At 35.4% G+C, this 40,888-nt stretch carries 50 protein-coding genes, 1 tRNA gene, 3 pseudogenes and 1 riboswitch; of the genes and pseudogenes, 51 read left to right on the top strand and 3 right to left on the bottom strand.

Annotation, left to right across the window (positions count from 1 at the left end; all coding sequences use genetic code 11):
• Positions 1-10 precede the first annotated feature (10 nt).
• From JCM14209_RS04820 to rpsI, 36 genes and pseudogenes are all read left to right on the top strand, one after another.
• Positions 11-83 (top strand) — tRNA-Thr (locus tag JCM14209_RS04820).
• A gap of 909 nt (positions 84-992) precedes the next feature.
• Positions 993-1,301 carry a 30S ribosomal protein S10 gene (rpsJ, locus tag JCM14209_RS04830; RefSeq protein ID WP_004563872.1) on the top strand — a complete coding sequence of 103 codons (309 nt, stop codon included), beginning with the start codon at positions 993-995 and terminating at the stop codon, positions 1,299-1,301.
• Positions 1,302-1,343: 42 nt separating this feature from the next.
• A complete protein-coding gene (gene rplC, locus JCM14209_RS04835) occupies positions 1,344-1,967 on the top strand; it encodes a 50S ribosomal protein L3 (protein ID WP_025022438.1) in 624 nt (207 codons plus the stop codon).
• Between the two features lie 23 nt (positions 1,968-1,990).
• Positions 1,991-2,614: a 50S ribosomal protein L4 gene (gene rplD, locus JCM14209_RS04840; RefSeq protein ID WP_025022439.1), complete on the top strand. Its 624-nt coding sequence runs from the start codon at positions 1,991-1,993 to the stop codon at positions 2,612-2,614.
• Positions 2,614-2,898: a 50S ribosomal protein L23 gene (gene rplW, locus JCM14209_RS04845; protein WP_025022440.1), complete on the top strand. Its 285-nt coding sequence runs from the start codon at positions 2,614-2,616 to the stop codon at positions 2,896-2,898. The genes rplD and rplW overlap by 1 nt, the downstream gene beginning before the upstream one ends.
• A 25-nt stretch (positions 2,899-2,923) precedes the next feature.
• Positions 2,924-3,756, top strand: a pseudogene (gene rplB, locus JCM14209_RS09100) (50S ribosomal protein L2).
• A 57-nt stretch (positions 3,757-3,813) separates the two neighbouring features.
• Positions 3,814-4,095 (top strand): 30S ribosomal protein S19, encoded by a 282-nt coding sequence (rpsS, locus tag JCM14209_RS04855; protein WP_025022441.1) that lies wholly within the window; start codon positions 3,814-3,816, stop codon positions 4,093-4,095.
• A gap of 16 nt (positions 4,096-4,111) precedes the next feature.
• The gene (rplV, locus tag JCM14209_RS04860; protein ID WP_025022442.1) at positions 4,112-4,459 is read left to right on the top strand and encodes a 50S ribosomal protein L22; all 348 of its coding nucleotides are present in this window, start codon (positions 4,112-4,114) and stop codon (positions 4,457-4,459) included.
• A gap of 13 nt (positions 4,460-4,472) precedes the next feature.
• A complete protein-coding gene (gene rpsC / locus JCM14209_RS04865; RefSeq protein WP_025022443.1) occupies positions 4,473-5,129 on the top strand; it encodes a 30S ribosomal protein S3 in 657 nt (218 codons plus the stop codon).
• A 3-nt stretch (positions 5,130-5,132) separates the two neighbouring features.
• Positions 5,133-5,567, top strand: a complete 435-nt coding sequence (gene rplP, locus JCM14209_RS04870; RefSeq protein ID WP_025022444.1) for a 50S ribosomal protein L16 — start codon at positions 5,133-5,135, stop codon at positions 5,565-5,567.
• Positions 5,557-5,751 carry a 50S ribosomal protein L29 gene (gene rpmC, locus JCM14209_RS04875; RefSeq protein ID WP_025022445.1) on the top strand — a complete coding sequence of 65 codons (195 nt, stop codon included), beginning with the start codon at positions 5,557-5,559 and terminating at the stop codon, positions 5,749-5,751. The genes rplP and rpmC overlap by 11 nt, the downstream gene beginning before the upstream one ends.
• Positions 5,752-5,775: 24 nt before the next feature.
• A complete protein-coding gene (gene rpsQ / locus JCM14209_RS04880) occupies positions 5,776-6,042 on the top strand; it encodes a 30S ribosomal protein S17 (RefSeq protein WP_025022446.1) in 267 nt (88 codons plus the stop codon).
• A gap of 73 nt (positions 6,043-6,115) precedes the next feature.
• Entirely contained in the window at positions 6,116-6,484 is a 369-nt protein-coding gene (gene rplN, locus JCM14209_RS04885; RefSeq protein WP_003701315.1) for a 50S ribosomal protein L14, read from the top strand.
• Positions 6,485-6,517: 33 nt separating this feature from the next.
• Positions 6,518-6,823: a 50S ribosomal protein L24 gene (rplX, locus tag JCM14209_RS04890; protein ID WP_025022447.1), complete on the top strand. Its 306-nt coding sequence runs from the start codon at positions 6,518-6,520 to the stop codon at positions 6,821-6,823.
• A 25-nt stretch (positions 6,824-6,848) separates the two neighbouring features.
• Positions 6,849-7,391, top strand: a complete 543-nt coding sequence (rplE, locus tag JCM14209_RS04895; protein ID WP_025022448.1) for a 50S ribosomal protein L5 — start codon at positions 6,849-6,851, stop codon at positions 7,389-7,391.
• A 12-nt stretch (positions 7,392-7,403) separates the two neighbouring features.
• Complete coding sequence (locus JCM14209_RS04900; protein ID WP_025022449.1) at positions 7,404-7,589, top strand: type Z 30S ribosomal protein S14; 186 nt, start codon at positions 7,404-7,406, stop codon at positions 7,587-7,589.
• A 33-nt stretch (positions 7,590-7,622) separates the two neighbouring features.
• Positions 7,623-8,021 carry a 30S ribosomal protein S8 gene (gene rpsH / locus JCM14209_RS04905; RefSeq protein ID WP_025022450.1) on the top strand — a complete coding sequence of 133 codons (399 nt, stop codon included), beginning with the start codon at positions 7,623-7,625 and terminating at the stop codon, positions 8,019-8,021.
• 31 nt (positions 8,022-8,052) lie between these two features.
• A complete protein-coding gene (gene rplF / locus JCM14209_RS04910) occupies positions 8,053-8,589 on the top strand; it encodes a 50S ribosomal protein L6 (RefSeq protein WP_025022451.1) in 537 nt (178 codons plus the stop codon).
• A gap of 36 nt (positions 8,590-8,625) precedes the next feature.
• Positions 8,626-8,991, top strand: a complete 366-nt coding sequence (gene rplR / locus JCM14209_RS04915) for a 50S ribosomal protein L18 (RefSeq protein ID WP_035519966.1) — start codon at positions 8,626-8,628, stop codon at positions 8,989-8,991.
• Between the two features lie 21 nt (positions 8,992-9,012).
• Positions 9,013-9,513, top strand: a complete 501-nt coding sequence (gene rpsE, locus JCM14209_RS04920) for a 30S ribosomal protein S5 (RefSeq protein WP_025022453.1) — start codon at positions 9,013-9,015, stop codon at positions 9,511-9,513.
• 15 nt (positions 9,514-9,528) lie between these two features.
• Positions 9,529-9,711 (top strand): 50S ribosomal protein L30, encoded by a 183-nt coding sequence (gene rpmD / locus JCM14209_RS04925; RefSeq protein WP_025022454.1) that lies wholly within the window; start codon positions 9,529-9,531, stop codon positions 9,709-9,711.
• A gap of 33 nt (positions 9,712-9,744) precedes the next feature.
• The gene (gene rplO, locus JCM14209_RS04930; RefSeq protein ID WP_025022455.1) at positions 9,745-10,179 is read left to right on the top strand and encodes a 50S ribosomal protein L15; all 435 of its coding nucleotides are present in this window, start codon (positions 9,745-9,747) and stop codon (positions 10,177-10,179) included.
• Between the two features lie 2 nt (positions 10,180-10,181).
• Entirely contained in the window at positions 10,182-11,480 is a 1,299-nt protein-coding gene (secY, locus tag JCM14209_RS04935; protein WP_025022456.1) for a preprotein translocase subunit SecY, read from the top strand.
• 139 nt (positions 11,481-11,619) lie between these two features.
• Positions 11,620-12,279, top strand: coding sequence for an adenylate kinase (locus JCM14209_RS04940; RefSeq protein ID WP_025022457.1), 660 nt, complete (start codon positions 11,620-11,622; stop codon positions 12,277-12,279).
• 241 nt (positions 12,280-12,520) lie between these two features.
• Entirely contained in the window at positions 12,521-12,739 is a 219-nt protein-coding gene (gene infA, locus JCM14209_RS04945; RefSeq protein ID WP_003689399.1) for a translation initiation factor IF-1, read from the top strand.
• Positions 12,740-12,774: 35 nt separating this feature from the next.
• Positions 12,775-12,888 (top strand): 50S ribosomal protein L36, encoded by a 114-nt coding sequence (gene rpmJ / locus JCM14209_RS04950; protein ID WP_025022458.1) that lies wholly within the window; start codon positions 12,775-12,777, stop codon positions 12,886-12,888.
• A gap of 25 nt (positions 12,889-12,913) precedes the next feature.
• Positions 12,914-13,279 (top strand): 30S ribosomal protein S13, encoded by a 366-nt coding sequence (gene rpsM, locus JCM14209_RS04955; protein ID WP_025022459.1) that lies wholly within the window; start codon positions 12,914-12,916, stop codon positions 13,277-13,279.
• A gap of 33 nt (positions 13,280-13,312) precedes the next feature.
• The gene (rpsK, locus tag JCM14209_RS04960) at positions 13,313-13,699 is read left to right on the top strand and encodes a 30S ribosomal protein S11 (protein WP_003701334.1); all 387 of its coding nucleotides are present in this window, start codon (positions 13,313-13,315) and stop codon (positions 13,697-13,699) included.
• An 82-nt stretch (positions 13,700-13,781) separates the two neighbouring features.
• Positions 13,782-14,726 carry a DNA-directed RNA polymerase subunit alpha gene (locus JCM14209_RS04965; protein ID WP_025022460.1) on the top strand — a complete coding sequence of 315 codons (945 nt, stop codon included), beginning with the start codon at positions 13,782-13,784 and terminating at the stop codon, positions 14,724-14,726.
• A gap of 31 nt (positions 14,727-14,757) precedes the next feature.
• On the top strand, positions 14,758-15,135 hold the full coding sequence (gene rplQ, locus JCM14209_RS04970) for a 50S ribosomal protein L17 (protein ID WP_025022461.1): 378 nt from the start codon (positions 14,758-14,760) through the stop codon (positions 15,133-15,135).
• Between the two features lie 303 nt (positions 15,136-15,438).
• Positions 15,439-16,269, top strand: a complete 831-nt coding sequence (locus JCM14209_RS04975) for an energy-coupling factor ABC transporter ATP-binding protein (protein ID WP_025022462.1) — start codon at positions 15,439-15,441, stop codon at positions 16,267-16,269.
• Complete coding sequence (locus tag JCM14209_RS04980) at positions 16,254-17,114, top strand: energy-coupling factor transporter ATPase (RefSeq protein WP_035519968.1); 861 nt, start codon at positions 16,254-16,256, stop codon at positions 17,112-17,114. Before JCM14209_RS04975 ends, JCM14209_RS04980 begins: the two co-directional genes overlap by 16 nt.
• The gene (locus JCM14209_RS04985; RefSeq protein ID WP_025022464.1) at positions 17,107-17,904 is read left to right on the top strand and encodes an energy-coupling factor transporter transmembrane component T family protein; all 798 of its coding nucleotides are present in this window, start codon (positions 17,107-17,109) and stop codon (positions 17,902-17,904) included. The genes JCM14209_RS04980 and JCM14209_RS04985 overlap by 8 nt, the downstream gene beginning before the upstream one ends.
• Before the next feature lie 10 nt (positions 17,905-17,914).
• Positions 17,915-18,667, top strand: a complete 753-nt coding sequence (gene truA, locus JCM14209_RS04990) for a tRNA pseudouridine(38-40) synthase TruA (RefSeq protein WP_025022465.1) — start codon at positions 17,915-17,917, stop codon at positions 18,665-18,667.
• Positions 18,668-18,819: 152 nt separating this feature from the next.
• The gene (gene rplM, locus JCM14209_RS04995; protein ID WP_025022466.1) at positions 18,820-19,263 is read left to right on the top strand and encodes a 50S ribosomal protein L13; all 444 of its coding nucleotides are present in this window, start codon (positions 18,820-18,822) and stop codon (positions 19,261-19,263) included.
• Between the two features lie 13 nt (positions 19,264-19,276).
• Complete coding sequence (rpsI, locus tag JCM14209_RS05000; protein WP_025022467.1) at positions 19,277-19,669, top strand: 30S ribosomal protein S9; 393 nt, start codon at positions 19,277-19,279, stop codon at positions 19,667-19,669.
• 301 nt (positions 19,670-19,970) lie between these two features.
• On the opposite strand, the gene JCM14209_RS05005 is transcribed toward rpsI, so the two are convergent.
• Positions 19,971-20,504 (bottom strand): sugar O-acetyltransferase, encoded by a 534-nt coding sequence (locus tag JCM14209_RS05005; RefSeq protein WP_025022468.1) that lies wholly within the window; start codon positions 20,502-20,504, stop codon positions 19,971-19,973.
• Positions 20,505-20,607: 103 nt separating this feature from the next.
• Here JCM14209_RS05005 and JCM14209_RS05010 point away from each other — a divergent pair, with 103 nt between their 5' ends.
• The gene (locus JCM14209_RS05010) at positions 20,608-22,671 is read left to right on the top strand and encodes a DNA topoisomerase III (RefSeq protein WP_025022469.1); all 2,064 of its coding nucleotides are present in this window, start codon (positions 20,608-20,610) and stop codon (positions 22,669-22,671) included.
• 306 nt (positions 22,672-22,977) lie between these two features.
• Complete coding sequence (locus tag JCM14209_RS05015) at positions 22,978-25,512, top strand: SEC10/PgrA surface exclusion domain-containing protein (protein WP_025022470.1); 2,535 nt, start codon at positions 22,978-22,980, stop codon at positions 25,510-25,512.
• Positions 25,513-25,621: 109 nt separating this feature from the next.
• Here JCM14209_RS05015 and JCM14209_RS05020 read toward each other — a convergent pair whose 3' ends face one another.
• A complete protein-coding gene (locus JCM14209_RS05020) occupies positions 25,622-25,900 on the bottom strand; it encodes a DUF454 family protein (RefSeq protein WP_025022471.1) in 279 nt (92 codons plus the stop codon).
• Between the two features lie 279 nt (positions 25,901-26,179).
• Here JCM14209_RS05020 and JCM14209_RS05025 point away from each other — a divergent pair, with 279 nt between their 5' ends.
• From JCM14209_RS05025 to JCM14209_RS05040, 4 genes are all read left to right on the top strand, one after another.
• Positions 26,180-27,565: a class II fumarate hydratase gene (locus tag JCM14209_RS05025; protein WP_025022472.1), complete on the top strand. Its 1,386-nt coding sequence runs from the start codon at positions 26,180-26,182 to the stop codon at positions 27,563-27,565.
• A gap of 26 nt (positions 27,566-27,591) precedes the next feature.
• The gene (locus JCM14209_RS05030; protein ID WP_025022473.1) at positions 27,592-28,980 is read left to right on the top strand and encodes a flavocytochrome c; all 1,389 of its coding nucleotides are present in this window, start codon (positions 27,592-27,594) and stop codon (positions 28,978-28,980) included.
• A 252-nt stretch (positions 28,981-29,232) separates the two neighbouring features.
• Positions 29,233-29,508, top strand: coding sequence for a hypothetical protein (locus tag JCM14209_RS05035; protein ID WP_025022474.1), 276 nt, complete (start codon positions 29,233-29,235; stop codon positions 29,506-29,508).
• A gap of 101 nt (positions 29,509-29,609) precedes the next feature.
• Complete coding sequence (locus JCM14209_RS05040; protein ID WP_025022475.1) at positions 29,610-30,164, top strand: maltose acetyltransferase domain-containing protein; 555 nt, start codon at positions 29,610-29,612, stop codon at positions 30,162-30,164.
• A gap of 28 nt (positions 30,165-30,192) precedes the next feature.
• On the opposite strand, the pseudogene JCM14209_RS09105 reads toward JCM14209_RS05040, so the two are convergent.
• Positions 30,193-31,259: pseudogene (locus tag JCM14209_RS09105) on the bottom strand (DUF1002 domain-containing protein).
• Between the two features lie 156 nt (positions 31,260-31,415).
• Between JCM14209_RS09105 and JCM14209_RS05050 the strand changes: the two are divergent.
• The 9 genes and pseudogenes from JCM14209_RS05050 to ligA all read left to right on the top strand — a co-directional run bounded on the left by JCM14209_RS05050 (position 31,416) and on the right by ligA (position 40,787).
• Positions 31,416-31,841, top strand: a complete 426-nt coding sequence (locus tag JCM14209_RS05050; RefSeq protein ID WP_025022476.1) for a CopY/TcrY family copper transport repressor — start codon at positions 31,416-31,418, stop codon at positions 31,839-31,841.
• 17 nt (positions 31,842-31,858) lie between these two features.
• Positions 31,859-32,302 (top strand): universal stress protein, encoded by a 444-nt coding sequence (locus JCM14209_RS05055; RefSeq protein ID WP_025022477.1) that lies wholly within the window; start codon positions 31,859-31,861, stop codon positions 32,300-32,302.
• Between the two features lie 19 nt (positions 32,303-32,321).
• Positions 32,322-32,864, top strand: coding sequence for a TetR/AcrR family transcriptional regulator (locus JCM14209_RS05060; RefSeq protein ID WP_025022478.1), 543 nt, complete (start codon positions 32,322-32,324; stop codon positions 32,862-32,864).
• Between the two features lie 264 nt (positions 32,865-33,128).
• Positions 33,129-33,563, top strand: a complete 435-nt coding sequence (locus tag JCM14209_RS05065; protein ID WP_025022479.1) for a MarR family winged helix-turn-helix transcriptional regulator — start codon at positions 33,129-33,131, stop codon at positions 33,561-33,563.
• A 107-nt stretch (positions 33,564-33,670) separates the two neighbouring features.
• On the top strand, positions 33,671-34,258 hold the full coding sequence (locus JCM14209_RS05070) for an ECF transporter S component (RefSeq protein WP_025022480.1): 588 nt from the start codon (positions 33,671-33,673) through the stop codon (positions 34,256-34,258).
• 24 nt (positions 34,259-34,282) lie between these two features.
• Positions 34,283-34,939, top strand: coding sequence for a glycoside hydrolase family 73 protein (locus JCM14209_RS05075; protein WP_025022481.1), 657 nt, complete (start codon positions 34,283-34,285; stop codon positions 34,937-34,939).
• A gap of 24 nt (positions 34,940-34,963) precedes the next feature.
• A riboswitch (purine riboswitch) is annotated at positions 34,964-35,059 on the top strand.
• 206 nt (positions 35,060-35,265) lie between these two features.
• Positions 35,266-36,396, top strand: a complete 1,131-nt coding sequence (locus JCM14209_RS05080) for an ATP-grasp domain-containing protein (RefSeq protein ID WP_025022482.1) — start codon at positions 35,266-35,268, stop codon at positions 36,394-36,396.
• Between the two features lie 122 nt (positions 36,397-36,518).
• The gene (pcrA, locus tag JCM14209_RS05085) at positions 36,519-38,750 is read left to right on the top strand and encodes a DNA helicase PcrA (protein ID WP_025022483.1); all 2,232 of its coding nucleotides are present in this window, start codon (positions 36,519-36,521) and stop codon (positions 38,748-38,750) included.
• Positions 38,751-38,766: 16 nt separating this feature from the next.
• Positions 38,767-40,787 (top strand): annotated as a pseudogene (gene ligA / locus JCM14209_RS09680) (NAD-dependent DNA ligase LigA).
• The last annotated feature ends 101 nt before the right edge of the window (positions 40,788-40,888 follow it).

A 40,888-nucleotide genomic window follows, 5' to 3' on the forward strand; every position in this document is an offset into this window, starting at 1 on the left:
TTTATATTTTGCCGGTTTAGCTCAGTTGGTAGAGCAACGGTATCGTAAACCGTGGGTCACAGGTTCAAGTCCTGCAACCGGCATAGGTTGTGAATGACACATGGTAAAAGGATGTTACTTTTTAGTAGCATCCTTTTTTTGTGGTTTTATAATAGGATCTTTATCAATTAATACTGACAAAAAAATTAAAAATTTTCAAAAAGCAACAGTTGAGTAGATTGTAAAACAAGCTGCCTAACTGTTGCTTTTTGAATTGAGATTAAAAAAATTTTACAATATTAGCAAAAATAAACGACTAAAATATAAGAAAAAAGATAAAAATTGAAACTTCTATCAAAAAGAAGTGACGTTGATTTATCGAAAAAGAATTAGCTCCTTCTAAATCCAAAGATAAGAATCAAAATAATAGGCGGAAGAATATAATTATTACGAAAGATAAAAATAATAATAATCAATGAAAAAAAAACGCGATAGTGTTCAAAAAATTTCAAAGAAAGTGAATGTAAAAATAGTGAATTTCATCTATAATATGTAGGAAATAAACTTCAATGTAAGAAATAAAATTTAATTGTTGAAGAACAGTTGAAACGATAAGTGCCAAAAGAAAATTAATAATGAAAAGACGATAGAAAAAGAAATGAGAACAAAAAATTAAATAATGTGGAAATTTATAATAACAAAATAGCTGAGTTCGTCGATATCTAATGCATAAACTAAAGAACGTTAAAAATATGACGAGTAAAAAAATTAAGAAAGAATCAGTTTATAAAAAGAAAACAAAAAAACTTAAAGAAAATCAAAAAAACACTTGATTAAATCTTCAAAATATAATATTATAGAAAAGTACTTGTGCAAGGGACAAGTACAGTTTAGTTGTTTAATTAAAGCATTGATGTGGAAGGTTGCGACACACCCGGCCGCTTTGCCACGAGTGGATCGGTAATTTCCACGGAGCTAGTCTTATTTTCAAAATAGACGAAGGAGGGAAAATGATGGCAAAACAAAAAATTCGTATTCGTTTAAAAGCATACGAACACCGCATTTTAGATCAATCTGCAGATAAGATTGTTGAAACAGCAAAGAGAACAGGTGCTACAATTTCAGGTCCTATTCCATTGCCTACAGAACGCACTCTTTATACAGTGATCCGTTCACCACACAAGTACAAGGATTCACGTGAACAATTTGAAATGCGTACTCACAAACGTTTGATTGACATCGTTAATCCAACACCTAAGACAGTTGACTCATTAATGAAGCTTGACTTACCATCTGGTGTTGATATCGAAATCAAACTTTAATCATTTTATTTAAATTAAAACAATTATATTGGAGGTGTACTCATGACCACAAAAGGAATCTTAGGTAGAAAAGTAGGTATGACACAAGTCTTTACTGAAAACGGTGAATTAGTTCCTGTAACAGTTGTTAAAGTTGATTCTAACGTTGTATTACAAGTTAAAACAATGGAAAACGACGGTTACGAAGCTATTCAATTAGGTTTCGAAGACTTACGTGAAGTTTTAACAAACAAACCTGCTAAAGGTCATGCAGCAAAAGCAAATACTACTCCTAAGCGCTTCGTTCGTGAAATCCGCGATGTTGAGCTTGGAGAATACAACGTCGGAGACGAAATCAAGGCAGATATTTTCGAAGCCGGTGAATTCGTGGATGTTACAGGTACGTCTAAAGGACATGGTTTCCAAGGATCTATCAAACGTAATGGTCAACACCGTGGACCTATGGCTCACGGTTCTCGTTACCATCGTCGTCCAGGTTCTATGGGTGTTATTATTAACCGTGTTATGAAGGGTAAATTACTCCCAGGACGTATGGGTGGCAACAGAGTTACGATCCAAAACTTGGAAATCGTTAAAGCTGATACAGACAATGGTGTACTTTTGATTAAGGGTAATGTACCAGGTGCAAACAAATCCTTAGTAACAATCAAGAGTACTGTAAAATAATCGAGGAAGGGAGGAAATAATACATGCCAACAGTTGCATTATTCAAACAAGATGGTAGCAAAAACGGTGACGTACAATTAAACGACGCAGTTTTTGGTATCGAACCAAACAACAATGTTGTTTTTGATGCAGTTATCATGCAACGTGCATCATTACGTCAAGGAACACATGCTGTAAAGAACAGAAGTGCCGTTCGCGGTGGTGGTCGTAAGCCATGGCGTCAAAAGGGTACAGGTCGTGCTCGTCAAGGTTCAATCCGTTCACCACAATGGGTTGGTGGTGGTACTGTTTTCGGTCCAACACCTCGCTCATACAGCTACAAACTTCCACGCAAAGTTCGTCGCTTAGCAATCAAGTCAGTACTTTCACAAAAAGTTCTTGACAACAGCTTTGTAGTAGTTGATTCATTAAGTTTCGACGCTCCAAAGACAAAAGAATTTGCTCAAGTATTGAGTAACTTAGATGTTAATACAAAAGTGTTAGTAGTTCTTGAAGATGACAATACAACAGCAGCATTAGCAGCACGTAACTTAAAGAACGTTACAGTAATTCCTGCTAAAGGTTTAAATGTATTAGATGTTATCAATAATGATAAATTAGTCATCACTCAAGGAGCTCTTTCTCAAGTAGAGGAGGTTCTTGCATAATGGAATCACGCGATGTAATTTTACGTCCAGTTATCACAGAAGCTTCAATCGCTGAAATGGACAATAAGCGTTACACATTCGACGTTGACACACGCGCAACAAAGACTCAAGTTAAACTTGCAGTTGAAGACATCTTTGATGTTAAAGTTGCTAAAGTAAACGTTATGAATGTTAAAGGTAAGAAGAAACGTATGGGTCGTTACGAAGGTTACACTAAGAAACGTCGTAAGGCTATCGTTACTTTAACTGCCGAATCAAAAGAAATTAAATTATTTGAAGATTAATAATTTGTAATAGGAGGAAAACACTGTGGGGATCAAAAAATTCAAACCAACCACTAATGGTCGTCGTAATATGACTGGTTCTGATTTTGCTGAAATCACAAAGACAACACCTGAAAAGTCTTTAGTTGTTTCATTAAGCAAAACAGCTGGTCGTAACAGTTACGGCCGTATCACAGTTCGTCACCGTGGTGGTGGACACAAACGTAAATACCGTTTGATCGACTTCAAGCGTGTTAAAGATAACGTACCTGCAACTGTTAAAGCAATCGAATATGATCCAAACCGTTCAGCAAACATCGCTTTAATCGTTTACGCTGATGGTGTTAAATCATACATCCTTGCTCCTAAAGGCTTAAAAGTAGGTCAAGTTGTTGAATCAGGTACAGATGTAGATATTAAGGTAGGTAACACATTACCACTTGCAAACATTCCTGTTGGTTCTGTTATCCACAATATCGAATTAAAACCAGGTAAGGGTGGACAATTAGTTCGTTCTGCTGGTACATCAGCACAATTGCTTGGTAAGGAAGACAAGTACGCAATCGTTCGTTTAACTTCTGGTGAAGTTCGTATGATTCTTGTTACTTGCCGTGCTACAATTGGTGCTGTTGGTAATGAACAACACGAATTAATTAAAGTAGGTAAGGCTGGTCGCTCACGTTGGCAGGCAAGCGTCCTCAATCTCGTGGTTCTGTAATGAACCCTAACGATCACCCTCACGGTGGTGGTGAAGGTAAGGCTCCTGTTGGTCGTCCAAGTCCTATGTCTCCATGGGGTAAGAAGACTACAGGTCTTAAGACTCGTTCTAAGAAAGCTAGATCAAACAAATTTATCGTACGTAGCCGTAAGAAGAAATAATTATTTAGGTAAAGTTGCTTAAATAATTGCTATTCGAGTCCGAAGGGAGGATTACAATTGAGTCGTAGTTTGAAAAAAGGACCTTTCGTCGATGAACATTTGATGAAAAAGGTTGAAGCACAAGCTGATCAAGAAAAGAAATCAGTAATCAAGACATGGTCACGTCGTTCTACAATTTTCCCAAGTTTCATTGGATACACTATTGCAGTACACGACGGCCGTAAGCATGTGCCAGTTTATGTTCAAGAAGATATGGTTGGACATAAGTTAGGTGAATTCGTGCCAACTCGTACATTCCATGGTCATGGTAATGACGATAAGAAGACTGGCGTAAGATAGTAAGGGAGGATTTAAAATGGCTGAACAAGTTACATCAGCAAAAGCAACTGCCAAGACAGTTCGAATCCCTGCACGTAAAGCACGTCTAGTGATCGATCTTATCCGTGGTAAGAGTGTTGCTGAAGCATTTGGTATCTTGAACTTTACACCAAGATCAGGTGCTTACTTAATCGAAAAAGTATTAAAATCTGCTGTAGCAAACGCAGAAAACAATTTTGACTTAGATGTTGAAGATTTGTATGTAAGCGAAGCATTTGTTAACGAAGGACCAACTTTAAAACGTTTCCGTCCTCGTGCAAAGGGTTCTGCTTCTCCAATCAACAAACGTACAAGCCACATTACAGTTGTGGTATCAGTTAAATAAGGAGGGATAACGCGTGGGTCAAAAAGTAAATCCAACAGGTTTACGTGTCGGAGTCATTCGTGATTGGGACGCAAAATGGTATGCTGAAAAAGATTTTGCTGCTAACTTACACGAAGATTTACGTGTACGTAAATACATTGAAAGCAAATTAGCCGACGCTTCTGTTTCAACTATTGAAATCGAACGTGCAGCAAAACGCGTTAACATTTCTATCCACACTGCTAAACCAGGTATGGTTATCGGTAAAGGTGGATCTGAAGTTGAAAAACTTCGTAAAGAATTAAATAACTTAACAGGCAAGCGTGTACACATTAACATCGTTGAAATCAAGAAACCTGATTTAGATGCTAAATTAGTTGGTGAAAACATTGCTGCACAATTGGAAAACCGTGTTGCTTTCCGTCGTGCTATGAAGCAAGCTATCCAACGTACAATGCGTGCTGGTGCACAAGGTATCAAGGTACAAGTTGCTGGTCGTTTAAACGGGGCAGATATGTCACGTGTTGAACGTTTCTCAGAAGGAACTGTTCCATTGCATACTTTACGTGCAGATATTGATTATTCATGGGTTGAAGCTCACACAACATACGGTAAATTAGGTATTAAGACTTGGATCTACCGTGGTGAAGTTTTACCTGCAAAGAAAGAAAACAGTAAAGGAGGGAAATAATCTATGTTAGTACCAAAGCGTGTTAAACACCGTCGTGAATTCCGTGGTAAGATGCGTGGCGAAGCTAAAGGTGGTAAAGAAGTAACATTCGGTACATACGGTATCCAAGCGTTAGAATCACACTGGATTACAAACCGTCAAATCGAAGCTGCTCGTATCGCTATGACTCGTTACATGAAGCGTGGTGGGAAAGTTTGGATTAAGATTTTCCCTCACAAATCATACACAGCAAAAGCTATTGGTGTTCGTATGGGTTCTGGTAAAGGTGCTCCTGAAGGTTGGGTTGCTCCAGTTAAACGTGGTAAGGTAATGTTCGAAATTGCTGGCGTTTCTGAAGAAGTAGCTCGTGAAGCTTTACGTTTAGCATCACACAAGCTCCCAGTGAAAACTAAGTTTGTAAAACGTGAGGAAGTAGGTGGCGAATCAAATGAAGGCTAAAGAAATTACTGAATTAACCACTGCTGAAATGCTTGAAAAAGAAAAGCAATTCAAAGAAGAATTATTCAACTTACGCTTCCAATTAGCTACCGGTCAATTAGAAAATACTGCTCGCTTAAAAGAAGTGCGTAAGAACATTGCACGTATTAAAACTGCATTACGTCAACAAGAATTAAACAAATAGAATACGAAAAGGAGGCTAATCGCGATGAGTGAAAGTCGTAACCAACGCAAGGTCTATCAAGGACGTGTCGTTTCTGACAAGATGGATAAAACTATCACAGTTGTCGTTGAAACTTACAAGAATCATAAAGTTTACGGCAAACGTGTTAAGTACTCAAAGAAATTTTATGCACATGACGAAAACAACGAAGCAAAAGTTGGCGATATCGTTAAAATCATGGAAACTCGCCCATTGTCAGCTACAAAACGTTTCCGTTTATTAGAAATCGTTGAAAAAGCAGTTATTTTATAATATTAACTCGTATTTAAAATAACATTTGCACTGATTCGTATTCTGATCTAATAACGAAAGGAGGACACATACTGTGATCCAACAAGAGAGTCGTTTAAAAGTCGCTGATAACTCTGGTGCTCGTGAAATTTTAGTAATTAAAATTTTAGGTGGTTCCCGTGTAAAGACTGCAAATATCGGTGACATCATTGTTGCTACTGTAAAACAAGCAACACCAGGTGGCGTTGTCAAAAAAGGTGACGTTGTTAAGGCTGTTGTTGTACGTACTAAGTACGGTACACACCGTCCAGATGGTTCATACATCAAATTTGATGAAAACGCTGCTGTAATTATTGGTGAAGATAAATCACCTAAGGGTACACGTATCTTCGGGCCAGTTGCTCGTGAATTACGTGACGGAAACTTCATGAAGATCGTTTCCTTAGCACCTGAAGTATTATAATCAACAAACGTAGGTAAGGAGGTGCGAAGAATAATGTTCATCAAGAAAAATGATAAGGTTAAAGTGATCGCTGGTAAGGACAAAGGTAAGGAAGGTACTGTAGAAAAAGTATTCCCTGCTAACGACCGTGTGATCGTTAAAGGTATCAATATCGTTAAGAAACACCAAAAACCAACTAACGCTAACCCAAATGGTGGTATCGTTGAAGTTGAAGCACCAATCCACGTTTCTAACGTAATGTTGATTGATCCTTCTAACAACGAAGCTACTCGTGTTAGTTTTAAAGTAGTAGACGGTAAGAAAGTCCGTGTTTCTAAAAAAACAGGTGAAACTTTATAATTAACGAAAGGAGGATACTTTCTTCATGGTTAACCGTTTAAAAGAAAAATACAAAAATGAAATCGTTCCATCATTGATGGAAAAATTTAATTACTCATCAATCATGCAAGCACCAAAAGTTGAAAAGATTGTTATCAACATGGGTGTTGGTGATGCAGTAAGTAACGCTAAACGTTTAGACGAAGCAGTTGACGAATTAACTTTGATTGCTGGTCAAAAACCAGTTATTACTAAAGCTAAGAAATCAATCGCTGGTTTCCGTTTACGTGAAGGTATGGCTATTGGTACAAAGGTTACATTACGTGGTGAACGTATGTACGACTTCTTAGACAAGTTAGTATCAGTATCATTACCTCGTGTTCGTGATTTCCACGGTGTAAGCAAGCGTGCCTTTGACGGTCGTGGTAACTACACTTTGGGTATTCGTGAACAATTAATCTTCCCTGAAATTGACTTTGATGATGTTAACAAAGTTCGCGGTATGGACATTGTTATCGTTACAACAGCAAATACAGACGAAGAATCAAAAGAATTGTTAACACAACTTGGAATGCCATTCGCTAAATAAGGGGGTTTCACATTGGCTAAAAAGTCACAAGTCGCAAAGAATAAGCGTCCAGCTAAGTTCTCAACTCAAGAATATTCACGTTGTGAACGTTGTGGTCGTCCACATTCTGTATATCGTAAATTCAAGTTATGCCGTGTTTGCCTACGTGAACTTGCTCATAAGGGTCAAATCCCTGGCATGAAGAAGGCTAGCTGGTAATCCATTTAGATAAGTAAAGGAGGCAAACGAACAATGGTCATGACTGATCCAATCGCAGACTTCTTAACACGCATTCGTAACGCTAACTTAGCAAAACACGAATCATTAGAAGTACCTGCATCAAAAATCAAACGTGACATCGCAGAAATTCTTAAAAATGAAGGTTTCGTTCGCGATGTAGAATACATCGATGATGACAAACAAGGAATCATTCGCGTATTCTTGAAGTACGGTAAGGATAACGAACGTGTTATTTCAGGTATCCGTCGTATTTCAAAACCAGGTTTACGTTCATATGTAAAAGCTGATGCTGTTCCTAAAGTATTAAATGGTTTAGGAATTGCTATTATCTCAACTTCTGAAGGTGTTATCACTGATAAAGAAGCTCGTGCCAAGAAAATTGGTGGCGAAGTATTAGCTTACATCTGGTAATTTTTATTATTAAATAAGGAGGTGTCTATCAGTGTCTCGTATTGGTTATAAAGTAGTTGACTTGCCAGAAGGCGTTGAAGTAAAACAAGACGGTAATTTTGTAACTGTTAAAGGACCTAAGGGTGAATTAACACGTGAATTTTCTGACAAGATCTCTATGAACATTGAAGGTAACACAGTTACTTTTGAACGTTCAGCAGAAGATAACAAAACTAAAGCTTTACATGGTACAACACGTTCAAACTTCAACAACATGGTTGTTGGTGTAACAGAAGGTTACAAGAAAGAACTTGAACTTCGTGGTGTTGGTTACCGTGCACAAATGAAGGGTAAAACTCTCGTATTAAACGTTGGTTACTCACACCCTGTTGAATTTGAAGAAGAAGAAGGTATCACTTTTGAAGCACCTTCAGCTACTTCAGTTGTTGTTTCAGGTATCAACAAAGAAGTTGTTGGTGACTGTGCAGCACGTATCCGCGCAGTTCGCGCTCCAGAACCTTACAAAGGTAAAGGTATTCGTTACGTTGGCGAATATGTACGTCGTAAGGAAGGTAAGACTGGTAAATAATCAAGCAGCATAAATGCTGACAAATTAATCTAAGAGGTGAAAATTGTGATTTCAAAACCAGATAAGAATAAGACACGTCAAAAACGTCATGCACGTGTCCGTGGTAAAATCTCTGGTACTGCTGAGTGCCCACGCTTAAATGTTTATCGTTCAAACAAAAACATCTACGCTCAAGTTATTGATGACGTAGCGGGTGTGACGCTAGTTAGTGCCTCTACTTTAGACAGCGAAGTAAGTGGCAACACAAAGACTGAACAAGCCGTTTCAGTTGGTGCTGTTGTTGCAAAACGTGCTGCAGATAAGGGTATCAAAGAAGTTGTATTTGACCGTGGCGGATACCTATATCATGGTCGTGTACAAGCTTTAGCTGAAGCTGCACGCGAAAATGGTTTAGACTTTTAGGAAAAGGAGGAAATAACGTTTATGGCTTTTATTGATCCAGCTCAATTAGAATTAGAAGATCGCGTTGTTGCGATTAACCGTATCACTAAAGTTGTTAAAGGTGGACGTCGTCTTCGCTTTGCTGCTTTAGTAGTTGTTGGTGACCACAACGGCCACGTAGGTTTTGGTACTGGTAAAGCTCAAGAAGTGCCAGAAGCAATCCGTAAGGCTGTTGAAGCTGCTCGTAAGAACTTAATCGAAGTTCCTACAGTTGGAACAACACTTCCTCACGAAGTTATTGGTCAATACAGTGGTAGTCGTATTATGTTGAAACCAGCTATTGCCGGTTCTGGGGTTGCTGCAGGTGGTGCAGTTCGTGCCGTTATGGAACTTGCTGGTATCGCTGACGTTACAAGTAAATCATTAGGTTCAAACACACCTGTTAACGTTGTACGCGCTACATTTGATGGTTTAGTTAATATGAAAGATGCTGAAAGCGTAGCTAAGTTACGTGGAGTATCTCTTCAACATTTAGCAGAATAATAGGAGGACAAATTCATGGCTAAATTAAAAGTTACTTTAATTCACTCTGTCATTGGACGTCCTCAAAAGCAACGCAAGATCGTTGAAGGTTTAGGCCTTAAGCGTATCAACAGTTCAGTTGTTGTTCCTGACAACGCTGCAATGCGCGGTGCTATTATGAAAATCAACCATTTAGTGGACGTTGAATTGGCAAAATAGTTAATAATGTGTTAATAAGGAGGTGCCAACCTAATGAAGTTGCATGAATTACAACCTGCTGAAGGCTCACGTCAAGTACGTAATCGTGTTGGTCGTGGTACTTCATCTGGTAACGGTAAAACTGCTGGCCGTGGTCAAAAAGGTCAAAAGGCTCGTAGTAAAGTACGTTTAGGTTTCGAAGGTGGACAAATGCCATTGTTCCGTCGTATGCCAAAACGTGGTTTCAAGAACATCAACCGCAAAGAATTTGCGATTGTTAACTTAGAAACTTTAAACAAATTCGAAGATGGTGCTGAAGTAACTCCAGCATTATTAGTAGAAGCAGGTATCGTTAAAGATGAAAAAGACGGTATCAAAGTTCTTGGTAATGGTGAATTGAACAAGAAGCTTACTGTAAAGGCAAGCAAGTTCTCTGCATCAGCTAAGGAAGCTATCGAATCAAAAGGCGGTAAAGCTGAGGTGATCTAATCATGCTTAAGACAATGAAGAATGCCTTTGCCGTGAAAGAGATTCGTAAAAAAATCTTATTTACCTTAGGTGTCTTGATTGTATTTCGCTTAGGCACTTATATCACTGTCCCTGGGATCAATGCTAAAGCTCTGCAAAGCATTGCATCTTCAGGGTTAATTAATATCTTGAACACTTTTAGTGGTGGGGGATTAACTAACTATTCTCTCTTTGCTATGGGGGTTTCTCCATACATTACTGCGCAAATTGTTGTGCAGCTGCTTCAAATGGATATTGTTCCTCGCTTTGTTGAATGGAGTAAACAAGGGGAAGTAGGTCGTAGAAAGTTAAACCAAGTAACGAGATATCTAACAATTATTTTAGCCTTTATTCAATCTGTAGCTATTACGGCTGGATTTAACGCTTTAAGTAGTTTAAATCTTGTTGAAGATCCTAGCCCTAAAACGTTTATAATTATTGGTATTATCTTAACAGGTGGTACGATGTTTACAACGTGGTTAGGTGACATGATTACAGATCGTGGCTTGGGTAATGGTATCTCCATGATTATCATGGCTGGTATTTTATCTCGTGTTCCTAGTGGTATTGCTGAAATCTACAATGAACAATTTTCTGGTGTTTCAAGTAGTGATATTTGGCAACCTATTACTTATATGGTAATCTTGTTGGTTATCGTTTTACTTATTGTGACATTTGTTACGTACGTAGAACAAGCTAGCTACAAGATTCCTATTCAATATACAAGACGTCTTGCTGGTGCAACTGACAGTTCATATTTACCTTTGAAGGTCAATGTTGCTGGGGTTATTCCTGTTATCTTTGCTAGTTCATTTATATCAGCACCCCAAACAATTTTGCTTGCGTTTACGCAAAATCACTCTGAAGATACTTGGTATAAAGTGATGTCAGACGTGTTTAATATGCAATCTGTTCCAGGAATGATTTTGTATACATTCTTGATTGTCGTCTTTACTTTCTTCTACGCTTTTGTACAAGTTAATCCAGAAAAACTTTCTGAAAACTTACAAAAGCAAGGAAGTTATATTCCTAGCGTTTGGCCTGGTAAAGAAACTGAAAAGTTCGTTTCTCGCTTAATTATGCGTTTAAGTACTGTAGGTTCGCTTTACCTAGGGTTAATTTCACTAATTCCTTTATTAGCCTCTGTGTTATGGGGATTAAATGAATCAATCGGTTTAGGTGGTACTAGTTTATTAATTGTTGTAGGTGTTACAATTCAAACACTTAACCAATTAAACGGTATGATGATGAAACAAGAATACGTAGGGTTTATTCGAAATTAAGATTGAGGTCAAATGTAAGATTTTAACTTGCATGAGGCAAAAAGAGGTTGAATTTTTATGTTCAACCTCTTTTTTTATGCAATCATGTAAGAAAATAGAGTATAATGTAAAAGTAATAAAATTTTTGGAGGATTTCATTATGGCAATGAATTTAATGTTAATGGGTTTACCAGGTGCTGGTAAAGGAACTCAAGCAGAACGAATCGTTGATGAATTCAAGATTCCACACATCTCAACAGGGGATATTTTCCGTGCAGCAATGAAAAATGGCACACCTATGGGATTAGAAGCTAAAAGCTACATCGATAAGGGAGAATTAGTACCTGACGAAGTTACAAATGGTATTGTGAAAGAACGTCTTTCAGAAGACGATACAAACGTAGGTTTCTTATTAGATGGATTTCCACGTAACATGGCTCAAGCTGAAGCTTTAGAAGTTATGGGTAAAGAATTAGGCAAATCATTAACTGCTGTTATTAACATCCACGTTGATCCAGAATCATTAATGGAACGTTTAACAGGTCGTTTTATTTGCCGTGATTGTGGAGCAACATATCACAAAGTATTTAATCCAACTAAAGAAGAAGGAAAATGTGACCGTTGTGGCGGTAGTGAATTCTTCCAACGTGAAGACGATAAGCCAGAAACAGTTAAGAACCGTTTAGATGTCAACATCAAGATGAATACACCATTATTAGACTTCTACAAGGAAAATGGTTTATTACACGAAGTTGATGGAAACCAAGATATCGAAAAAGTTTTCGCTGATGTAAAAGAAATTTTAGATAACTTAAAATAGATTTTGCTTAAAGACTTATTTCCAAAAAAATGGAGATAGGTCTTTTTTGTATTTTGAAAATTATTTTCTAAAAGGCTTGATTTCTTTTTAGTTACATGATAATATAATCAAGGTTTATCTTTTCAATAGGCTCATTTTGTCTATATGACAAGTGAACTTGCGGAAAAAGGTGGGACTCCAGGAAAGCTTCTCACATTTTTACGTGTAAAGTTTTAAAACCAATTTAAGGAGGTACTTTTGCGTGGCGAAAGATGATGTGATTGAAATTGAAGGTACGATCAAAGAAACGTTGCCAAATGCGATGTTCAAGGTTGAACTCGAAAATGGACATGAGATTTTAGCTCATGTTTCCGGAAAGATTAGGATGCACTATATCCGTATCCTTCCAGGAGACAAGGTTACGGTCGAAATGTCTCCTTACGATTTGACTAAGGGACGCATTACCTATCGCTTTAAATAGATTGTACTTCGAGAATACATTAGGAGGTATAATTCATGAAAGTAAGACCATCAGTTAAACCAATGTGCGAACATTGCAAAGTAATCAGACGTAAAGGTCGCGTTATGGTAATTTGCGATAACCCAAAGCACAAACAACGTCAAGGATAATAAATAATTAGGAGGTGTAATTGTAATGGCTCGTATTGCAGGTATCGATTTACCACGTGACAAACGTATCGTAATCGGATTAACTTACATTTATGGAATCGGTAATACAACTGCTCGCAAGATTTTAGCAGAAGCAGGTGTTTCTGAAGATGTTCGTGTACGTGACTTATCAGCTGATCAAGAAGATAAGATTCGTGCAGTTGTAGATAACTACAAGGTTGAAGGTGATCTTCGCCGTGAAGTTTCTATGAACATCAAACGTTTATCAGAAATTGGTTCTTACCGTGGCTTACGTCACCGTCGTCATTTACCAGTTCGCGGTCAAAATACTAAGAACAATGCGCGTACACGTAAAGGCCCAGCAGTTTCAATTGCAGGTAAGAAAAAATAATTAATTAAATTATAAAAGGAGGTTAGCTAGTTCATGGCAGTAAAGAAATCACGTAAGCGCCGTGTGAAAAAGAATATCGAAAGCGGTGTTGCACACATTCATTCAACATTTAACAATACACTTGTTATGATTACTGACGTTCATGGTAACGCAGTAGCATGGTCTTCAGCAGGTTCACTTGGCTTTAAGGGTTCACGTAAGTCAACTCCTTTCGCAGCTCAAATGGCTTCTGAAGCAGCTGCTAAGGGTGCTATGGAACATGGTATGAAGACAGTTGAAGTTGCAGTTAAGGGTCCTGGTTCAGGTCGTGAAGCAGCAATTCGTGCTCTTCAAACAACTGGTTTAGAAGTTACATCAATCAAGGATGTTACACCAGTTCCTCATAACGGATGCCGTCCTCCAAAACGCCGTCGTGTTTAATGTTGGTCAGTATTCATTTTGAGAAGACTCATAATGTTATAACCAAATTACACGTTACGTTTTGAAAGGGGTAAAGATAAGAATGATCGAATTTGAAAAACCAAAAATTCACCAAATCGAAGAAAGTGACAACTACGGAAAGTTTGTAGTTGAACCACTTGAACGTGGCTATGGTACTACTTTAGGAAATTCATTACGTCGAATTTTACTATCTTCATTACCAGGTGCCGCAATTACTGATGTTCAAATTGATGGAGTTCTTCATGAATTTTCAACTGTTGAAGGTGTTATTGAAGACGTTACAACTATCATTTTGAATTTGAAGAAGGTTGCTTTAAACATTTCTTCTGAAGAAGGACAAGCATTAGAAATTGATGTCAAAGGTCCGATGGAAGTAACTGCTGCTGATATTAAAGGTAACAGTGATGTTGAAGTGCTTAATCCAGAACAATACATTGCTACTGTCGCTGAAGGTGCTTCATTCCATGTTCGGATGAATGCTAACAAGGGTCGTGGTTATGTTTCTGCAAATGATAACAAGGAACTTGCTGGAGATATGCCAATTGGTGTATTACCAATCGACTCAATTTATACCCCGATCGAACGTGTCAACTACCAAGTAGAAAAAACACGTGTTGGTCAAAGAAATGATTTTGATAAATTAACTCTTGATGTGTGGACAAATGGTTCTATTTCACCAAGTGAAGCTATCAGTTTATCTGCTAAGATTCTTTCAGAACACTTATCATTGTTTGTTGATTTAACAGACGAAGCTAAGAACACTGAAATCATGGTGGAAAAAGAAGAAACACACAAAGAAAAAATGTTAGAAATGACAATTGAAGAGCTTGATTTATCAGTTCGTTCATACAATTGCTTAAAGCGTGCCGGTATCAATACAGTTCAAGAATTGACTAACAAGTCTGAAGCTGACATGATGAAGGTACGTAACTTAGGACGTAAGTCACTTGACGAAGTTAAGGCAAAATTAACTAAGTTAGGTTTATCATTACGTCAAGATGATTAGAAATTAATTACTAAAGGGAGGGAATTTATTCATGGCTTACCGTAAATTAGGGCGCACAAGTGCACACCGTAAAGCAATGTTACGTAACTTAACTACTGATTTGTTGGTTAACGAAAAAATCGTTACAACAGAAACACGTGCTAAAGAAGTACGTAAGTTTGCTGAAAAGATGATTACTTTAGGTAAAAAAGGTGATTTAGCTTCACGTCGTCGTGCTGCTGCTTTCGTTATGAACGTTGTTGCAGATTTCAACGAAGAAACAATGAAAGAACAATCAGCTTTACAAAAGTTATTTGATGATCTTGCACCACGCTTTGCAGAACGTAACGGTGGTTACACACGCATCCACAAGATGGAACAACGTCGTGGGGACGCTGCAAAAATGGTTGTGCTAGAATTAGTCGACTAAACTTTAGATAATTAAATATTATCAATTGTCACTTTTATGGCGATAATTGGGCGTTATGATGTTGGGATATTACCGAGTCTAGTCCAAAGTAGTAGTTCGCTACGAATCTTCGTCATAAAAAGTGATTTTTTTTTCAGAAGTATAATGTTGTTATTCTGATATAGTTTAAAGCATTCTACGAAAAGAGGATAGAGGAATCTATCCTCTTTTTTTGTAATTTTAAATTGACTAACAGCTAGAAAATGTAAATTGATGCTAGATATGTTATTATAGTCCTATATTTATATTAGAAAGGTAATTGAAATGGATAATAAAATTATTTCAATTGAGAATTTAAAATTCCAATATCCAAATCAAGATAATGTAATTTTAAATGATATCTCTTTTGATATTTTCAAAGGAGAATGGATTGCATTAATTGGACATAACGGCAGTGGGAAAAGTACCCTAGCACGCTTAATTGATGGACTTTTAAAGCCTTTAAGTGGAGAAATCATCGTTGATAATATCAATTTAAATTATGATACCTTATGGGACGTACGAGCTAAAATCGCTATGGTATTTCAAAATCCAGATAATCAATTTGTAGGTGCTGATGTGATGAGCGATATCGCATTTGGATTAGAAAACCGTGGGATTCCTCGAGAGGAAATGATTGTTCGTGTTAATGAAGCTTTGAAACTTGTTAATATGGAAAAATTTGCCGAGCATGATCCTAGTCATTTATCCGGTGGTCAAAAGCAACGGGTTGCTATTGCCAGTGCAATCGCACTTGAACCTGAAATAATTATCTTAGATGAGGCAACTAGTATGCTTGATCCTGAAGGACGAATTGAATTGATTAACTTAATTAATAAGTTACGAAAGGAAAAAAACTTTACTGTTATTTCTATTACTCATGACATTGATGAAGCAACATTGGCTGATCGGGTTCTTGTTTTAAATGATGGTGAAATAATAACTCAAGGCTCTCCAGCAGAAGTCTTTTATAATATTAACGAAATGAACACTTTAGGACTTGACATTCCTTACCCACAAAAAATAGCTAATGAGCTAAAAAAAAGGGGATACAAGGTACCAAATAAATATTTAACGAGAAGTGAGTTGATTGATTGGCTATGTCAATTAAATTAAATAATATTAGTTATTCATATGAAAGTGATACGCCTCTAGAGTATCAAGCTTTACATCAAATTAGTCTAGAAATTGATGATGGAAGTTATACCGCAATCGTTGGTCATACTGGAAGTGGTAAATCTACGCTTTTACAGCACTTTAACGGGCTTTTAAAGCCTAGTGAGGGATATTTATCGGTAAATGGTTTAAAGATTGATAAGGATACTAAAAATCGCGATTTAAATGCCTTACGTAAAGATGTTGGATTTATTTTTCAATTTCCAGAATCACAACTTTTTGAAGAAACGGTTATCAAAGATATTGCTTTTGCACCCAAAAATTTTGGAATGAGTGACCAACAGGCCAATGAAGTGGCAAAAAAAGCCGCTAAAATGGTGGGTTTATCAGAATCATTATTTGAAAAATCACCTTTTGAATTATCCGGTGGGCAAATGCGCCGCGTTGCAATTGCGGGAATTATTGCGATGCAACCTAAAATTTTAATTTTAGATGAACCAACTGCCGGTCTCGATCCAATTGGAAGAAAGCAAATCATGGATCTTTTTTATAAGTTACATCAAGAATATAAGATGACAATTATATTGGTAACTCATCAAATGAATGATGTTGCTGATTATGCAGATCATGTTATCGTGTTAGAAGATGGCAAAAAAATCGCTGACACAACGCCGCGTGAGCTATTTAAAAATAAACAATGGATAGTAAAACATCATCTTTCATTGCCACAAGCAATGGAATTTGCTTTTGAGCTTCAAGCTAAAGGGATTAATTTTGAAAAAATGCCCTTAACGCTAAGTGAATTAGTTGATGAATTAGAAAAGAGAGGAATACAACATGAATAAGTTATTATTAGGACGATATCTTAATGGAAACTCTTTAATTCATCGAATGGATCCACGTAGTAAATTGATGATGAGTTTTTATTTTATCTGTATTATTTTTTTAGCTAATAATTATATAACATACGCAATATTATTATTACTAGCCTTGTGTGGAATTGTGTTGTCAAAAATCAAAATAAGTTTCTTTTTTAAAGGAATCATCCCGTTAATATGGCTAATCTTATTTACTGTAGCGCTGCAAGTCTTTTTTACTCCTGGCGGACATGTAATTTGGAGCTATGGTCCACTTACGTTATCTAAAGCAGGGATAGTTAATGGGGTCTATGTCTTTTTTAGATTTGTGTTAATAATTGTCATGTCAACGTTATTGACGCTGACAACTGCCCCATTGGAAATTGCCGATGCGGTTGAAGCGTTAATCAAGCCACTAAGATATTTGAAAGTTCCGGTTCATGAAATTGCATTAATGTTATCAATTGCATTACGCTTTGTGCCAACTTTGATGGATGAGACGGTAAAAATTATGAACGCGCAAAAATCACGTGGGGTTAACTTCGGTGAAGGAAGCATAATTAGTCGCATTAAAGCTGTCATCCCAATTTTGATTCCATTATTTGTATCGGCATTTAATCGGGCGGAAGATTTAGCAGTAGCGATGGAAGCTCGTGGATATCGTGGTGGCGATGGACGAACAAAATTTAGAGTGATGAAGTGGCATCTACGAGATACAGGTTTAATTATTACTTTTATAATTATCACAATATTATTATTAATTTTTAGAAATTATTAGGAGGAAAATTGTGAGTCAACGATTTAAAATAACATTAGCATATGATGGAACAAATTTTGCTGGATTCCAAGCTCAACCTAATCAAAGAACGGTGCAATCGGTACTAGAAAAAGCTGTTAATAAAATGAGTAAATTAGATGATTATATTACGGTTCATGGATCAGGAAGAACTGATTCAGGGGTTCATGCTTTAGGACAAGTAGTGCATTTTGATTTTCCTCATGAAATGAGTGCCAATGGGATGCTAAGAGGATTAAATAGTATGTTGCCCCTTGATTGTGAAGTTAAAGCTTGTGAAATTGTCGATAAAGATTTTCATTCACGTTTTACAACTCATGGAAAGAGATATATGTATCGAGTTGCTAGAGGAGAATTTGTTAATCCGTTTAAGCGTAATTATACAGGTCATTATAAGTTTAAATTGGATGTTGAACGAATTAAACAAGCAATGCCAGATGTTGAAGGAACTCATGATTATTCAAGTTTTGTTGCTTCAGGAAGCCATGTAAAAAGTCATGTAAGAACAATTTATGAAGCAACAGTTAGAGAAGATAAAGAAAATGATGAAATTATTTTTGAATTCTTTGGCAATGGCTTTTTATATAATCAAGTTCGAATCATGGTAGCTGTATTGTTAGAAATAGGTAATGGTCGTCGTGATATTCATGATTTTTTACGTTTATACGAAGTTAAAGATCGAAATGAAGCACGTCAAACAGCGCCTGCAAGTGGGTTATATTTGAAGGAAGTTTATTACGATTGAAATTTTAAATTAGATTAAAAAACTCATTTAAAATATATTGACTAATTTGCTATTTAATTATAATATAGTACTTGGTATTGTTTGCCCCACAGTAAGCCCCGTTAAAACTTATTGTTTGTCAAACATGCATACAACAAATGGAGGAATTTAACGTGCGTACAACATATATTGCAAAACCAGGCGAAGTAGAACGTAAATGGTATGTTGTTGATGCAACAGATGTACCTTTGGGACGTCTTTCATCAGCAGTTGCTACTATCTTACGTGGTAAGAATAAACCAACATTTACACCTAACGTAGATACAGGTGACAATGTTATTGTTATCAATGCAGAAAAAGTTGCATTAACAGGTCGTAAAGCTTCAGATAAGATTTACTACCACCACTCAAACCACCCAGGTGGTTTAAAGGCTCGTACAGCTGGTGACTATCGTGAAAACGACCCTGAAAAGTTATTAGCATTATCTGTTAAGGGTATGCTTCCAAAGGGTACACTTGGCCGTCAACAAGCTAAGAAGTTACACGTTTACCGTGGTGCTGATCACAAACATGAAGCACAACAACCAGAAGTATTAGACATTAACAAATTAATCTAGGAGGAATTGCAAAGTGGCTAAAGTACAATATTATGGCACAGGCCGTCGTAAAAACTCCGTTGCACGTGTTCGTTTAGTACCAGGTTCTGGTAAGATCACGATGAACGGTAAGTCTGTTGAAGAATACATTCCATTCGCAGACATTCGTGAAGACATGATTCAACCATTTGGCGTTACTGAAACAAAAGGTCAATATGACGTTTTAGTTAACGTTAACGGTGGTGGCTTCTCAGGTCAAGCTGGTGCAACTCGTCACGGGATTGCACGTGCATTGCTTGAAGTTGATCCAGACTTCCGCGCTGCATTAAAAGCTGCTGGCTTATTAACACGTGATGCTCGTATGAAAGAACGTAAGAAGCCAGGTCTTAAGAAAGCTCGTAAAGCTTCACAATTCTCAAAACGTTAATATATTTTATATCAACATTTGGACATCCCATGAATCTTCATGGGATGTTTTTGTTTCTTTGTCAATTAATACACTGATGAAGAAATTTAATAATATTAGACATAGAGAAGTCAATCCTTCCTTAGAGAAACGGGGGTTCAGTCGACTTCTTTTTTTGTACAATTTTACACCAAAAAATACTGATGAGAATCTTAAAATACATTTTAAAATTCTCATCAGTACAGAATATTATAGAACCTATTTTTTGTGTACCAAAAAACTAGTAATCAGCCATTCCTTTGAAATAGCAGTTACTAGTTTTTTAACTATTGGAGTCATCAAAATTAATCGGACGTAAAATTTTGGCAGGATTTCCGACAACAACCATATTTTCTGGAACATCTTTAGTTACGACACTGCCGGCACCGACAATTGCGTTTTTACCAATGGTGACTCCTGGTAGAATGATACTATTGGCACCAATCCAGACGTTATCAGAAATGGTGACTGCAGCAATTTTTAAAATATTAGGGTCTTCAGTAAAATCAGCAGTGTAAATTGCGGTTTTAGGTGCGATATTAACATTATCCCCGATTGTTACAGGGGCAAAATCAATAATTGTTGTATCGTGATTGATAAAAGAATTGGATCCAAAAGAAATATTACTACCAATTTTGAATTTAAAATTAGGTTCAATATAAGGATCATCACCTAAATATTTGAAGGTTTGTGCTAAGAGGAAATAGTCATAATAATTATTGTTATTAATTTGGTGATTATATTCTTCCCAAATTTTTTTTGCATGCTTAATTTGATTGATTATTTTAGGATTTTTTAAATTAATTTGGTCGTTCATTTTATCACCTCAAACCAAGTATAATGGTTCTTAATTATTTTGGATAGTCTTATTAAGATTTGGTATGATTGTAGTATTAATAGATTGATAAAAGAGGATGACAATGAAAAAATTAATTTTAGCCGAAAAACCAAGTGTAGCTAGAGATATAGCGCGAATCTTAAAGGCTGATACACAAAAAAAGAATTATCTAGAAGGAAAGCAGTATGTCGTTACTTGGGCATTAGGTCACTTGTTAGGCTTAAAAATGCCAGAAGATTTGAATAAAGATTGGCAAAAATGGCAGAGTGAAACTTTACCAATGATTCCAAAATTTATTGGCATTAAACCACTACCAAAGTCTAGAGGACAGTTGGCGACAATTTCGCAGTTAGTTAAACGAAAAGATATTGATGAGATTGTGATTGCGACTGACGCCGGAAGAGAAGGAGAACTAGTTGCACGATGGATTTTACAATACGTTCGGGCGAACAAAAAAATTAGTCGGCTTTGGATTTCATCACAAACGGATAAAGCGGTGCGTGATGGGTTTAAAAATCTTAAACCAGCTAAAAATTATGATAATCTCTATGAATCTGCTTTAGCTAGGGCAACCGCGGATTGGTTAATTGGTTTAAACGTTACGCGTGCGCTCACGGTAAAATATGACGATAATTTATCAGCTGGACGTGTTCAAACACCAACCCTTGCATTAGTTCGTCAACAAGAAGAAAAAATTGAAAAATTTATTCCAAAGAAATATTTTCAAATTAACTTAACAGTTGATGGACAAAATGCTAGTTTAGTTCAAAAAAATCAATTTGAATTTACTTCAAGGAATCAAGCTGAACAAAAGATAAGCGAATTACAAAAAAATGTAGGGCAAGTAAAAAAAGTCGAAAGAAAAATCAAAAAACAACCAGCACCAACGCTATATGACCTAACTGATTTACAAAGGGATGCTAACCAACGTTACGGGTATTCAGCTAAAAAAACATTAGGCTTAGTTCAACGTTTATATGAAGTGCATAAAACGGTATCATATCCGCGAACGGATAGTAAGTATCTGTCAAATGATATTAAAGCGACTTTAAAAGAGCGGTTGAATGCGATTAAGCGTAGTTCTAAAAAGGCGGAAGAAATTTTAAAAAAAGGAGCTAAAGTGGTTAAAACGTCAGTCTTTAATGACAGTAAAGTTTCAGATCACCATGCCTTAATTCCAACAGAGCAAGTTCCTGATTTTGCCAAATATACGAATGATGAACAACGCATATATAATTTAATCGTTAACCGTTTTTTAGGTATTTTTGCAGAACCCTTTAAACAAGAACAAATTACAAGCCATGTTTATTTTGGAAATGAAGTTTTCATCTTTAAAGGTAAAAAAGTATTAGATTTAGGATGGAAGCAAGAAACTGAAGATACAAATGGAATTGTATTGAAAGAAAATCAAAAAATAGATTCTAAATTTAAGATTGAAGAAAAACTAACTATCCCACCAAGCCCATTAAGTGAAGCGAGCTTGTTGATGCAAATGGAAAAATTTGGCTTGGGAACACCGGCAACGCGTGCGGAAATTATTGAAAAATTAGTTAATACTCAAATGATGGAACGCGTTGGGAATGGTTTGAAAGTAACGCCAAAGGGCAAGCAACTTTTGAATTTGGTAAACCCTGAACTAGTATCGCCCAAATTAACCGCTAAGTGGGAACAACAACTAGAAAATATTGCCTTAGGAAAATTAAAACAGCAAAAATTCATTCAAGATATTAAACAAGATACGAAAAAATTAGTGGCGGAAATTAAAAATAGTAATCAAAGCTATAAAGATTTCTCATTAACTAAGAAAAAATGTCCTGATTGCGATAGTTTCTTGAAGGTAAAGAAAACCCGTGATGGAGAACTCTATGTTTGTTCAAATCAAAGTTGTAACTATCGTCGTCGTAAAGATGCGAAAGTATCAAATCACCGCTGCCCACAATGCCATAAAAAGATGTTATTAATTGAAGGTAAAAATGGAGTTTATTTCAGATGTAAGTTTGACGGAACCACTGAAAAACCAACTGATAAAAAGAAGAAAAAGATGACAAAAAAAGAGGAACGTCGACTCCTTAATAAGATTAATCAAGATGATGAACCACAAGAAAGCGCATTAGCTTTAGCATTAAAAGCAGCGTTGAAAGATTAAAAATTATACCTGTTATATATAATGTGTAAACAAAGAGTGTTTTTCAAAAAAACACTCTTTTTATTTTATCCAATTTATTCATAATGTGTATATAAGGTTTTTAATTTTCAAAAAATATATGGGGCTATTTTTTTGGTTAAACTTTATAATATCAGCGTTCTTTCGGTGTATAAAGAAAGAGTATTGGTTTTTGTTCTTAAAAAAAATTAACAAAATATGAAAAAACATATTGTGAAACGTTGATGTAAGTGTTATACTCAATGTGTAATAAACAAAGTGTGAAAAAATAAAAAAGAGGTAATCGCTATGGAAAACAAGAAATTAATAACTGTTTCATTATTGTCAAATGCTGTTTTAATGGGAATTGCAGCACAAAAGGTTAATGCCGATAACGTAAATCCACAAGTTGCTAACGAACAAAGTACGCAAAATGTTGTTGATCCCAAAACTGAATACAATCATGTTGTAAATAACATTGAAGCTCAAAGTCAACAACAAGTGAACCAAGCAAATCAAGCTTATCAAGTTACAGTACAAAATGTACAACAAGAATATAATGATAATGTAACTAAATTAACTCAAGATGCAAATGCTCAACAAGCAGAGTTAAAGAATCAGTTTAATATTCAAGTTAACCAAGTGAATCAAGCGAATGTAAACTATTCTGAACAAGAAAATAAGTATCTTCAAGAACTTGAAGCTGCTCAACAAGCAGTTGTGAGCGAACAACAACAAGTTAATGATGCAAAGGTTACTTTAGATCAAGCGCAAGCAGCTGCTAAAAATACTTCAGAATATAAAGAAGCTATTAAAAAGTACACAACCGCAGTACCAGCAAGTCAAGTACACGGTGTTGATAGCTCTAATAATCCAGTGAGTGCACCTACTTATAATGCTGAAAATATTATTTCAAGTGAAGCACAACTTCCAACAACTTTAGTAGCACCACAAACAACAGCTCAAACACGTGCAGAAAGATCACATTATATGACTTACTACTATGCACCAAAAGATGATACATCTGCTAAAATTTACAATGGTAATTTAACAGATAACCAAAAATTAGAACTTGCAGATTATGCTGTGACTCTTGTAAATTCATGGAGAAAAGCACAAGGACTTGATAACGTTAAGTTTAATAGAAATGTTCAACAAGCAACAGAAGACTTAGTTCAAGTTCGACTAGCTAATAATCTTGATTACAATCACCAAAACTTTGGTGTAAGATATCAAAAAACATTTTTAGCACAAGGTTTAATTAGTACAGCTGAAAATCTATCATTAGATGCATTTGGACGTACAGCTATTTCAAAAGGTTACACAACAATGTTGGAATTGAAATTAGCAATTTTAAATACTGCAACAACAATGGTATACATGGATGAAAGTCCTGCAAACCAAGGCGGTCATACTAGAAACTTCAGAAATGCAGAATATATGGGCTTGGCACTTCAATATAATCCTACTTCACAAACTCCATATGTTTTAATTTGGGAAATGGCCAAACCAGTGAATGATTATCTTTGTGACTACTATGCTAACGTGGCTGAAAAAGAACATGACTATACTACTAGAGATGTAGCTTTACGCGCTAAATATGTTGTTCAACAAGGTGATTACATACTTCAATCAACAAATAAAATTAATCAAGCACTTCAAAACGGTCGTAATGCAGCTTTGAACTTGGTTAAGTCAAAATTTGAAAAACAACAAGCTGCATATAATACTGCTGCTAACAGTTTAAAGGTTGCAACAGATAAGTATAACGCTGCCAAAGTTGCTTTAGATAACTTTAGAGCAAGCAAAAAGGCAAGTGTTGCCCAAGCTAATGAACGTATTAGTAGTTTGAAAGATCAATTAAGTCAAAACTTAGCTAATGTTCAAAGTAAATTAAATGCTGCAATCAGCGATGCTAAAAATGAAATGGATAAGAAGATTAATCTTGCCCAACAAGATCGTGATAAGAAGATTACTCAAATTGCTGCTAAGAAGCATGAACTTATTGCAAATGCTCAAGTAGAAATGGATGCTAAGTTGAATAAGGCTAACAAACCAGCTGCTAAACCAGAAGTATCAGTTGTAGCTAAAGTAGATCAACGTGGTAAGGTTAATGTAACTGAATCTGATGATAAAGCTGCAGTAGTAGCAAAAGATAGTGAAGTTAAACAAAGTAAGGAACTTCCAAAAATTATTTATAACCCAATTAAACATGACTTTGTTGTAAAAGAAAACACAGAAGTAAAACCAAGCAGTGAACTTCAAAAAGTAAACAGCAACCCAGTTAAACCAACTGCTGTTGTAAAAGAAAACACAGAAGTAAAACCAAGTAGTGAACTTCAAAAAGTAAACAACAACCCAGTTAAAGCAGCTGCTGTTGTAAAAGAAAACGCAGAAGTAAAACCAAGTAGTGAACTTCAAAAAGTAAACAACAACCCAGTTAAGCTAGCTGCTACTGCAAAAGAAAATACTGCTGTTACAGCAGTAAATAATGGTGTACAAAGTCAACAAGAATCAAAGGATACATTTAATGTAAGTCACGTTATCTCAAATGTGGCTAAGACAGTAACTAATGCGCCTCAAGCAGTTGAAGTTGTGACAAACCAATTTGTACCAGTAATTAAGGCTGCTGATACAGCCGTAACAAGTGCTCAAGAAACAAGTGCTCAAGAAACTAAGGAAAATACTCCAGTTAAGCAAGCTTCTAAATCAAAAGTAAAAACTGAAAATGTGATGGCATCAAATGATGAAACAACAACATCAGTTAAAACAGTAATCGCTGGAGCAGTGGCTGCTGTAATTGCAGGAATGTCTGGTTTAGTAATTAAAAAAAGAAATAAATAAAAGAAATTAAAAATTTTTAATACAAAAAAAGCGTTAGAAATTACGTTGCTTAAGCGTAGATTTCTAACGTTTTTTATTTGACTAAAAAGATAGTTTTTAGTATCAATGTTTAGCTTTTTATACCTAATAATTTAACAAGGGCTAATTGTATCCAAGATAATTTTTGCTTGTTTTTGATAGATTTTTTTATTGGAGTGATGATTTTTTGATAAATCTTTTGCTTTTGAATCCATTTATGAAATTTAGGGGATGCCTTTGAGGCAAAGAAAATTGCAAGAAGGAAAAAGGGAACTTGTGGAATAATAGGTAAAGCAAGTCCGATCCCGCCTAAGGCAAAAAATATACTTGCTAACATCCAATGCAAGATATTGGTAAGAATAGTAGGCATAAAATCACTCCTTTTTTTTATTATTTGTAAGTATATCATAGATTGTTTTAATTAGGTTATAAGAAAACTTTAAATTTATTCAAAGAGGTTTGTGTAAAGATAAACAAAAAAGATTGTTGGAAATAATTTATGAAAATCAAAGCTAAAACGCCTTTAAATAGCAATATGTTAGGCAGAAAATTCGAATTTTGAATATTCGCTTAAAATAGTTGACTTAATTATTATGTGAATTATATCATAAAGTTATAAAATAATTATTTATTATGGGAGGATACCGCAATGAAAGACTATCGTATTGAAGAAGATACACTTGGCGAAGTAAAAATTCCAGTTAACGCTCTCTGGGGCGCACAAACAGAACGTTCACGTAATAATTTTCCTACGGGACGCTTTATGCCGATTGAAATTATCCGTGCTTTATTACAAATTAAAAAAGCTGCAGCTCAATCTAATATGGAATTAGATCAAATCAGCGCCGAAAAAGGTAATTTAATCGTTAAAAGTATTGATACTTTACTTGAATTAAGTGATGAAGAATTACGTCAAGATTTTCCTTTAAAAGTTTACCAAACAGGTTCTGGTACTCAAACTAATATGAACTGTAACGAAGTTGTTGCTCATCAAGCAGCAAAGTTGAATCCTGAAATTGAAATTTTACCTAATGATGATGTAAATAAAGGTCAAAGTTCAAATGATATCTATCCAACTGCAATGAATATTGTCGCTGCTGATGCAGTTGCTAAATTGGAAGAATCAGTTCAACATTTAATTGATGAATTAAAGAAGAAACAAGAACAATATTGGAAAGTTGTAAAAATTGGTCGCACTCACTTACAAGACGCAACACCTTTAACTTTTGGTCAAGAAGTTTCTGGATGGGTTTCTGCTTTAGAACATGACTTATCATACTTAAAGCAACTTGATAGCACATTACTTGAATTAGCTATGGGGGGAACTGCAGTTGGGACTGGTCTTAATGCAGCTCCTGGTTTTGCTGATGAAATTGCTAAAAAAGTTGGTAAGGTTTACGGTCACGAATTTACAGCTAAGAGCAACAAGTTCTATGGTTTATCACATCACTCAAACTTAAATGTGGTTCATGGGGCAATTAAAACTTTAGCTTCAGATTTAATGAAGATTGCCAATGATGTGCGCTTCTTGGCTTCAGGGCCACGTGCTGGTTATGGAGAATTAAACATTCCAGCTAATGAACCAGGATCATCAATTATGCCAGGAAAAGTAAATCCTACTCAAGCAGAAGCAATCACAATGGCTGCAGTTCGTGTAATGGGAAATGACGTGGTTGTTGATTTAGCATCATCTCAAGGAAACTTTGAAATGAATGTTTATAAACCAGTTTTAATTGAAGCTTTCTTAGAATCAGCTGATGTTCTTACAGGAACAATGTATGGTTTTGCTGATAAAATGATTGCAGGTTTAACTGTTAATGAAAAGCGGATGCAAGAATTAGTTGATAATTCATTGATGACAGTTACAGCTTTATCACCATACATTGGGTATCACGATAGTGCAATGATTGCTCAAAAAGCTGATAAAGAAGGAACAACTTTGAAACAAGCTGCTTTAGCAACTGGTAAAGTTACAGAAGAACAATTTGATGAATGGGTAAACCCATTAAAGATGACAAATATCGATCGTGCATAGTCTAAGTAACAAGGAGAATTTAATAAATGGCAAAGTTTATTTTTGAACCATGGGAAGCTTCTAAATTGGAAGATTCTTACGATGTTATTGTTATCGGCTCAGGAAGTACGGGATTAAGTGCGGCATTACAAGCTCAAGAATTAGGACTAAAAGCAGTTGTCTTAGAAAAGATGGATAAATTTGGTGGAAATACAAATAAAGCATCTTCGGGGATGAACGCTGCGGAAACAAACATTCAATTACATCATGGTATTGTTGATAATATGGATGAATTTTATCAAGAAACATATCAAGGGGGAGGAAAATTAAACGATCCTGAACTTTTGAAGTTTTTTGTAAATCATTCAGCCTTAGCAATTGACTGGTTGAGTGATCATGGTATTGATTTAGGCGAATTAACAATTACTGGTGGAATGAGCAAGATGAGAACCCACCGTCCTACTTCATTAGCACCTGTGGGAGCATTTTTAATTGAAAATCTTTTAAAATTAGCGCAAAAAACTAATTTACCGGTATTTAATAAAACTATGGTAACCAAATTATTACAAGAAAATGGTCGTGTTCATGGGGTAGAAGTAATTGTTGCTGGCCAAAGAAGATATTTAAAAGCTAAAACAGTTATTTTAGCCACGGGTGGATTTGGTGCTTCACAATCAATTATTCGCAAATACCGTCCTGATTTAGTTGAATATAAAACAACCAATCATCCAGGCGCAACTGGGGATGGAATTATTTTAGCTGAACAAGTTGATGCTCAAGTTATTCAAATGAATTTGATTCAAGTTCACCCAACGGTGCAACAAGATACAGACCGCGCATTCTTAATTGGAGAAGCAGTTCGTGGGGAAGGTGCAATCTTAGTTAATGCCCAAGGTCAACGATTTATTAACGAATTATCAACACGTAAAATCGTATCAAATGCAATTACTAGTTTACCTGAACACAATGCGTACTTGATTTTTGATCAAGGAATTCGAGATCGGGTAAAAGCAATTGATTTTTATGACAGTGTTGGATTAGTTAAAACAGGCAAGACTTTAGAACAATTAGCGCAAGTTTTAGAAATGGATGTAGCTAATTTAAAAACAACGGTTTCTTCATGGAATCAAGCGATTAAGTCTCAAGAAGATGTTAAATTTGGTAGAACAACGGGGATGGAACGTGAAATTCAAAACGGTCCATTTTATGCGATTCGAATCGCCCCCGCAATTCACTATACAATGGGTGGAATTCACATTGATAAACAAACGCATGTTCTTGATACGAATGGAAATGTTATTTCCGGATTATTAGCTGCTGGTGAAGTTGCCGGTGGTCTGCATGGAAATAATCGTATCGGTGGAAATTCAATCGCTGAAACAATTGTTTTTGGTTTACAAGCTGGGCGCCAAGCTTACCTAGAAAATGAAAAATAGTTAACAAAAAGGTAATCTATACTAATAAGTATAGATTGCTTTTTTTGTGTTATGCGCTTTTGTGTGAAGGTAAATCGCCTAAAAAAGCGGAATTCACAAAAAATTCACAAAAAAAGTACACTTTCTGTATATACACACTTTGTGCCATGTGATAATATAATAGTTGTAAATAGGTGCACGTTAAGTGTGATTTATATAAAATGTGAGAAAAACAAAAAATGTGTATGTGAATTTAGAAAGGTGGGTCTCATCATGAAAAAGAAATTAATGATTATGGTAGGAACTTTATTAACATTAGTGAGTTTATTCTTGTTCGTAGGAACTTATCAGATTGAAGCTAATACAACTGATACAACCGTAGTCGTTTCTAGTGATCATGTGAACCACATCGCTACTAGCAACCAAGGCGCACAAAATAGTGTTGTGACACCGGATGATACTCAACTTAACGTAGTTAAAGGTATCATTACGGTAGTCGTTGCCGGTGGAGTATACTTCTTTATTCCAAAAACGATCAAAGGATTTTAAAATCCATTCGAAGACTAGCATTGTGAATGCTAGTCTTTTTTTGTTGACGGAAGGGATAAATCATTCTAAGATAGCACTAAGTAATTGAGGTGCGAAAAATAATGTTAGAATTTGAAATTACAGCAATTAAGAATAAAACTAATCAAGGTTTGTTATACTATGATTTTGATGAGAATATTGATAAAGCAAGAGAGCATGCCTTTAAAACTTGTCGACAATATAATAAAGGATTACTGAATAAAGAAGACGTAAATGCAAAACAAGTAAAAAATCTTTTTGGAAATATTGGAAGTAATGTTACGATTGCAGGAAGTTTTCTGTGTGAATTTGGATTTAATTTAAACGTGGGTAATAATGTATTTTTTGGCGATGATTTTAAAATTATAGATTGTAATCTTGTGACCATTGGCAATGATGTCTATATTGGAAAACATGTCGGAATGTATACTTCTAACCATGCCGAAGAGCCTAATGCGCGTGCTAATCATTGGGTTAAGGATTTGCCAATAACAATTGGCAATAATGTTTATATCGGAGACAATGTGGTTATTGGGCCCAATACAGTGATTGGCGATAATGCAGTTATCAAATCGGGAAGTGTTGTTGTTAAAAACGTTTCACCCAATCAAATAGTTGAAGGCGATCCGGCACAATAAAAGAGGCGAATAAATATTCGCCTCTTTCTTATTCGTTTATACTAGATTGTTCATTAATTGAATCGGGTGTACTTTGGGTATTATTTGAAGTAAAAAGACTTTTAATCCAGTTAATAAATTTCGTAAACCAATTTTGTGCTTGTTCAGTTGTTTGGTTGAAATTAGCACTATTAGCCCAATTTTTAGCCTTATTCATTAAGTTACCGCTTGAGTTTTTAACATTGTTGATCGTATCGTCTACACTGTTGATATAAGATTTATTTGATGAAATTGGTGAATCTTGGAATTTAACTAAAGCATTAACAATTTGAATAATTTGATTATTAGTTGTTTGCGAAGCGATTCCCCGTTGTTGGAGGCTTTTTCTAGCATTGCTTGAATATCTGCTTTAGTTGCAAGTTCATTTTGATCATCTTGTTTTTGTTGGGCAATTTGTTTTGAAACATCACCAACCGCTGCCATAAGTTTTCCGGGATAATTAGCGTCATCTTTGTTGGCGTCGATTGCAGATTGAGTAGCATCAAGCATAGTATTTGCAGCTGCCGTATTATCGGTATTGATTTGAGCACCATCTTGAGCTAAAGCTTTATAAACCCCAGTTAAGGCTGATTCGCCAGAAACGGCACGGTTAGCAGTGACAACGATGCTAACATCAGTAACACCAGCCATTTGAGCCACCATGGCATATTGTTGGGAGGTTACTTTCGTGATGTTATTTTCGCCATTATAGTTTTTAATGTTTACTTTAACTCCTGAACCAGGATCTCCAGGAGCAATCGCAACGGAACTAATCATAGCTGCATTTGTAGTATTACTTGCACTATTGATATATTGACGATAATCATCGGCTGTGGCAGTTAATTTTTTAAATGATGAGTCTGTTTGCAAGACATTATTTAAGCTAGGGTAAACATCATTTGCAACGCCTGATCCATAAACAACATAAGCTGCTTGAAGTGTATGTTGTGTTTGTGAATTAGAATTTTGAGTAGTATCTGCAAGAACGGTATTTTCAAATACTGGTGGGCAAACACTAATCGTGGTTGTTGCAATGGTTGTTGCAGTAATAATTTTGATTAGATTTTTATGTTTCATTTTCTTTTCCCCTCATTTTGATGAGTATATAAATTTTACAAGAATATTTTAGCATGGATTAATAGGCCTGTCTTTTAAGGAAAAGTTAAATTTAAAATGGGTATTTGAAGATGAATTAAAAGAGATTATAATAAAAATGAAAGGTAGGTTGAGAATATGGCTGAAATCAGTAATGCAGAATGGCAAGTAATGCGAGTAGTTTGGTCTTTATCAAAAGCGAGTAGTAAGCAGATAATTGATGCCTTAGTAACTACCAAAGATTGGAAGCCTGCAACTACCAAAACGTTAATCGGACGTTTAGTAAAAAAAGGGTATGTCGGTACTAAGCGCAATGGAAGAGCTTACGAATATTTTCCGTTAGTTAAAGAACAAGATACAATTAATCAAGAAATTGTTGAAAGTTTTGCAAATATTTGTCAAAAGCACGTGGGCAATGCCTTATCGATGGTGTTAGAACAATACACTTTAACGCAAGATGATATCACCAAATTACAGGATATTTTAAAAGAAAAAAAGAAGAGTGCGCCCAAAACTTTAGCCTGTAATTGTGTTTCACAAGACAATTGTGACTGTAAAAAGTAAAATAGGAGGTATTTTAAATGGATACAGAAAAAGTAAAGAATATTAAACGAATTTTAGTTGGGGTTGATGACTCTGAAGATGCACAATTAGCATTTCGGGTTGCGATGCGCCGTGCAATTGAATTAGATGCGACTTTAATCATCACATCAATTTTGGAAAGTAATGAAATGAATGTTTATCAAGCTTTATCACGTGACTATGTTCATGGTGAAAGATCTGATTTAGAAAAACACATTCAAGAATATAAGAAGGTTGCTTTAGAAGCGGGGGTTAAAAAAGTAGAAACTGTGATTTCAGAAGGAAATGCAGGCGAACAAATTGTGAAGACGGTTATTCCACAAACCCAACCAGATTTATTGATTATCGGAGCATTATCTAAAGCAGGAATTAAGAAGTATTTTGGTTCTCAAGCAGCATATATTGTAAAAAATTCACCAGTTTCTGTACTTGTTGTACGCTAACCAAAAAGGTCGATTAATTATGGGAAGACAACAAGAGTCTAAAAAATATCAGTTAGGAGAAGCGTTTATTATCCTTTTGCGGCAAGAACCGCTTGAAAAAATAACAATTAATCAAATTTGTAACCAAGCTAAAGTTCACCGCAGTACATTTTATCGTCATTTTGAAGATAAATTTGATTTGTTGCGTTTTTGTTTTCAAGCTTTTATGTTAGAAAATTTGGATTCCCAAAATGTAATCCGCTCAATTGTCGAAACGATTGATGGCGATCATAAATTATTTCGCAACGTCTTGATTAATAATCTTGATGTTAATTTAATTGATTTGATGATTGATTTGCTTACAGAAACCATTATTGAAGGGTATCATGGACAGTTACGCTCGGAAAAACTCCAAAATTGGTTGAATTCGTTTTTGAATGCCTCAACTGATATTAATATGACAGCTCGCATGTTGGCTGGTGGAATTTTAACAGTTTTATCAGATTGGATTGAAAATAATTATCAACTTTCACCCGAAAAAATTATTGAGTATTTTGCTAATTTTGAGGAGATTTTTAATTAATATTTTTAAATGAAACTACAATATATTGTGTATCAAATAAATTTTCGACACAATACAGTAAAAGTTTTAGGAACAAAATTTTACATTTTTCACAAGATGAAGTATAATATTAAAAATACGGAGTACTTAAGTATAGAATGGCTCGTAAGAGTACGGGGTTATTAATGATAAGATATTTTTAATAGATATCGTAGATAATTATTATATGTAATAATTATGCTTTTACCTTATGTAGTCATAAGAGAAAATGGGAGGAAAATGAAGATGAGTAATTCAATTCAACGTGCGATGACTAATCTCACTCAATTAGTGCGATTACATGATTACTCTGAAGGAATTGTTGAACTTGATCGCCTTGGGGCAATTGATATGTACTATCTAGAAGCGATTAACCAATTGGATAATCCAACAATTGGAACAATTTCTAACTTGTTGGGGCAATCAACACCAAATACTAATTACCATATTAAGAAATTATTATCTTTGGAATTAGTTGAAAAGAAAATCGATCCAGATGATCGTCGAGTAACCCATCTATCGGTTACTTCAAAGTATCGCGACGCTTTGAATAAGAATAATGATTTTTGGGAAGACTTACAATTCCGTTTGGAAGAAGAAGTATTGCCAAAAGATTTTGCAACATTTAAGCGTGTTTTACGCCAAGCGACAGAATTAATCGCAGAAAAAAATCCCCGCTAAGATTATTTTAAAAATCAAGCGGAATTAACACAGGGACTAGGAAATATTTTTTCCAGTCCCTATTTTTGTGTGATATTATTAATGGTGAATTGAAAGCGAGGTTAAGGATGAGAAATAGTCAAAAAACCTACACAATGATTTTAATGTCGTTGTTTATTGCAATTATTATTTTACAAACAAGTATCCCGTTTTTAGGATACATTCCAGCCGGAGCGTTAAATATTACAATTATTCATATAACTGTAATTGCAGTAGCGTTAGCACTTGGCCCCAAAAAAGGAGCCTTGATTGGGGGAGTTTGGGGGATAATTACTTTTATTCGTGCATTTGTTTCACCTACTAGTCCACTAGCGGCAATGGTTTTTGTTAATCCGATGATTTCAGTATTTCCACGAGTCTTAATTGGAGTTGTAGGATATTATGTTTATGCAGTATTTTTCAAAATAACGCACAAAGAATATTTGAGTATGAATTTCGGAGCGTTAATGGGATCATTAACAAATACAATTTTAGTTTTAGGCCAGATTTATTTATTTTATCGAAATCACTCGATGGCACTTTACCATGTGGATACTCACAAATTATTACCCTACCTTTTAGGGGTTGCAGGCATAAATGGGGTCCTTGAAGCGTTAGTAGCGGTTTTAATAGCACCAGCGATTGCCAAAGTCATCAAAAAAGCAATAAAAAAATAAACTTGATAAGAGGATTTGATTTAATTGGCGCAAAAAAAATATAAACCAGCAACAAAAAAAGAGTCGCAAACTAAATTAAAGACAAGACCTAAAAAGAAAAGAAGAAAAATTAAGTTTACACACTTATTATTTTGGGGAATTGTTCTTTGTTTAGGGTGGTTACAAATTATTCATTTAGGAAGTCAAACGCAAAATCCATCAACGGGGATTCAAAATCATCAAAAAGAAGCTTTTATAAAAAAAGTCGTTCCCGTTGCCAAGAGTGAACAAAAAAGAGCGCATGTTCTTGCTAGTATTACGATTGCCCAAGCAGCCCTTGAATCTGATTGGGGAAAAAGCGAGCTATCAAGTAAATACAATAATCTTTTTGGGATTAAAGCAGGACCTAATCAAAACGGGGAATATATGACCACTAAAGAATATGTCAACGGCCAATGGATAACTGTAAGTGCGCGTTTTATGGTATTTGAAAATTGGAATGAATCAATACAAGCACATACGCAGTTATTAGTTAATGGGACAACGTGGAATCCCAGCCATTACGCTGCGGTTATCCAAGCCAAAAATTATCAAGAAGCCGCATTAGCGTTACAAGAAAAAGGATATGCGACTGATCCGCAATATGCCCAAAAATTAATTAATTTAATCAAAACATATCATCTAGATCAATATGATTATTAGCGCTTGTCGCCGTAAATAATCTGTGGTAATCTACTATATGTAGCTTATATAAAGCCAAAATTGGTTGGCAGTTTCTACCTAAGACCGTAATCTTAGACTATGAGTATCAAAGTAGATCACTAGATAATAGTGTAGAGATATTAATTTCTTGAACTTTTTTTACTCGAGTGTAAGAAAGGTTCTTTTTTTGTATATAAGATTAAAAGTTGAGTATTTTAACTCAACTTTTTTTGTCAATATACTCAGAAATACTGAGATATGGTAAGATAGGTATTGAATATAATATTTGAGAAAAATGATAGAATATAAAGAAAGTAGTGACAAAAATGGAACATAACGCTTTATTTCCGGGAAATTCGATTGGGATTATTGGAGATGGCCCTAACGGTATCGGAATTGCGCAAGCAGCCAAAAAGTTAGGGTTAAAAGTAATAGTTTATGCAACCAATGAAGGAAGTCCAACTTTAAATGAAGCGGATGTTAAAATGGTTGGAACATATAACGATAAAACAAAGCTTCAAGATTTTGCTGAGCGATGTGATGTGGTAACTTATGAATCAGAAAATATTTCATCTGATTTAATTCGTTACTTAAGTCGTTTTACAAATATCCCCCAAGGATTTGATACCCTTGAAATTGTGCAAGATCGTCTTTTAGAACGTGCGATGTTAGAAGATTTAAATGTCAATATTGCACCATATGCAACAATTGTTAGCTTAGACGATATTTATCAAGCAGTGGGATCAATTGGTTATCCATGTGTTTTAAAACCAATCCAAAAAGTATTTGGAAATAATAAAAAGCAAATTATCAAAAAACAAACGGATATTGCTAAATGTGCTGAATTTATTGATCAAGGAACATATATTCTTGAATCATGGATTCCACATGAAAAAGAACTATCTGTTTCAATCACCCGCAATGTTGATGGAGTGGTGAATTTCTTCCCAATTGTTGAAACTGTTTATCGCGATGGTAAATTAGAAAAATCAATTGTTCCAGCTGGTTTAGCTAAAGAAGTAATTGATGAAGTACGTAGTATTGTAAGTAATATTGTTACTAATTTAAGTTATGTGGGCTTATTGGAAGTTTCCTTTTATCTCAATAAAAGTGGATCATTATACGTTAAAAGTGTGGTTCCAACAATTCATCAAGCAGGTTATGTATTTGAAAAAGCTGCGAATGTTTCAGTGTTTGAACAACATATCAGAACAATTATTGATATGCCAGTTGGACGTGTTAAATTATTGCAACCAATTGGAATGGTAATGATTGATGAACCAAGAATTGAAGCAGTAATGACGCAATGGGTCTTAAAAGATAATTGGACATATACTTTCTTTAGATACCCTGAATCAATGAATCCTAAAGTTGAAGGCTACATTTTAGTGCAAGGTGATAGCGCTGAAGCTATTAAGCAACAAATTGCTTCAACGGGCATTTGGGATAAAGAATAGTTATAAAAGAGGACTGAATTTTTTAGTCCTTTTTTTATGCATAAAAATCTGTTCAATCTAAGCGATTAAACCGATTTTTTGATATAATTAAAAGTGACATTTTTTGGGAAAGGATGAATAAATTGGTGGAAAATGTATTCTTAAAAGGAATGAATGATAGACAAGCAGAAGCGGTCCAAACAACAGAAGGTCCGCTCTTAATTATGGCAGGAGCAGGAAGTGGTAAGACTCGGGTGTTAACTCATCGAATTGCTTATTTGATTGAACAACAAGGAGTTAATCCATGGAATGTTTTAGCGATTACATTTACAAATAAAGCAGCACGTGAAATGAGAGAACGTGTCGATGCCTTAATGGATGAAGGAGCTCAAGAAATTTGGGTATCAACTTTCCACGCATTATGTGTTCGAATTTTAAGAAGAGAATCAGAAAAAATTGGTTATAACCGCGCATTTACCATTGCAAGTACAAGCGAACAACGAACACTTGTTAAACAAATCTTGAAAGAATTTAACGTTGATGAAAAACAATATGATCCGCGTTCAGTTTTAAGTGCGATTTCAAATGCCAAAAATGATTTATTAAATCCCAAAGATTACCAAACCAAGGCCCAAGGTCCATTCCAAGAAGTTGTAGGTAAGGTGTATGCAGAATATCAAGCACGCCTTGTAGAAAATCAATCAATGGATTTTGATGATTTGATTATGCAAACTATCCGTTTATTTAATGAATCACCAGAAACATTGGCTTTTTATCAAAATAAATTTCATTATATTCACGTTGATGAATATCAAGATACTAATGAAGCGCAATATGATTTAGTAAATAAATTAGCTGCTAGATACCGTAATTTATGTGTTGTTGGGGATGCTGATCAAAGTATTTACGGTTGGCGTGGCGCTAACATGGAAAACATTCTTAATTTTGAAAATGATTATCCCGATGCAACTGTGATTAAGCTTGAACAAAATTATCGTTCAACTAAAACAATACTGCAAGCGGCAAATAATGTGATTGAAAATAACTTGAATAGAAAAGATAAGCAACTTTGGACTGAAAACGCTCAAGGAGAAAAAATTCGTTACTATCGTGCAACCAATGGTAATGATGAAGCTTATCATATCATCAAAATTATCAATGAAAAATTACAAAGCGGACGTAAATATGGGGATTTTGCGGTATTATACCGAACAAATGCGCAATCAAGAACGCTTGAAGAAGCATTTATGAAATCAAATATCCCATACAAATTAGTGGGGGCTCACAAATTCTATGACCGTAAAGAAATTTTAGATGTTTTGGCTTATCTTCGTTTAGTTGCTAATCCAGCTGATTCATTAAGTTTTGAAAGAGTAGTTAACGCGCCTAAGCGTGGTATTGGAGCTGCCAGTCTTGAAAAGTTAAGACAACATGCACAAATGTTCCAAATTTCAATGTTAGACGCTGCTAAAGATGCAAGTTTAACAGGGATTAGAGGAAAAGCAGGTAGCGGCCTTGAAGCCTTCGCTAAAATGATTGAAGAAATGCATGAATACAGTAAAAACCATAATTTAACTGATACAACAACCAAACTTTTAGATGTATCAGGATATCGTGCAGAATTAGAAGCAAAAAAGACTTTAGAAAATCAAGGACGCCTTGAAAACTTGGATGAATTCTTATCTGTAACACAAAATTTTGATGCTAATTGGGAACCAGAAGATGAAGAGTCTGATCCATTTGTAGATTTCCTTGCTGATTTAGCGTTAGTTTCAGATCAAGATAGCGTTGAAGAAGAACCAGATGAAGTGACTTTGATGACATTACACGCTGCTAAGGGATTAGAATTCCCTGTTGTCTTTTTAGTTGGGATGGAAGAAGGCATTTTCCCACTTTCAAGAGCAGCGCTTGATGAAGAAGAAAGTGAAGAAGAACGACGTTTAGCTTATGTGGGAATTACGCGAGCGGAAAAAGAATTATATCTTTCAAATGCTATTTCGCGGATGCTATACGGTCGTCGTCAAACTAACCCCGTTTCGAGATTCATTAATGAAATTGATGAAGACTTGATTGAAAATGAAGGCACATCAATTGCCAGTCTTGCAAGTGGAACTTCAAAGAAAAACTATCCATTTGATAAAGCTAAAACACCAAAATATCGTAAGCCTGCAGGTACGATTGAATATGGAAGTACCGGAACCGGCGCCGATAAAAAAGACTGGAATATTGGAGACAAAGTTAAGCATAAAGCTTGGGGAATTGGAACGGTCGTTAAAGTTTCTGGAACAGGTGAGGAAACTGAGTTAGATATTGCGTTTGAAGCGCAAGGTATTAAGCGACTTTTAGCCGCCTTTGCCCCAGTGGAAAAGATTTAAAGAAAGGATTAGCGTTATGGCGGAAATCGATTTACAAGAACAAGTCAGAACCTTACGCGAGAAATTAAATCGTTGGAGTAATGAATACTATGTATTGGATAACCCAACGGTTGAAGATCATGTCTATGATCAAACGTATCAAGAATTACTTGATTTAGAAGAAAAACATCCTGAATTAAAAATACCAAATTCACCCACACAACGAATCGGAGGAACGGTGTTAAATGGATTTACTAAGGTAAATCATGAAATTCCTATGCTATCTTTAGGGGATGTTTTTTCTGAAGCTGAATTAATGGCTTTTTTAGATCGCTAGAAGAAAATGTAGGTCAAACATTAGATTATAGTTGTGAATTGAAAATTGATGGTTTAGCAATTTCGTTAACCTATGAAAATGGTCAATTCATTAAAGGTTCAACGCGTGGAAATGGGATTATTGGTGAAGATATTACCGAAAATTTAAAGACGATTAAAGCCGTTCCGATGCAATTAACTGAACCCGTTACAGTTGAAGTTCGCGGGGAATGTTATATGCCCAAAGCATCATTTGTAGCTTTAAATGAAAAACGTGAAGAACAAGGGCAACCAATTTTTGCTAATCCAAGAAATGCGGCAGCGGGGTCATTGCGACAGTTAGATACTAAGATTACTGCTAGTCGTAATTTAAGTACGTTTATTTACTATCTGATGGAACCAGAAAAATTTGGTATCAAAACACAAACTGAAGCTCTAGAACAGCTTCAAAAATGGGGATTCAAGATTAATCCGGATTCAAGAAAGGTAACGAACCGCGCTGAAATTGAAACTTATATTCAAGAAGCAACGCAAAAAAGATCAAGTTTACCATATGATATCGATGGGATTGTCTTGAAAGCTGAACCCTTTACAGTGCAAAAACAAGTTGGAAATACGGTTAAAGTACCGAAGTGGGCGATTGCATATAAGTTTCCCCCAGACGAACAAGAAACTAAAGTTCTTGATATTGAATGGACTGTTGGGAGAACCGGGGTGGTAACTCCAACAGCTGTAATGGAACCTGTAATTCTTGCTGGAACAACGGTTTCCCGTGCTTCATTGCATAATCCAGACTACTTACAAGAAAAAGGGATTCGTCTAAATGATACGGTTAAGCTTCATAAAGCGGGCGATATTATTCCCGAAATTTCCGAAGTCGTGCTTGATAAACGTCCTAGTGATTCGAAACCGTATGAAATTCCGGTAAATTGTCCTGAATGTCAAGCAAAATTAGTGCATTTAGATGATGAAGTTGCATTACGTTGTATTAATCCTCAATGTCCAGCATTAATTAAGGAAAGTTTGACTCACTTTGCTTCACGAAATGCGATGGAAATTCGCGGCTTAGGACCTAGAATTATTGAACAATTATATGACAAGCATTTGATTAAAGACGTTGCTAGCTTATATCAATTAAAATTTGAACAGCTAATTACGTTGGATAAATTCAAAGAAAAGTCAGCTAATAATCTGTTACAAGCGATTGATGATAGTCGGCAAAATTCACTTGAACGCCTTATCTTTGGTTTAGGGATTAGACATGTTGGTGCTAAAGTTGCGAAAATTTTAGCAGAAAAATACCAAACAATCGATGAATTAAGCCAAGCTAAAAGTGAAGATATCGCACAAATCGATACTTTAGGACAAACAATTGCTGAAAGTGTTGCAACCTATTTTTCAAGCGAACATGTTAGTGAACTGATATCTGAATTAAAAGAAAATGGGGTCAACATGAAATTCTTGGGACAAACAACTGAGCAACAAGCACAAGAAAATGCTGATAGTCGTTTTAACGGCTTGACGGTCGTTTTGACAGGTATCTTAGATCAAATTAAGCGTGCGGATGCTAAAAAATGGTTAGAAGCTCATGGTGCTAAAGTTACAGGCAGTGTCTCTAAGAAAACAAGCTTGTTAATTGCGGGACATGATGCCGGAAGTAAGTTAGAAAAAGCACAAGATCTAGGCATTGAAATTATTGATGAAGCAACATTCTTGCAACAAATGGAGGAAATTAACCGTTAATAAAAATATAGAATAAAGTAGAAAAAAATTGAAATATAAATTATAATAAACCATAGAAACAAAAATGTAGGTGGTTTATTATGACAATGTTAAAACCTAAA

Origin of the sequence: Ligilactobacillus hayakitensis DSM 18933 = JCM 14209 (genome assembly GCF_000615845.1) — a bacterium.
In the GTDB taxonomy this organism is placed as follows: Bacteria; Bacillota; Bacilli; order Lactobacillales; family Lactobacillaceae; genus Ligilactobacillus; species Ligilactobacillus hayakitensis.

Bases quoted from the DNA above. Each gene is read 5' to 3' on its own strand.
- JCM14209_RS05015 (WP_025022470.1), top strand. From the start codon at position 22,978: ATGGAAAACAAGAAATTAATAACTGTTTCATTATTGTCAAATGCTGTT.
- rpsM (WP_025022459.1), top strand. From the start codon at position 12,914: ATGGCTCGTATTGCAGGTATCGATTTACCACGTGACAAACGTATCGTA.
- JCM14209_RS05035 (WP_025022474.1), top strand. From the start codon at position 29,233: ATGAAAAAGAAATTAATGATTATGGTAGGAACTTTATTAACATTAGTG.
- JCM14209_RS05050 (WP_025022476.1), top strand. From the start codon at position 31,416: ATGGCTGAAATCAGTAATGCAGAATGGCAAGTAATGCGAGTAGTTTGG.
- rplP (WP_025022444.1), top strand. From the start codon at position 5,133: ATGTTAGTACCAAAGCGTGTTAAACACCGTCGTGAATTCCGTGGTAAG.
- JCM14209_RS05030 (WP_025022473.1), top strand. From the start codon at position 27,592: ATGGCAAAGTTTATTTTTGAACCATGGGAAGCTTCTAAATTGGAAGAT.
- rplQ (WP_025022461.1), top strand. From the start codon at position 14,758: ATGGCTTACCGTAAATTAGGGCGCACAAGTGCACACCGTAAAGCAATG.
- JCM14209_RS05005 (WP_025022468.1), bottom strand. From the start codon at position 20,504: ATGAACGACCAAATTAATTTAAAAAATCCTAAAATAATCAATCAAATT.
- JCM14209_RS05025 (WP_025022472.1), top strand. From the start codon at position 26,180: ATGAAAGACTATCGTATTGAAGAAGATACACTTGGCGAAGTAAAAATT.
- JCM14209_RS04940 (WP_025022457.1), top strand. From the start codon at position 11,620: ATGGCAATGAATTTAATGTTAATGGGTTTACCAGGTGCTGGTAAAGGA.
- JCM14209_RS05065 (WP_025022479.1), top strand. From the start codon at position 33,129: ATGAGTAATTCAATTCAACGTGCGATGACTAATCTCACTCAATTAGTG.
- secY (WP_025022456.1), top strand. From the start codon at position 10,182: ATGCTTAAGACAATGAAGAATGCCTTTGCCGTGAAAGAGATTCGTAAA.
- JCM14209_RS04985 (WP_025022464.1), top strand. From the start codon at position 17,107: ATGAATAAGTTATTATTAGGACGATATCTTAATGGAAACTCTTTAATT.
- rplV (WP_025022442.1), top strand. From the start codon at position 4,112: ATGGCTGAACAAGTTACATCAGCAAAAGCAACTGCCAAGACAGTTCGA.
- rplE (WP_025022448.1), top strand. From the start codon at position 6,849: ATGGTTAACCGTTTAAAAGAAAAATACAAAAATGAAATCGTTCCATCA.
- rpsE (WP_025022453.1), top strand. From the start codon at position 9,013: ATGGCTTTTATTGATCCAGCTCAATTAGAATTAGAAGATCGCGTTGTT.
- rplD (WP_025022439.1), top strand. From the start codon at position 1,991: ATGCCAACAGTTGCATTATTCAAACAAGATGGTAGCAAAAACGGTGAC.
- JCM14209_RS05040 (WP_025022475.1), top strand. From the start codon at position 29,610: ATGTTAGAATTTGAAATTACAGCAATTAAGAATAAAACTAATCAAGGT.
- rpsH (WP_025022450.1), top strand. From the start codon at position 7,623: ATGGTCATGACTGATCCAATCGCAGACTTCTTAACACGCATTCGTAAC.
- JCM14209_RS04980 (WP_035519968.1), top strand. From the start codon at position 16,254: ATGTCAATTAAATTAAATAATATTAGTTATTCATATGAAAGTGATACG.
- rpsQ (WP_025022446.1), top strand. From the start codon at position 5,776: ATGAGTGAAAGTCGTAACCAACGCAAGGTCTATCAAGGACGTGTCGTT.
- JCM14209_RS05060 (WP_025022478.1), top strand. From the start codon at position 32,322: ATGGGAAGACAACAAGAGTCTAAAAAATATCAGTTAGGAGAAGCGTTT.
- JCM14209_RS05055 (WP_025022477.1), top strand. From the start codon at position 31,859: ATGGATACAGAAAAAGTAAAGAATATTAAACGAATTTTAGTTGGGGTT.
- rpmJ (WP_025022458.1), top strand. From the start codon at position 12,775: ATGAAAGTAAGACCATCAGTTAAACCAATGTGCGAACATTGCAAAGTA.
- rplO (WP_025022455.1), top strand. From the start codon at position 9,745: ATGAAGTTGCATGAATTACAACCTGCTGAAGGCTCACGTCAAGTACGT.
- rpsJ (WP_004563872.1), top strand. From the start codon at position 993: ATGGCAAAACAAAAAATTCGTATTCGTTTAAAAGCATACGAACACCGC.
- JCM14209_RS05010 (WP_025022469.1), top strand. From the start codon at position 20,608: ATGAAAAAATTAATTTTAGCCGAAAAACCAAGTGTAGCTAGAGATATA.
- rplC (WP_025022438.1), top strand. From the start codon at position 1,344: ATGACCACAAAAGGAATCTTAGGTAGAAAAGTAGGTATGACACAAGTC.
- JCM14209_RS05020 (WP_025022471.1), bottom strand. From the start codon at position 25,900: ATGCCTACTATTCTTACCAATATCTTGCATTGGATGTTAGCAAGTATA.
- JCM14209_RS05070 (WP_025022480.1), top strand. From the start codon at position 33,671: ATGAGAAATAGTCAAAAAACCTACACAATGATTTTAATGTCGTTGTTT.
- rplW (WP_025022440.1), top strand. From the start codon at position 2,614: ATGGAATCACGCGATGTAATTTTACGTCCAGTTATCACAGAAGCTTCA.
- JCM14209_RS05080 (WP_025022482.1), top strand. From the start codon at position 35,266: ATGGAACATAACGCTTTATTTCCGGGAAATTCGATTGGGATTATTGGA.
- rpmC (WP_025022445.1), top strand. From the start codon at position 5,557: ATGAAGGCTAAAGAAATTACTGAATTAACCACTGCTGAAATGCTTGAA.
- rplX (WP_025022447.1), top strand. From the start codon at position 6,518: ATGTTCATCAAGAAAAATGATAAGGTTAAAGTGATCGCTGGTAAGGAC.
- JCM14209_RS04975 (WP_025022462.1), top strand. From the start codon at position 15,439: ATGGATAATAAAATTATTTCAATTGAGAATTTAAAATTCCAATATCCA.
- JCM14209_RS04965 (WP_025022460.1), top strand. From the start codon at position 13,782: ATGATCGAATTTGAAAAACCAAAAATTCACCAAATCGAAGAAAGTGAC.
- rpsK (WP_003701334.1), top strand. From the start codon at position 13,313: ATGGCAGTAAAGAAATCACGTAAGCGCCGTGTGAAAAAGAATATCGAA.
- rpmD (WP_025022454.1), top strand. From the start codon at position 9,529: ATGGCTAAATTAAAAGTTACTTTAATTCACTCTGTCATTGGACGTCCT.